The sequence below is a fragment of the Rhizobium croatiense genome, from assembly GCF_019793465.1.
In the GTDB taxonomy this organism is placed as follows: Bacteria; Pseudomonadota; Alphaproteobacteria; order Rhizobiales; family Rhizobiaceae; genus Rhizobium; species Rhizobium croatiense.
In genome coordinates, this window is record NZ_JAILYJ010000003.1 from 1 (window position 1) to 55,368 (window position 55,368).

Genomic DNA, 55,368 nt, shown 5'->3' on the forward strand with positions numbered 1-55,368 from the left:
GGCCGGCAAGCCCAAGATCGTCGCAACCGTCGCCACCATGCGCAAGCTGCTCACTATCCTCAATGCCATCATCAGGGACGGACGACCATGGCAAAACGCTTGACAAAAAAGACAGTCGCTCTCCCCGAGGGGGGAAGAGACTTGTGGCCCACCGCTCGCAAGCAAGGCCTCCTCGAGGGTGAGGGGCAAATCACAAGGCGCGAACCGGACAGCCGTGCTTCAAAACTCCGTCCAGTCGGCCTCCTGGCTCTTTGACGGCGTGCTGTTGCCGCCGCCGAAGGCGTTGGCGAGCGTCTGGCCGAGGGCGCGGGCCGGCGAGGCGGTCGGGCGGGCAGTGCCTTCCCGGGCGACGCGGATCGCGGGAGCCTTGGCCACCGGACGTGCGGCAGCGCGCGGGGCTGCGGCCGGCGGCCGTACCGATGCGATCGGTGCGGCGGCGGCGAAGCTGCCGGTGCCCGTCAGCCGGAACTGGCCGAGCAGATTGTTGAGTGCCGTCGCCTCCGTGGCGAGGCTGTGGCTGGCGGCGGTCGACTGCTCGACCATCGCCGCATTCTGCTGCGTGCCCTGATCCATGGTGTTGACGGCGGTGTTGATCTCCTGCAACCCGATGGACTGCTCGCGCGAGGCTTCGGCAATCGCGTGGACGTGCTGGTTGATTTCCTGCACTTCGGTGACGATCGCATCGAGCGCCTTGCCGGTCTCGCCGACCAGCGACACACCGGTCTGGACATGCGTGCCTGATGTGGTGATCAGGTCCTTGATTTCCTTGGCCGCCTTGGCGGAGCGCTGCGCGAGCTCGCGCACTTCCTGCGCCACCACCGCAAAACCCTTGCCGGCTTCGCCGGCGCGCGCGGCTTCGACGCCGGCATTCAAGGCCAGCAGATTGGTTTGGAAGGCGATATCGTCGATGACGCCGATGATGTTGCCGATCTCGACCGAGGACTGTTCGATCTGCTGCATCGCGGAGACGGCCTTGCGGACGATCTCGCCGGATTTTTCGGCGCCGAGGCGGGTGCGGGTGACGAGCTGGCTCGCCTCTTCGGCACGTTTGGCGGCGTCGCGCACCGTCGTGGTGATCTCTTCCAGTGCCGCTGCGGTTTCTTCGACCGAGGCCGACTGCTGTTCCGTCCGCCGGGAAAGCTCGTCGGCGGAAGACCGGATCTCGTTGGCGCCGGCGCCGATTGCCCGCGCATTGGCGCCGACCGCCTGCAGGGTCTCGTTGAGCTTTTCGACCGAATGGTTGAAATCCTGGCGCAGCGCGTCGAGATGGGCGACGAAGGGCTCGTCGATATGCGAGGCGAGATCGCCGGCGGCAAGGCGGCGCAGGCCGTCGCCGAGGGCTGCGACGGCGCGTTCGAGTTCGGACGCTTCGCGCGCCTTCTGCGCCTCGCGTTCGCGGCGCTCGCCGTCGCTGACGCTGCGCTCTGTCTCGGCGCGAGCCTCGATCTGACGGCGCTCGATGGCGTTGTCGCGGAAGATCGATACGGCTTGCGCCATCTGGCCCACTTCGTCGCTGCGATCGAGACCGCCGATCTCGCTGTCGGTATCGCCCTCGGCAAGCCGTGTCATGCGCAGCCGCAGCTGCGTCATCGGGCCTGAAATGCCGGACTCCGCCACAATAATGCCGACGCCGATCGCGGCGAGAACGGCAATGCCGATCAGGATGAGACAGAAAGTGATCCGGCCGTTGACCGAAGCCGAGAGCGCGTCGCCGCCGTCGTTGAGCAGCGCCATCATCGCATCATCGTTGGCAATCATCTTCGGTGCCAGCGCATCGAGCTTGGCGTTGATCAGGGCGACATTTGCCTGCGCGCCGGCGCTGTCCTTGGCTTTGCTCTGTTGGGTGATCTTGCCGGCCAGGGCTTCGATTTCATCTATGCCCGCCTGGATCTCGTCGATCGCCTGTTTGCGGCCGGGGACCAGGGCCAGCGCCGCCTTCATCCGGTCACGGGCCTGCGGCAGCTTGCTCGGTGTGGCGAGCGCCGTCTGGAAGGCCGGCGTATCCGGCTTCAGCTCGGCCAGCAGGCTGACCTGCAGCACCGAGGCCACCACCGAAGCGCTGGCGCGTGCGCTCTGCATCGAGGCCAGCGCCTCATGATCGATGAAGGCGCTGTAGGCGGCGTCCGCACGGCGAAACTCGGCGATGACATAGGTGAGCCCAGCCATCGTGATCAACCCCAGGAGCGCCACGACCGATATGATTTTCGTGCGGATTTTCAGATGCTTCAACATGGGAAATGTTACCCGATTGGCCGGCGTGCTGCACCGGCGCTTCGAAATCAATTGTTACAAACAGAGCGCTGACGCGTGCCTCATGCGATCGGCCGGCGGGGTCCGATGACGTCGCCATAAATAAAGGCGCTATTCTTTAATTCCGCCCTAACGCGGTTGTGGAGAATGCCCATAATTTTGAGGGACGAGCTTAGCGCCGGAAACCAGGAGAGCCTGATCCTGAGGTGCCCCGCAGTTCCGGCGTCGGATCCACACATATTCCCCGCCAGCCATGACTCTGATAGATCAACGTTTCGCGCTGAACCGAGACCGGATGACAATGATGCAATCCAAACTGGCCTCCCTCACCCAGAAGGCTTTTCTCGCGTTCGGACTATTTCTCGCGGCGCTCGTTTCAAGCCTTGCCGCCTCCGCCCAGCAGGCAGCGCCCTCGCTGCCGCTGCTCTTCGATGCGCGAGAGCGTTTGGCGAGACCCGATCTCTCCTCGCTGGTGCGCCTGCGCTTCCTGACGTCGGTCGATTTTCCGCCCTTCAATTTCACCGATCAGAACGGCAAGCTTTCCGGCTTCAACGTCGATCTCGCCCGCGAAATCTGCAGCGAGCTGGAAATATCCGACAAGTGCCAGATCCAGGCGATTCCTTTCGCCGATCTCAAGGATGCGCTTGCCGCCTCGCAGGGCGATGCCGTCATCGCCGGCCTTGCGGTGACCCCCGAGCTGCGCCGGCAGTTCGTCTTCTCCCGGCCCTATCTGATGCTGCCGGCGCGCTTCGTGCGCAATCTCGCAGCACCGGTCGACGGCAAGACGGCCGCCGCCCTTGCCGGCCGGCCGGTCGGTGTCGTCAAGGGCACGGTGCACGAGGCGATGCTGGCCGCATTTTTCCCGGCGCTGAAGGCCCAGACCTTCGACACCAAGGACGCTCTGCTTGCGGCGCTGAAGGAGCGTAAAGTCGACGCCGCCTTCGCCGATGCGCTGCAGCTTTCCTTCTGGGTCTCTTCGCCGGCCTCGGAGAAATGCTGCGCGCTGTTCGACGGTCCCTATCTGTCCGAACATTTCCTCGGCGAGGGCATGACGATCATGCTGCGGCAGAAGGACAGCGTGCTGACGTCAGCCATCGATCACGCGCTTGCCACGCTGTCGCGCAACGGCCGTCTGCAGGAAATCTATCTGCGTTATTTTCCCTACGGGCTCTACTGACAGGCGGTCGCCTGAAGAGTTTCAGGCTTATCCGTTGCGGAAGCGGGCAATGGCGCTGCGTTCGATCGCCGCGCAGGTCAGCTTGTCGAGGCCGAGACGGTCGCGCAACAGGCTGAGCAGCCGCAATTCCTCGGCCTTGACCGAAAGGTCGGCGGAAGCCACTTCGACGGCGAGCGCATAGGCCGTGTCGTAGAGTTTTGTTGGCAGCGTGTCGCGCACGGTTTCGAGAACGACGTCGAGGCCCTCGGGCCCTGCCAGCAGCGAGGCGCAGTCGCGCGCAATCGAAATCAACCTCTCGTCATCGAAATCCTTGAAAACCGGCAGGAATCCGATGAGTTGGCCGATCCTCGTCATCTCCCTGTCGTTCATCGTGCTGTCGACGGCGGATGCCATCACCATCACGTAGATCAGGGCATCATGGGCGGAAAGCGGCTTGTTCATCTCTGATTCCTTTTTCGGTGAGCGGAGATTAGGAATTGGCGGCCGGCTTTACAAGGGATCGGCAGCATCGCGCCGCCGCGGACATCCGTCATTTGCGGCGCGGGTCGCCGCCGTAAATGCCTTTCCGCGCCTGCTTCGCCTTCTCGGCGACGGCGTCGAGCGGCGAGCTCGCCTCGGCTTCGGCCCAGCCGTTTTCGGCCAGCCATGTGCCGAGATCCTGCGTGCCGAGCCGGCAGGCGGCGGTCGCCATCCCCTTCCATTCCGCCATGTCGAGGTCGCAGGTAAGGCTGCGGTTGCGCAAGAGCTGGCGCAGGGCCGTCTTCGCCATCATGCCGCAGGGCCATTGCCGGCCTGCCGGCCCGCATATCCTGTCGGCCGGTGTCGGGATGATGCCAGCAAGCTGAAGCCGGCGCTCGCCAAAGGAAAGCACGCCGGCATTTTCGGCCACCGGCCGCGTCAGCTCGATCGGCTTCTTCGCGGCCGGCCCCGCCGCTTGCCCGCCGGGCGGTTCAGATGGGCGCGCCGGATCGGCCGGCGTGGCCGCCGTGCGTTCTGTCGGGGCGGGGGAGGGAGCGGCCGGTTGCGCCGCGCGCGCAATGATTTCGGCATCTGCGTCCGATATCGGCGCCGACCGGCCTGCCGTCTTCTCGGGTGCGATTTCCGCCGCCGCGCTCGCTTCTGGCGCCTCTGCGGTGGTCGTATCCTCGCCGACCGTTCCGCTGCGCAGCCTTGCTTCTCCGGCCATCAGCAGGCCGGCTACGACCGCCATTCCTGCGAGACCAGTGAAGACGGCGGCGGGGCGCATGGAATATCTTCCTATTGGCTGGCCCAGATGATGCGGGCAATCCACTCGACGTCGGACAGATCGAGCGTGCGGTTCGGATGTTCGGGATTGAGCGACATCAGCTCGATTGACCGCGGGCTCTGGCGCAGCAGCACCTTGGCCATCACCTCGCCCTCGCGCGTGCGCACGACGACCCGGTCATTGCGGCGCACCTGCGCGCCGGGTTCGACGATCAGCACGTCACCGTCGCGATAGAGCGGCATCATGCTCTCGCCCTGTACCTCCAGTGCGTAGACGCCCGATTTCTGCGACGCCGCAGCCGGAAATTCGACCACGTCCCAGCCTTGCCCGGCCGGAAAGCCGCCGTCGTCGAAAAAGCCGCCGGCGCCGGCCTGCGCGAAGCCGAGCAGAGGAATGGCGCCGCCGTGCGGCAGCTTGGCGCGCTCGCCAGGCAATTCTGCGGAAGAATCGGCGCCCGGCCGCATGAAGGCGAGAAACTGCTCCATGCTCGCCCCTGTCGCATCGAGCACCTTGGCGATCGATTCGGTCGAGGGCCAGCGCAGCCGCCCGTCGGCCGAAAGCCGTTTCGATTTGTTGAAGGAGGTTGGATCGAGCCCGGCGCGGCGCGCAAGACCGGATGGCGTCAGGTCATGCCGTTCGGCAAGCCTGTCGATCGCCTCCCAGATCTGCTCGTGTGACAGCATATGCGCCCGATTCCGTGCAGCCTCTCCAAGGCCGCGCTTCAGCCGGCCGGAAGTGTAACCGAGCGTGCGGCGCGCGTAAAGGCAAGGGAGGAATAAAATCCTTTTATCGGCGGTTTCGTCCGCCCTTAGGCGACCATCGCCATGTTGATCTTGCCGAGCTGGATGACGGCCTGCGTGCGGCTGTCGACATCGAGTTTCAAGAGGATCGCCGAGACATGCGCCTTGATCGTCGCCTCGGAGACGCCGAGTTCGTAGGCGATCTGCTTGTTCAGCAGGCCTTCGGCGAGCATGGTCAGCACCCGGCTTTGCTGCGGCGTCAGCGTATGCAGGCGGTGGATCAGGTCGGCAACGTCGGGGTCCTGCTCCTGGCCGTCGCGATAGCTTTCGGGTGTGGCGATATCGCCGGCAAGCACCGTCTGGATGCTGCGGCGAATGTCTTCGATACCGGAGGATTTCGAAATGAAGCCGGAGGCGCCGAGTTCCAGCGCCCGGCGGATCGTCGTTGCGTCGTCGGTCGCCGAGACGATGATGATCGGCAGGCTGGCGAATTCGGCGCGCAAGGCCATCAGGCCGGAAAAGCCGCTGACGCCGGGCATGGCGAGGTCGAGCAGCATCAGATCGGCGTCCGGATGGGCGCCGGCTGCGGTCCGCGCGGCGGCGAAATCGCCGGCTTCGAGGATCGACTGGCGGCCTTCCATGCCGATGACGGCCTGGCGCAACGCATCGCGGAAAAGCGGATGGTCGTCGGCAATGATGATGGTCTGTTCCTGCATCGAAAACTCCCTCCCAAGAGCCCGATCATGCTGCATGCGACGCCGTCCCCACTGCGCTCCATGCATGGCTGCTGAAATGACTATATCAGATCAGGTCTTCTGCGGAAGGGCATTGGCCTTTTCCTCGGCCTGGAACTCCTTCACCATCCCCATGAAACTCTTCATCATCTTCTCCATGATGCTGATCGAGCGGTCGATCTCGGCGTCGCTCGGCAGCGCCCGCTGGACGAGGCCTTCCTGCTCCAGCTTGGTCACCCGCTCCGCAAGCCGGTCGAGTTCGTCCTCGTAGGCCGCCCGCTCGTCGGCGGCCATGCGGCAGACGAGAGCGCCGTCCTTGTCCTGGCAGATCGACATGGCGCCGGACTGGCGGTCGAGCCGGACGAAATGATCGCCGCTTTTTTCCAGCTGGAACCGGCCCGCATCGGCCTCGGCCGCGACAGCTGCCAGCGGCAGGAGTACAGCGCCAAGTGTGAGAACCAAAATCTTCATCGTCTCATCCTCCGGATTTGCCTGTGCGGGTCCTGTTTTTAGGCGCCGGGGCGTGGACATTGCCGCCTCTTTCCGGCAAAGCGCTGGTGATCGAGGACCAGCAATCGCGAGGCCATGATGACCCTGACACCGACCCTTTACAAGATCGTGACGGAACCGCTCTGGCAACAAGCCAGACAAAGCGGTGTTTTTCATGGCACCGGCATCGATCTCAAGGACGGCTTCATCCATTTTTCGACGGCTGACCAGGTCAAGCAGACCGCTGCCCTGCATTTTGCCGGCCAGTCCGGCCTGATGCTGGTTGCCGTCGATGGCAGCGGCCTCGGTGACAAGCTGATCTTCGAACCGTCGCGCGGCGGCGATCTGTTCCCGCATCTCTATGCCGATCTGCCGCTTGCGGCCGTGCTCTGGGAGGTGCCATTGCCGCTCGATGAGACCGGCGTCCATATTTTCCCGGAGCTGCAGCCATGATCGATCCCTTCAAGCGTCTCGCCCGCAAGGGTCTCTTCCTGTTCGATCCGGAAACGGCGCACGGCATGTCGATCGCGGCTTTGAAATCCGGCCTCGTGCCCGCCTGCCAGATCACTCCCGATCCGCGCCTTCGCCAGACCGTCGCCGGCCTCACCTTCGAAAACCCGCTCGGCATGGCGGCGGGCTACGACAAGAATGCCGAGGTGCCGGAGGCGCTGCTGAGGCTCGGCTTCGGCTTTACCGAGATCGGCACGGTGACGCCGAAGCCGCAATCCGGCAATCCGCGTCCGCGCATCTTCCGCCTGGTCGAGGATGAAGCCGTCATCAATCGCCTCGGTTTCAACAATGAAGGCCATGAGGCTGCTTTCGATCGGCTCTCGGCGCTGACGGGCAAAGGCATTGTCGGCGTCAATATCGGCGCCAACAAGGACAGCGAGGACCGCATCACCGATTATGTCGCCGGCATCCGCTGCTTCTATTCCGTCGCGCGCTATTTCACCGCCAACATCTCCTCACCGAATACGCCCGGCCTGCGCGACCTGCAGGCGCGCGAAAGCCTTGCGGCGCTACTGTCGGCCGTCCTGGCGGCGCGCGATGAGATGGCTGAGAGATCCGGCCGCAAGATCCCGGTCTTTCTGAAGATCGCCCCCGATCTGACCGAGGAGGGCATGGACGATATCGCCGCCGAGGCGCTTGCGCATCCGCTGGACGGGCTGATCGTCTCCAACACCACGCTGTCGCGCGAGGGCCTGAAAGATCAGCGCCAGGCGAAGGAGATGGGCGGCCTCTCCGGCGTGCCGCTGTTCGAAAAGTCGACCGCCGTGCTTGCCAGGATGCGCAAGCGCGTCGGCGCCGCGCTGCCGATCATCGGCGTCGGCGGCGTCTCCTCGGCCGAGACCGCGCTGGAGAAGATCAGGGCGGGTGCCGATCTCGTCCAGCTCTATTCCTGCATGGTCTATGAAGGCCCCGGTCTGCCGGGTGATATCGTCCGCGGTCTCTCGGCGCTGCTCGACCGCGAAAAGGCCGGCTCGATCCGCGAGCTGCGCGACAGTAGGCTCGATTACTGGGCGGCGCGGAAGGTCTGATCGGCCCGCGGCCCGACGAGCATCGCCAGGAAAAAGCCGCGGAACAGCAGGAAGGCGTTCATCGCCAGCCAAAGACCGTGATTACCGAAGAGCGGCACGAAGACGGCGAGCATGAAGAGGTAGCCGGCAAAGGACAGCAGCATCCGGTTGCGCATGTCGGCCGACCAGGTCGCGCCGATGAAAACTCCGTCCATCAGGAAGGCGAGCGCGCCGGTGAGCCCGGTCACCGCCGCCCAGGGCAGATAGGTCGCTGCCGCCTGCCGTACCTCGGGCGAGGTCGTCAGCACCGAGATCAGCCAGGGCCCGGCGAGCCAGAAGAAGGCGGAGACGATCGCCGCCAGACCGAAGGACCAGAGGACCGTAAGCTTTAGCCCGCGGTCGAAGGCCGGCCGGTAGTGCGCACCGATCGCCCGGCCGGTGATCTGCTCGGCGGCATTGGCAAGCCCGTCGAGATAATAGCCCGACAGCAGGAAGAAATTCATCAGCACGGCATTGGCGGCAAGGGTCACCGCGCCGAAACCGGTGCCGATCCGCGTCATGATCGCAAAGGCGCCGATCAGCACGAAGGTGCGGATCAGGATGTCGCGGTTGAGCGCGAAAAGCTCGGCCAGCCGGCGCCGGGAAAAGACCTCGGACCATGCCGGCCGCTCTGATTTGGCAAAGCCGCCGAGCACGATGAACAGCCCGGCGAGCGCGCCGGCCACCTCGCCGGCCAACGTTCCCCAGGCGACGCCGGCCACGCCCCAGCCGAGCGACAGGCCGAGATAGATCGACAGCAGGATATTGATGCCGTTGATCAGCGCCTGCAGCAGCAGCCCGACACCGCCCTGTCCGCGCCCGAGCACGAAGCCGAGGATGGCGTAATTGGCGAGTGCGGCCGGCGCTGCCAGGATGCGAATCGAGAAATAGGTGGCGGTCGCCTCGGCGATCGCGCCTTCCGCGCCCATCAACCGCAATCCCGCCGCTTTCAGCAGCGGCGAAAGACAGAGCAGCGCCAGCCCGCAGCCGAGCGCCGAGATCAGCGCCCTCGAGAAGACCGCCTGCTGTTCGTGCCAGTCTCGCCGGCCATAGGCCTGCGCCGTCAGGCCCGTCGTCGATGCCCGCAGGAAATTGAAACTGCCCAGGATGAGATCGAAGAGCATTGCACCGATCGCCAGCCCCGCCAGCGCTTCCGGATCACCCATATGGCCGACGACGGCCGTGCTCGTCAGCCCGAGCATCGGCGTCGTCAGGAAGCCGAGCGTCATCGGAATGGCGATCGAGAGCACCAGCCGATGCGTGACCTCGAAAGCAAGGGAATGACTGCTGCTGCGCGTATCCATGCCTGCCCCATGTCGAGGCCGAATCGCCTCAGCTTGACAGCACCATCGCCCAATAGGGCAGGTTCCTGGAAGATGAATTGTGAGCGACGGCGACGCCGAGGCCGCCATAGCGCCCCAGCATGTTTTCCAGATGATGCGGCGAGTTGATCCAGGCGGTCACCACGGCATCGACGCTCTGCTGGCCGGAAGCGATGTTCTCCGCCGCCGGCAGCTGCACGCCGCTCGCCTTGACGCGGGCGCCGAAGCTGTCGGTCATGCCGATCAGATGCGCCATCTTGCCGGCGCTTGCCATGCGTTTGGCCTGGAAGAGGGCGGCCGTCTGCGCCGCCGGGTCGGGGCTAAGCGCCGGCAGGCCGTTTTTGGCCCGCAGCTGGTTGACGAGCGGCAATACGCTTACCGTCTCGTCCTCGCCGTTGGACGGGGTGCCGGCAAGGCGCGGCGTGGTGGTGCAGCCGGCGATGCCGGCGGCGAACGCGAGTCCGGAAAGACGCAGCAGGCCGCGGCGCGAAAGGTCGATGGAGGTCATGTTACCGGTGATAGCTGAAAAGGCGAAGGATGAGGAAAAGCGGAATGACGATCGTCGCCCCGAGGAGGAGATAGTCGCCGACGCGCCCGAGCGCTGAAAAACCCCGATGCCAGATTTCCAGGATGAAGTCGCGGAAGCCATAGATGATGTTCCACGGCGTCAGGCCGAAGACCGTCATGACAAAACCGACGATCAGCGACACGACGATGAGTTTAATCAATGTGCGGCCGAGCGAATCGCCGAGAAACCTGTTCACCTGATCGGACATGCACCATCTCCTGTTTGCCCTTGGAATAAGGTCGCGGTGCGCCGCCCGCAAGCCCTTTCCGGGATTGGCCGCTTCGCCTGTGAAATAGGACTTGAGTTTTTTTGTGGCCGCCGCCAGATGCGGGCCAGTGCAAGACCGTGCAGCGCAACGACATGCCCAAAATAAAGAGCCGATGATGCAGCCCCACCAGCTTTCCTCAGGCGATGTCATCGCCGACCGCCGCGCCGACTATGCCCGGATGCTCGAAGAGGGCGGCGAGCCGGAGGCGGCCGCCGAGCTGATGGAACAGGCGCTCGAACTCGCACCGGCCTGGGCGGCCGGCTGGTATCGCCTCGCCACCTATCGCGAAAAGGCGGGCAGGGCGGAAGCCGCGATCGAAGCCTATCGCAGCACGCTTGCCCTCGATCCCGAAGATATTTTCGGTTCGGCCCTCAAGCTCGCCCTTCTCGGCGACGGCGCCACACCCGACCGGCCGCCGAGCCGCTATGTCGAGCGCCTGTTCGACGATTATGCCGAGCGTTTCGAGACCTCGCTCGTCGAAAAACTCGATTACACTGTCCCGCAGAAGCTCGCAGCCCTCGTTTCTGCCACCGGCAGGCATTACGCCTGCGCCGTCGATCTCGGCTGCGGCACCGGCCTGCTCGGCCCCGAAATCCATGGCCGCGTCGGCCGCCTCGAAGGTTTCGACCTCTCGCAGAACATGCTGGCCAAGGCGGCCGAGAAGGAGGTCTACGATCACCTCGCCCAGGCCGACCTGTCGCTTGCGCCCGATCTTTCCGGCCTCTTTGCCGATGGGCCGCGCGGCCGCGCCGACCTGGTGACGGCAGCCGACGTGCTGATGTATCTCGGCAATCTCGAAAGCGTCTTTGCCATCATCGACGATCTTGCCGCCGGCGGCGCCGATCTCGCCTTTTCCGTCGAGGATGCGGGGGATAGTGACGGCTTCCATCTCGCGCCGTCGCTGCGTTACGCCCATTCGGAAGCCTATGTGAGCATATTGCTTGCCCGTCACGGCTTCGAAATCCTCGAAATCGCCAAGACCGTCATTCGCAAAGATGGCGGCAAACCGGTTGCCGGCATTCTGTTCCTTACGCGCAAGCCGGCCTGAGCGAATGTTTCTTGCGATTTTTTAATAGGACAGCATTGCTTACCTATTTCGCTTGATCGGACGCCGGAAAGCCTGATATTGCAAGGGTATCCCAAGAGCGCGCGGCGATCAGACGCCGAGCGCTCGGCTCATTTCACAATCAAAAATCCACCGCGTCCGGATTTCTCCGGATGTGCTCACGAACACGTCTGCTGTTGGAGACTGGCGACATGACGCAGCTCATCAATGCCCTCGGCGTCTGGAATACGAGCGCGACGCGTCACTCGCCGATCGAAGACGTGCAGGGCATCTTCTCAGGCAGTCTTGTCGCAGCGCTCGGCCTTTACGTGCTTGCCAGCGCCGGCCTTCTCACCGGCAGTACGGCCGGCGTCGCCTTCCTTCTGCATTACGCTTTCGGCGTCAATTTCGGCCTCGCCTTCTTCTTGCTCAACCTGCCGTTCTTCTATCTCTCGTGGAAGCGTCTCGGCGTGGCCTTTACGGTCAAGACCTTCATCGCCATCGGCCTGACCTCGGTGATGTCAGATCTGCAGTCGCGTCTCTTTTCCATTTCGAGCATCCATCCGGCCTGGGCGGCTCTTCTCGGCGGCCTGCTGCTCGGCTTCGGCGCGCTGGCGCTTTATCGCCACCGCGCCAGCCTCGGCGGCGTCGGCATTCTCGGGGTCTATCTCCAGGAGCGTTTCGGCATCCGCGCCGGCCTCGTCCAGCTTGGCATCGACTTGTGCGTTCTGGCCGCCGCCTTCTTCGTCACCACGCCGCCGGTGGTCTTCTATTCCGTCCTCGGCGCCCTCGTCCTCAACCTCTTCGTCGCCATCAACCATCGCGCCGACCGCTATATTGCGCTCTGACATTACAAATCCGTAACCCAGTCTGAACAAAACGTAACTTGCCTGCGACCGGTCCCGGCGCGACATTTCTCCCCGCGCCGGATTTGATGAGGTGAGTTATGTCAGATTTGGAAAAACTTGTGAGACGCCGCATGCAGGAAGAATACGCTAAGGGCGCTTCCGCAGAGGAAATCGCGAAAGTGGTTCGCGATCTGCTCAACAGCATCGACCTCTCGGGCGATGGGTTTGACGCCGTTGCGGTGCGTGCCACGACCGGTCGCGAGTAACGGATATTCAACCGACCCGAGATTTTCGGGTCGGTTGTCAGGATGCCATCATTCGCCACGCCGACACCCCAGCCCTCCATCCGGCTGCCGCCGCCTCTGCATGGGCCGCCACATGTCTCAGCCCCGGCAATGGTGCCAGTAGGGGAGAGGAGATGCGACCCGCCCCTTGTCCTGGTGGATGCCGCGTCCACCAGCATTGGCCTCAAGCCGCCTTTGTCACCGCATCGAGCGGATGCTGCGAGCGGAAGCCGACGGCCAGCCGGTTCCAGACATTGATCGCGCCGATCGTCACGGTGATCTTCGTCATCTCCTCCTCGGAGAAATGCGCCTTCAATGTCTCGTAGTCGGCATCCGGCGCGCCGGTTTTGGCGATATTGGTGACGGCGTCGACCCAGCCGAGCAGGGCGCGTTCGCGCGTGTCATAGACCGGCGATTCCCGCCAGACGCACATCAGATTGATCCATTGCTCGCTGAGCCCGTCGTGGCGGGCCTCCTTCACATGCATGTCGACGCAATAGGCGCAGCCGTTGATCTGCGAGGCGCGCAGCTTGATCAGGTGGATGAAGCGGCGCTCCAGGCCGGAGGTCTGGATATATTGTTCGAGCGCGGCGACGGCCTTGTAGGCATCGGGGGCGGCTTTGGCGAAGTTGAAACGCGGTTGCATGTCTTTCTCCTTTGATAGGGCTCAGCGAGCCGTCTTGCGTTCGTGGATTTCGAGGAAAGCGCAGCCTCTAGCTGCGATCGATCCGTCGTCGAGGGCATTCAATTCGATGCCGAGATCGGCAATGCTGGTCTTGGCGAGTTCGGCCCGGTAGACCCGTTCGGCCCGCAGCATCGCCGCGCTGATGGTGCAGGGCTTGGCGAAGAAGCGGTCGGAAACCGGGCTCGGGCCGCGCTGGCGGATTTCGGCGCAGCGGAAAGCCGGCGCCGGCCCCTCGACGGCGAGCAGGATATCGAGCAGCGAGATCTCTTCCGGCGCCTTCGCCAGTCTATAGCCACCCCGCGGGCCCGGCACGGTATCGAGAATGCCAGCGCCCGACAGCGCCTGCAGATGCTTCAACAGATAGCTCGTCGACACGCCGTGGAATTCTGCCAAGGCCGCGGCCGAAAGCACGCCGCCTTCGGAGAGGCCGGAAAGCATCGCAACGCTGTGAATGGCCTGCTCGACGCCGTCGCTCATCTTCATTGAAACAATCTCCTGATCGTGGATAAAAAATATCCATGATTATCCCGGCTGTCAACTGCGACTGCTTGCCTTTCTCCTTGCGCCGGATAGAAGGAGAGAAACCGCAGGGGACCATCATGGCATCCAATGCCTTCGCAGGCCTTCTGAATTCCAGCGCCGACCGTCACTCACTTTTCGACGACGCGCAGGGCATCGTCGCCGGCAGCATGCTCGCGGTGCTCGGCGTCACGCTGCTTTCCGGTGCCGGACTGCTTGCCGGTGGCACCGCGGGCCTCGCCTTCCTTGCCCATTATGCGACCGGAATAAGCTTCGGCCTCTGCTTCTTTGCTGTGAACCTGCCCTTCTATTATCTTGCCTTCCGCCGCATGGGCCCTGCCTTCACCATCAAGACCTTCGTTGCGATCGGCCTGACCTCGATCCTTTCCGAATTCGCGCCCGCCTTCGTCGGCGTGGCGCATGTCCATCCGGTCGCCGGGGCGCTCTTCGGAGGCCTCGTCATCGCTGCCGGCATGCTGGCGCTCTTCCGCCATCGCGCCAGTCTCGGCGGCATCGGCATCCTTGCCCTCTACATCCAGGATCGTCTCGGCTGGCGCGCCGGCCTCGTCCAGCTCGGCTTCGACGGCATCTTGCTGGCACTCTCCTTCCTGGTCGCCAGCCCCTTCATCATCGCCTGTTCGGTGCTCGGTGCGGTCGTGCTCAATCTCACCCTCGCCGTCAATCATCGCAAGGACCGCTATATCGCCATGTGAGCGATCGGCCGCCCTTCTTTTTCGCCCGTTTTTCACTACCTTCGGGATGTGGACCAGATCGATTCCGAAGCCCGCGCCCTGCTTCCTGCCGACTTTACCCGCTGGTTTGCGGAAAAGGGCTGGCGCCCGCGCGCCCATCAGCTGGAATTGCTTGCCCGCGCCGAGGCCGGCGAAAGCACGCTGCTGATCGCCCCCACCGGCGCCGGCAAGACGCTCGCTGGTTTTCTGCCGTCGCTCACCGATCTCACCCGCCGCGGTCGCATTCCGCCGGGCTCCGCCTTTACCGGCATCCATACGCTCTATGTCTCGCCGCTGAAGGCGCTGGCGATCGACATCGAGCGCAATCTGATGAAGCCGGTCGCGGAAATGGGCCTGCCGGTCACCGTCGAAAACCGCACCGGCGATACGCCGAACGCCAAGCGCCAGCGCCAGAAGCTCAATCCGCCGGATATTCTGCTGACGACGCCCGAACAGGTCGCACTGCTTCTCGCCAACCGCGAAGCCGAGCGTTTCTTCAAGGACCTGAAATATGTGGTGCTCGACGAATTGCATTCGCTCGTCACCTCCAAGCGCGGCCACATGCTGTCGCTCGGCCTTGCCCGCCTGCGCCGCCTTGCCCCAGGCCTGAAGACCATCGGCCTGTCGGCGACCGTCGCCGAGCCGATGGATCTGCAGAAATGGCTGGTCGCTCAGGAGGAGGGCAGGGAGCATCACGCCGGCCTCGTGGTCGTCGAAGGCGGCGCCAAGCCTGACATTTCGATCTTGTCCACCGAGGAGCGCATTCCCTGGGCCGGCCATTCCGCCAAATATGCCATTCCCGATGTCTACCGGCAGCTCCTCGACCATCAGACGACGCTGCTGTTCGTCAACACCCGCAGCCAGGCCGAAATGCTGTTCCAGGAACTCTGGACGATCAATGACGACAACCTGCCGATCGCCCTCCATCACGGCTCGCTCGATGTCGCCCAGCGCCGCAAGGTCGAGGCGGCGATGGCCGAAAACCGGTTGCGCGCCGTCGTCGCCACTTCGACGCTCGATCTCGGCATCGACTGGGGCGATGTCGATCTCGTCATCCATGTCGGCGCGCCGAAGGGCGCCTCGCGTCTTGCCCAGCGCATCGGCCGCGCCAATCACCGCATGGACGAGCCCTCGAAGGCGATCCTCGTGCCCGCCAACCGTTTCGAGGTCATGGAATGCCAGGCGGCGCTCGACGCCAATTATCTCGGCGCCCAGGACACGCCGCCGGTCGGCCGCGGCGCGCTTGACGTGCTCGCCCAGCACGTGCTCGGCATGGCCTGCGCCGAACCCTTCGACATGCTGGAACTCTATGACGAGATCACCAGCGCCTCGCCCTATGCCGATCTCACCTGGGAAAACTTCGAACGCGTCGTCGATTTCGTCGCGACCGGCGGTTATGCGCTGAGGACCTACGAGCGTTACGCCCGCATCCGCAAGACCAAGGAGGGACGCTGGCGGGTCTCCAATCCTGCCGTCGCCCAGCAATATCGCCTTAACCTCGGCACCATCGTCGAAAGCCCGATGCTGAACATCCGCATGGTCAAGCGCGGCGAGGGCGGCCGGATCGGCCGCGGCGGCGCCACGCTGGGCAAGGTCGAGGAATATTTCCTCGAGCAATTGTCGCCCGGAGATACCTTCATCTTCTCCGGCAAGGTGCTGCGCTTCGAAGGCATCCGCGAAAACGAATGCCTGGCCTCGCAGGCCTTCTCGCTCGATGCGAAGATCCCCTCCTATGCCGGCGGCAAATTCCCGCTGTCGACCTATCTCGCCGAACAGGTGCGGGCGATGATCGCCGATCCCGACCGCTGGCGCCAGCTGCCGGATCAGGTGCGCGACTGGCTGTCGCTGCAGACGGACAAGTCGATGCTGCCGAAGCGCGACGAGTTCCTGATCGAAACCTTCCCGCGCGGCAGCCGCTTCTATATGGTCGCCTATCCCTTCGAGGGCCGTCTCGCCCATCAGACGCTCGGAATGCTGCTGACGCGCCGGCTGGACCGGGCCGGCGCCAAGCCGCTCGGCTTCGTCGCCACCGATTATTCTCTCGCCATCTGGGGGCTGGAGGATATGGGCCTGATGATCGGCAACGGCCGGCTCAGCCTTTCCGACCTCTTCGACGCGGACATGCTGGGCGACGATCTCGAAGCCTGGCTCAACGAATCCTTCCTGTTGAAGCGCACCTTCCGCAATTGCGCCGTGATTGCAGGCTTGATCGAGCGCCGCCATCCTGGCAAGGAAAAGAGCGGCCGCCAGATCACCGTCTCCGCCGATCTAATCTATGACGTGCTGCGCAGCCACGAGCCGGATCACATCCTCTTGCAGGCGACGCGGCAGGATGCGGCGACCGGACTTTTGGATATAAGCCGACTTGGCGATATGCTGATGCGAATCAGGGGCCATATCACCCATCGCCCGCTCGACCATATTTCCCCGCTCGCCGTGCCGGTGATGCTGGAGATCGGACGCGAAGCGGTGCCGGGCGAGGCCCATGACGCATTGCTCGCCGAAGCGGCGGACGATCTGATCGCCGAAGCGATGGCCTGAGACCTGTTTGGGAATAACGACCGTGATGAACCGCCTGGCGCTCGCGCGCGACATTTCAGGATTGGCCGCGGTGCCGGGCATCGAGACGTCGATCCATGGCATTGCCGCCGTCTGCGATCCGCTCGGCGCCCTCTATCTGCCCGATGCCGGCCTGCTTGTCGTCTCCGACCTGCATCTGGAAAAGGGTGCGGCCTTCGCCCGACGCGGCATGATGCTGCCGCCCTATGATACGCTGGCGACCCTGACCGTGCTGGCCGCGGTCATCTCGCGCTATGATCCGAAGCTCGTCGTCTCGCTCGGCGACAATTTCCACGACCGCATCGGCTCCGCGCATCTGCCAGAGAACTTTCGGGCGCTGATCGTCGCCATGGCGCGCGGCCGCGAATGGATCTGGATCAACGGCAATCACGACCCCGACGGCGTCGTCGATCTGCCCGGCGCTTGCACCGACGAGATGCATTATGCCGGCCTGACCTTCCGCCACGAGCCGAAAAACGGCCTGCAGAGCGGCGAAATCGCCGGCCACCTGCACCCGTCGGCGACCGTGCGCCGGCGCGAGAGATCGATCCGCCGCCCGTGTTTTGCCACCGACGGCGCCCGCCTGCTAATGCCCGCCTTCGGCGTCATGAGCGGCGGCTTGGATCTCGGCCATCAGGCGATGAAGGACCTGTTCGACAGGGCGGCGCTGGTGGCGCATCTGTTGGGGCGGGACCGGATTTATTCGGTCAGGTATGGGAATTTGAGGGGGTAGGAACTGTTACCCCTGATAGGGTGTGCCGTGTAAGGCCCCCTGCCCTGCCGGGCATCTCCCCCACGGGTGGGGAGATTGGCTGGGCGCGATGGCATCCCCAAACAACAAACGTCACAGCCGCCGCAACGGCAGACGGAGTGAGAAGGCCAAGCCACTTGTGATCTCCCCACCTGTGGGGGAGATGCCCGGCAGGGCAGAGGGGGGCGGCCACGGCGCACCCTAATTATTGCTTAGTTGCACCCCTGCAATTGCTGCTGATAGGTCCATGCCATCCGCGCGAACTTCTGCGCCGTCTGCTGTAACTGCCCGTTCGAGCGCCAGTCGCCGCGCTTATATCCCGTCGGACCGGAATAATAAGCGAGATAGAGATTATAGGCGTCGGTCAGCGGAATGCCGGTCTCCACGCTGTTCTGGTAATGATACCAGCCGATGAAATCGATGGCGTCGGTGAAGTTCGTCCGCCGTGCCGCCCAGTTCCCGGTCTGCGACTGATAGTGATCCCACGTTCCGTCGAGCGCCTGCGAATAGCCGTAGGCGGTCGATGGCCGGGTCCAGGGAATGAAGCCGAAGAGCTTGGTGCGCGGTGGCCGCGCATAGGGCTGGAAGCCGGATTCGGTGTACATCGTCGCCATCAGGATCGGCACGGGCACGCCGTATTTCTTTTCCGTCCGTTCAGCCGCCCTCTGCCAGCTGGAAAAAAGCCCCTCGCGCTGGTCGAACACGGCGCAGATGTTTCTCGTCTGCTTCGGCGCCGTCGCGCAGCCGGCAAGCAGCGCGAAACCCACGGCGGTCAGAACGATACGAGTACGCATAACAAAACCTCTCGTTTCAGAGAGATTACTAACTCGTAAACGTTAAGAACCGGTTTTTACTCAAATACGAAGCTTTTTAGAAAGGGTAAGGCCACGGGGTGAAGACCCCTCCCCAACCCCTCCCCGCAAGGGGGAGGGGCTATGCGCGGCACCCGCTACGCCTTGACGGGTTCATAGCGCAGGATTACCGCGCCGCTTGCCGTCGTTGAGGATTCAATGAGTTTCAGCGGCAGCTGGGCCGCAGCCGCCTTGAAAAGCGGATTGCCGCCGCCGAGGATGACGGGCACCACGCAGACCCTGATTTCATCGATCAGGCCCGCTTTCAGCAAGCTGTCGGCAAGCTCGGCACTGCCGAAGATGAAGATCGTCTTGCCGTCCTCCTGCTTCAGCTTCGTCAGTTCGGGGATCGGATCGCTGACGATGCGGGCATTGTTCCAGCCGGGCTCGGTCATTGTCCGCGAAACGGCGATCTTGGCGATGCCGTTCATATAGGCCTTGATCTTGTCTTCGCTCCCGGCGGTCGGCCAATAGGAAGCCATGCCCTCATAGGTCTTGCGGCCGAAGACCAGGAGATCGCCTTCTTCGCCGAAATGCTCGGCCAGGCGCTGCAGCTCCGGCCCCCAGGCGAGATTGTGGAAGTCTATATCCCACGGTTTCGTACCCTCGAAATAGCCGTCGAGCGTCATCAGGTTCCAGACAACAAGCTTTCTCATCTCCAATCCTCCTTCCAAACCACAATCAGAACCGGTTGCCTTTAGCAACTGGTTGAAGGCTAAATCGACTGATAGCGAATTGCAAGCGGTTTTTGTGGCCGATCGATGGCCGCCAGCGAACCAAAGCCTCACTCTTGTCTGGAAAAATTTGCCGGGCGTCGCTCTGCGCGGATCAGTCCTTGCGGAAGATCAGGCTGGCGCCCCAGCCGGTGACCACGGCGAGCAGCACGGCCGCACAGCCGTATAGGATCGGCTGGTCATGCGCCGCATCGGTGATCGTCTGCTCGATGCCCGTCTTGATGACGCGCAGCGGCAGCGATTTCTCGGTGACGAGATTGCCGCTCTTGAAGAGGTAGGCGCGCACCGTATGCACCCCGTTCGGAATATTTGCCGGCAGGCGCAGGCCCGCCTTGAACAGGTTCGAGGAAACGAACCGCACGCCGCTCGGATTGCGGTCATAAAGCGCGCCTCCCTGCTGCAGCCGCAGGAAAGCCTGGCGGAATTCGCCGAGATTGCTGCCGTCGCCGACGAAGCCGACCGGCGTCAGCGGAATGTGATCGATGCCGATCCCCTGATCGGTCAGTTCGAGCGGCGTCGTCAGATCGTCGATCATTCGCGAGCTCGACATCGAATAGGAATGCGGCACCGCCTCGAAGGTCATCGAGCGCGTATTCACCCAGATGCCGAAGACGCGTTCCTTCTTGCGCACCGTCGCATCCTGGCGCGGGCCTTCCAGCACTACGACCACGTCATATTGGCCGATGGCGAGCAGCAGCTGATCGGTGTTGGAGAGCGCCCCGAAGATCGTGAGATCGGCGCCGTGGAAGTCCGAGGTGATGGCGATTTCGCTGGTCGAGGTGCCGATCTCAAGCCCTTCGCGCACCGCTTCCGTTGATTGTCCCGGCAGCCATTGCGCGCCGGCGGTCGCCGGCAGCAGGCAAAGAAGCGCGAGGAAGGCGGCGAGCAGACGCATCAGTTACCCCCCATCACCACCGAATAGACGTCGGCCGGCGTTACCACCAGCGCGATCGCCAGACGCAGGCCAACGGCCAGCACCAGCAGGCCGAGCAGGGCGCGCAGCTGTTCGCCACGCAGCTTCTGGCCGACGCGAACGCCATATTGCGCGCCGATCACACCCGCGACCATCAGGATAAAGGCAAGCACGATGTCGACGGAGAAGTTCGTCGCCGCCTGCACGATCGTCGTATAGGCGGTCACGAAGATGATCTGGTAGAGCGAGGTGCCGACCACGACATTGGTCGGGATGCGCAGGAGATAGATCATCGCCGGCACCATGATGAAGCCGCCGCCGACGCCCATGATCGAGGTGAGGATGCCGATCGCAAAGCCGAGTGCCACGATCGGAATGACGCTCAGAAAGATCTTCGATTTCTTGAAGCGCACCTTGAGCGGCAGCTTGTGCACCCAGTGCTGGTGGCCCGGCTTGCGCGGCGCCGGCGGTTCGTTGCGGGCGGCGCGGCGCATGGCATTGATGCTTTCGAGCAGCATCAGCCCACCGACAGTCCCGAGGAAGATGACGTACATCAGCGAGATTATGAGGTCGAGCTGGCCCACGCGGCGCAAAAGCGAAAAGATCCAGATACCGACCGTGGCGCCTGAAAGACCGCCGACCAGAAGCACCGTGCCGAGCTTGACGTCGAGGGTGCCGCGCCGGAAATGGGTGATCGCGCCCGAAATCGACGACGCCACCACCTGGTTGGCGCCGGTGGCCACCGCGACGACAGGGGGGATATTGTAGAAGATCAGCAGCGGCGTGATGAGAAAACCGCCGCCGACACCGAACATTCCTGACAGGAATCCGACGGCCGCCCCCATGCCGAGAATGATGAAAATGTTCACCGACAATTCTGCGATAGGCAGATAGATTGTCACAACCGACCCCGAATGATGACCGCCCCTGCCGGGCGGTTTCCGTCACGTCCCCGTTCGAATGCGCACCATACTGCGAAATCGTTGCCAGAGGCTTTCGATCAGCCCCCAGGAGCGATGGAGATCGAGAGTGGACGATTCGATGGATGCGCCGAGCGATCTGTCCCGCATAATCCGGCTTTTTTCAGATTGCGTGACAGGCGGCGGAAAAAATCGAGATGCCTTTGTGCCGCAAGCCTTCTGTAGCGCGATTCCAGCAAAAGGGCGGCGCGGTTTGCGCCCGGCTTGGCGCAAACAGGACATCGTCATGTCCGTAGCCGGCGGGAACCGTTCTAGATCGCCTTGGCCACCTGCTTGTTGCGCTCGAGCAGCGCCCTGACCGTCGCATCGGTCACCTTGCCGTCCGGCTGCTGGCCGATCGACTTCTGGAAGTTCTTGATCGCGGTCACGGTCTTTGCGCCCATTTCGCCGTCCGGCACGCCGGCGTCGAAGCCGTTATTGTTGAGGATGGCCTGGATGTTGCGGATCGCCTTCTTCATGTCGACGGAGGCCGTCTTCGCGCCGGTACCCGCCCATTCGTCGGGGATGTCGATGCCGTTGGCGCGGTGGTCGAGCGTCTCCGGCTGCCAGAGATCGGCCTTGGCGCGGGCGCGCTCGAGCTGTTCGGGCTTCATCGCGTTGGCGACCTCGTCGCGCTTCTGGGCCGCATCCTTGTCACCGGCCTTGGCGGCGACTGCAAACCACTTGTAGGATTCTTCGAGGTCGGCCGGAACGCCGTTGCCCCTCGCGCAGAGGATCGCTAGGTTGAACTGGCTGTCGGTGATGCCGAGGTTGGCGGCCTTGATGAACCAGGAGGCGGCCGTCGTATAATCCTGCTGGCCGAGCGCGCCGGAGGCGTGGAGCACGGCGAGATTATGCATGGCGCTGGCATTGCCCTGGTTTGCGGCCTGCTCGTAGAAGGTCTTTGCCTTGGCGATGTCGCGTTCGACGCCGTTGCCTTTCTCATACATGCTGCCGAGCCGGTACTGCGCCGGCGCAAAACCCTTGTCGGCCGAAAGCTGGTACCAGCCTGCGGCCTGCTTCTGATCGACGGCCATGCCGTTGCGGCCGTCCGAATAGCGCGCGCCGATCTCGAACAGCGCCAGCGCATCGCCGCCCTGCGCCGCATCTGCAAGCGATTTCGGCTGCACGGTGTCGGGAATGGTGATGGCGGCCTGCGGCGCTGCGGCTGGCGTATTCGGAACGAAGCCCGATGTTCCCTGCGTTGGGCTGGACGAAGCGGCGGGCGCAAAATTTGCAGCTCCTTCGGCGTCAAGCGGGGCAGCGTCGGTCAGATGATCGCCGGCGGCGGGTGCGGTTGTTTCCGGCTGCTCCCGGTCGGCGGCCGGGGGAGCCGTCTCGACTGCGGGAGCGTTCACCTCCGCAGCGCCGGTGTCGGGCTGGGCGGACGTCCCATCCGGCAAGGCCGGCTGCGGGTTATCCGTTGCTCCGGTCAGCGCCGAGACCTCCGCCGGCGGCTGCGGCGCGGGTTCGCCGCTCGTCAGCGTCCGGGCCAGCGGAAAGGCCATGATGGCGAGCAGCACGGCGCCGACCGCCAGCAGGATCGGCCGGCGGTAGCGCGAAAAGGCGCTGACCTTGCCGGTTTTCCCCGTCTGGTCGTTCTTGCCCAACTTGTCAGCCTTGGCTGTCGCGCCCTTCTTCTCGGCCTTGGCGGCCGCTTGCTTCGGATTGGCGTCCACTTCCATCGCGGCTGCCTGCGCCGCCCGGCGCGCAGCGGCGATGTAATCGGCGCGATCGGTCTCGACGGGAGGTTTACCGCGTGCGGCACTCTGGCTGGCGCGCACCCGTTCAAGGATCTTCTTGACGTCAGGCGCGCCCGAACCCGGCTCCAGCAGTTCGTTCGCGGCATCCGTCGGAACCACGTCGGCAGGATCGATCGACGGCGCGGGGTCGATCACCGCCCGTTCGGCGGCCTTCGTCTCGGCTTTCTTGCCGGGGCGCAACCGCTTGCCGAGGCTGGCGAGCAGACTGGATTTTGCCGGCGCCGGCGTCGCCGCCTCCGGCGTTCTGGTCGCCGCTTCGATGGCGATCGCGCTCGCTCCGCTCATGACCGCGGCCTGCGCCGGGGCGGCAGGTTCGGCTGCGACCTCAACCGGGCGGATGACCGGAGAGGCCATCGCTGCCGGGGCAGCTTCCGGCGTCCGGGCGGCCTCGGCCACCATCAGCGCGTAAGGGTCGACATCGAAATCGACGTCGGCGACCGGCATCGGGGCGACCGGCCGTCCGCGCTCTTCCATCCCGTCGAGGCGGTCGGCGATATGCACCAGCGTCTCATGCAGCGCCTTGAAAGTCTTGTGCGTGCGCTCCTCGCTGTCGCGGCTGATATCCTCGAGGTGGCGCAGATCCTCGGCCAGCGCCGTCAGCGCCGACATGTCGGCAGCGGGCACGCCGCCATGGGCGGCGCCATTGCGCGAATAGGCCTCGACGACGGCTTCCGCCGCCTGGCGTGCGGCTTCGATGATATATTCGTCGCTCGTCGCCATATAATCTTCGATCGCGCCCATGCGCTGGTCGAGATCGGCGGGGATCGCGGCGCTTTCGCGCGGCTCGCTCATCAGCGCCGAAAGATTGGCGATCTGGTCTTCGAGGTTTTTGAGCGCCCGCGGATCGGTCGGCGCTGCTGCTGTGCTCTCTTCCAGCCGGGCGGCGATATCGCTCAGCCGTCCTTCGAGACGCCGGAAGGCGCCGTCGTCGATCGCCGCGGCCGTCGCCGGCTGCGGATGGGCCATCTCGTCGATGCGCCGGGCGAGATAATCGAGCCGCTGCGCCAGCACGTCGTTGACGGCGCCGTTCTCGAGCGCGTCGATCTTGCGGGAGATGTCGGACAGGGGTCCGGTGAGGTCGGGCTGCGCGGCCGTCTGCTGCGTGCGCTCCAGCAGATAGGAAAGATGTTCCAGCCGCTCGTCGAGCCGCGACGTCGCTTCCGCCTTGGTCAGCTCCTCGACACGTTCCGTCAGCGCTTCCAGCCGCATTGCCAGCTCATCGGCCGGCGTCGCCCGGCTGGCGGCATCATGGCTCATCACGTCGATCTGGTCGGCGAGCGCCGAAAGCCGGCTTTCCAGCCGCTGCATCAGCGTCGGATCGCTGTTGGCGGCCGCACGTCCGCTGGCCGCGATCGCCCGGCTGATCTCGTCGAGCCGCATGTCCATGGCGGCGAACTGTTCGGCCATGACCCGGTCATGCGGCTGGATCATATTGCCGAACTGCTCCATCGCCGTGGCGATGGCGATGAGCTTGTCTTCCAGCGCGCGGACCGCCGGGCTTTCGCCCATGCCGCCGATATGGCGCTTGATGTCGTCGAGCCGGTAGGCGAGCGAAACCAGCTCTTCCTGCAGCCCCTCGGTATCGAGTGCGGCAAGCCGGTTTTCGAAGCCGTCCCAGCGGCTTTCCATGTGACGCAGCGATTCCTCGCGCGCCAGCCCGTCCATCAGCGATCGCAGGTCCTCGACATCTTCACGCAGGCCGGCCGCTTCCGCGCCGCCCGAGCGTCCGGTCAGCTGGGTGATGCTCTGGGCGAGGCGGTTCATGTCGGCGCGGATGTCGTCGGCGAAGCGGCCGTCTCCGGCACTTGTTTTGATCTCGCGCAGTTCCGTGCGCAGCGCGTTCATTTCGCGGGTGACGCCTTCGGAAATGTCGCGCTTCAGGTCCTGGCGCAGGTTGACAAGCGCCTGGGCGATTTCCGTCATCGTATCCTCGCCGGCGCGGAAGGCGGGTGCCGGCTGAGACGCTGCGGCGCGCGGCGCGGGTTCGCGCAGCTGCGGGGCCGGCTCGCGCCCGTAAGGCCGCTCGCGGCCGGCATCCAGCGCGCGCTGGCGCTGGCGGATTTCAGCAAGCGGATCCGGCCGCGGCTCGATCGGCGCTCTTGCCGGGCGCGGCGAATTGGCGCCGGCGTAAACGTCGCGCTCGGCCGTTGCCGTGCGCGGCCGCTGTTCGCGCCCGCTGCCCATCAGCCCTTCGATGCGCGCCTCCAGCCCTTCGATCGTGCGGTTCAGCGCATCGAGCGAGGTCCTGTCGGACTGCCGGGAAGGATTTGATCGCGATCCGTTCATCTTCTTGCTCGCTTCGACTGCTCGACCTCTCGTCAGAGCTCGATCCGTGGCTTTTCCGTCTGTGGCCAGCGTCTTCACGCCGACCGGAGCGCACCATCCACAAGAAGATCGTCAATTAGACTTTCCTCAGGCTGAACGATGTAGCGGCATCCTTTAGAAACGCGAGACTGTAAAAAGGAATGCGGGTCGCTACTGCTCAACCCGCACCTTTCACGAAACGTGGTAAACAAGCCGTTAATATCGATGAGAATTTTTTAACGTTTGTGTCTCAAACGCCGTTTTTGGCGGCAATTGCCGCTCATCCCGCCCGACGGCGCGTCAGGCCGGCCGCGGATATTGCAGTTCGATCTTCACGCCCTCGGGACCGTAAACGAAGACCTGGCCGAGGTCGGTGTCGGGAATATCGTAATATTCATAGCGATAGCCGCTCGCCTTGATGCGCTCCAGCGCCGGGGCGAATTCGTAAAGGCTGAAGGCGACATGATTGAAGATGCCCGGCGGAAAATCGGTGCTGCTCGATGTCAGGCTGAGATGAATGACCGGGTGGTCGTCCAGATAGAGCCAATGGCCGGGCGAGGGGAAGGGCGGCCGATAGCCTTCCTTGACGCCGAGAATGGCTTGCAGGAAGCCGATCATGGCAGGCGCATCGCGGGTATCGATTGTCACATGGTCCAGGCGCGGCATTGGTTCCTCCCTGCCAGTTCCGACGATACGTACTTAGCCTGTTCATCTCCGCCGCGGAAGTTGTTTCGCCGCAGGCGCTACCCTCCCGCCCCGGAAAGCGGCCGGACCGGAAAGAAGCGGAGCCGCAATTTCAGTGCGGCGCTCCCGCATCGATCGAATAGGCGCTGATGCGCGACAGATGGATGAAGGAAAGGCCGGTCTCCTCGGCCCAGTCGTTGAAGGCCTTCTGGATCGGCGGCTGGTCCTTCTTCGCCGTGCCGGAGGCAGACAGCGGCACGCCGGCCGATCTCAGGCAGGCAAGCACATCCATCGTCGCAACGAAGCTGTCGCGGCCGATGCCCCGCAGGAAATATTGTCCGGTCATGCCGCCGAGCCGGCTGCCGCGTTTGCTCAACAGGTCGAGGAGGCCAATCTGGTCTTCCCGCGGCCAGTCGGCGAAGAAGACGCCGGCGCTGCCGTATTCCTTCGCCAGCTCCCTGACGAAAGCGGCATTGGCGCGAACCGACATGATCTTCGCGCCATTGCGGATGATCCGCTCGTCCGAGGTCAGCTCATGCCAATAATCGTCGGGCGCGATATTCAGCATTGCCGGATCGAAACCGGAAAACGCCGCCTCGAAGCCCGGCCACTTCGCATCGATCACCTTCTGGACGAAGCCGCTGTAGAAGATGCGCCGGGTCATGTCGGCAAGAATGCGGTCGTCGGGCATGGCGCGCAGCCTCTCGTGATCCGGCCGATGCTTTTCCAGCAAGGCCTGCAGCGCGGCCGCGCCGCCTTTCCGCTGTTCCGCACGCTGCCTTATCGCCTCGAAACTGATCATCCCGGCGCCCCTCCTCTGGCATTCCCGAACTGCGGCCCAAATTTTACCGATCGAAAGACGCTGGCACTTATACCCCGTTCCACGATGGACAAGGAAGGGGGATGACGTCTCGTGCCTTCGGGCATTTGATCGTCCGCAGGTTCGCCGCCCGCGAATTTTTTCGAGAAAGATGGCGAAGCTGCGGAATTTGACGTTTACGCAAACGTCAATATTTTGTAAGACAGTGCCCGAGGCCGGTGCGACCCGGTCAGTCGAATGGAGGAATTCGCGAAATGCCAGTCTACAAGGCCCCGGTGAACGATACGCTCTTCGTCCTGAACGACGTGCTGGGCCTCGAACGCTACAACAATCTGCCGGGTTTTGCCGATGCGACGCCTGACATGATAGAGGCGATTCTCGGCGAGGCCGGAAAAGTTGCCGAGGAGGCGCTCTTCCCGGTGAATTATTCCGGCGATCAGGAAGGCTGCCATCGCAACGACGATGCCAGCGTCTCGACGCCGAAGGGCTTCAGAGAAGCTTACAAGGCTTATCGCGAAGGCGGCTGGATCGGCCTTGCGGTGCCGGAGGAATTCGGCGGGCAGGGGCTTCCCTATACGCTGCATTGCGCCGTCGGCGAATATACTTCTGCCGCCAACATGTCGCTGATGATGTATCCCGGCCTGACGCAGGGCGCGATCGCCGCGATCCTCGTCCATGGCACGCAGGAGCAGAAGGACACCTACCTGCCGAAGATGGTCGACGGCTCCTGGTCGGGCACCATGAACCTGACCGAGCCGCATTGCGGCACCGATCTCGGCATGCTGCGCACCAAGGCAGTGCCGCAGGCCGACGGCAGCTACAAAATATCAGGCCAGAAGATCTTCATCTCCGCCGGCGAACACGACCTGACCGATAATATCGTCCACCTGGTGCTCGCCCGCATCGAAGGCGCGCCCGAGGGCACCAAAGGCATCTCGCTGTTCATCGTTCCGAAATTCCTGGTCGGTGGGGACGGCGCGCCCGGCGCCCGCAATGCCGTTTCCTGCGGCGCGATCGAGCACAAGATGGGCATTCACGGCAACGCCACCTGCGTCATGAATTACGACGAGGCGACCGGTTTCCTGATCGGCGCCGAAAACCGCGGCCTCAATGCCATGTTCGTGATGATGAACGAGGCCCGGCTGATGGTCGGCCTGCAGGGCATCGCCATTTCCGAGATCGCCTATCAGAACGCCGCCGCCTATGCCCGCGACCGCATCCAGGGCCGCTCGCTGTCCGGCGTCAAGGCGCCCGATAAGAAGGCCGATCCGATCATCGTCCATCCCGATATCCGCCGCACGCTGATGACGATCCGCGCCTTCAACGAAGCCGGCCGCGCCTTCCTGCTGTGGACGGCGCTGAAGTCCGATATCGCTCATCGCGCCACCGGGGAGATGGAGCGCCAGACGGCCGACGACATTCTCGGCCTCGTCACCCCGATCCTCAAGGGCGTGATGACCGACAAGGGCTTCGACCATGCCGTCATGGCCCAGCAGGTCTTCGGCGGCCACGGCTATATCGAAGAACACGGCATGAGCCAGTATGTGCGCGATGCCCGCATTGCCATGATCTATGAAGGCGCCAACGGCATTCAGGCGCTGGACCTCGTCGGCCGCAAGCTCGCCTTGAACGGCGGCCGCGCCGCCATGGCCCTCTTCAAGGAGATCGGCGATTTCTGCGAGGAAAACCGCGGCGACGAAAAACTCTCCTTCTTCACCAAGCATCTGAAGAAGGGCTTGAACGACGTCCAGGCCGCGACCATGTGGTTCATGCAGAATGCCATGGCCAGGCCCGACAATGCCGGCGCTGGCTCGACCGACTATATGCATCTCTTCGGCCTCGTCGTCCTCGGCTATATGTGGGCGAAGATGGCGAAAGCGGCAGAGGATGGCCTTGCATCAGGCGATGCGAGCCGCGAGGATTTCCTGAAGAGCAAGCTGGTGACCGCCCGCTTCTTCATGGAACGCATCATGCCGGAAACCGCGCTGCGCAAGGCCCGCATCGAAGCCGGCGCCGATACGATGATGGAACTGGCCGCGGAAGCGTTTTGAGCCATTTCTCCCTCCCCCTTGTGGGGAGGGCTGGGGAGGGGTCCTTTCTCCTCCTTCCAAGATTCGAGGCAAGATAGATTGCCGTCAGGGAGACGAGACAATGACCGAGGTTTTCATTTACGATCACGTCCGCACGCCGCGCGGCCGCGGCAAAAAGGACGGCGCCCTGCATGAGGTGCCGTCCGTCCGCCTGGCGGCCAAGACGCTGGAAGCGATCCGCGACCGCAACGGGCTCGACACCACGACCGTCGACGACATCATCATGGGCTGCGTCGATCCGGTCATGGATGCCGGCGCCGTCATCCCCAAGGCCGCCGCCTTCGAAGCTGGGTACTCCACCCGGGCGCCCGGCATGCAGATCTCCCGCTTCTGCGCCTCCGGCCTCGATGCCGTCAATTTCGGCGCTGGCAAGATCGCCCAAGGCGCCGACGACATCGTCATCGCGGGCGGCGTCGAAAGCATGTCGCGTGTCGGCCTCGGCATGTCGGGCGGCGCCTGGTTCATGGACCCCTCGGTGAATTTCCCGGCCTATTTCATGCCGCAGGGCGTATCGGCCGATCTCATCGCCACCAAATACGGTTTCAGCAGGACCGATGTCGACGCCTACGCCGTCGAGAGCCAGAGGCGCGCTGGACATGCCTGGGAGCAGGGCTGGTTCGACAAGTCGGTCGTCCCGGTCAAGGATCAGAACGGCCTGACGATCCTCGATAAGGACGAGCATATGCGCCCCGGCACCGATATGCAGGCGCTCGCCTCCCTCAATCCTTCCTTCCAGATGCCCGGCGAGATGGGCGGCTTCGAGGCCGTCGGCATCCAGGCGCATCCGGAGATCGAGCGCATCAACTATGTCCATCATGCCGGCAATTCTTCCGGCATCGTCGATGGCGCCGGCGTTGTCCTGCTCGGCTCCAAGGCGGGTGGCGAGAGCATGGGACTGAAGCCCCGCGCCCGCATCAAGGCTTTCGCCAATATCGGCTCCGACCCGGCTCTGATGCTGACCGGCCCGGTCGATGTCACCGAGAAGCTGTTGAAGCGGACCGGCATGCGCCTTGCCGACATCGACCTCTTCGAGCTGAATGAGGCCTTCGCCGCCGTCGTGCTGCGCTACATGCAGGCCTTCGATATCGACCACGCCAAGATCAACGTCAACGGCGGCGCCATCGCCATGGGCCACCCGCTCGGCGCCACCGGCGCGATGATCCTCGGCACGGTGCTCGACGAACTCGAACGCCGCGACCGCAATACCGCGCTGGTGACGCTCTGCATCGGCGCTGGCATGGGCACGGCGACGGTTATCGAACGCGTTTGATCGGATCTGAACCCTCCCTTCTCGGGGAGGGGCTTCACCGCAAGAGAATTCAGGGAGAGGAATTCCCAAGATGAGCACCTACACCAATTTCACGCTCGAAACCGACGCCGATGGCATCGCTCTCGTCACCTGGGACATGCCCGGCAAATCGATGAACGTCTTCACCGCCGAGGTGATGGAAGAGCTCAACGCCATCATCGACGCCACGACTGCCGACGCCGCCGTCAAGGGCGTCGTCTTTACCTCAGGCAAGTCCTCCTTCTCAGGCGGCGCCGATCTGTCGATGATCAAGTCGATGTTCGGCTCTTATCAGGAGGAGAAGGCAAAGAGCCCGGAAACGGCTGTTCAGACGCTTTTCGGTCTCGTCGGCCGTATGTCCGGCCTGTTCCGCAAGCTCGAAACTTCGGGCAAGCCCTGGGTTTCGGCCATTAACGGCACCTGCATGGGCGGCGCTTTCGAACTGTCGCTCGCCTGCCACGGCCGCGTCGCCTCCAATGCCAAGAGCGTCAAGATCGCGCTGCCCGAGGTCAAGGTCGGCATCTTTCCCGGCGCCGGCGGCACCCAGCGCGTGCCGCGCCTCGCCAACGCTCAGGATGCGCTGCAGATGATGACGACCGGCCAGTCGCTCAGCGGCTCCCGCGCCAAGGCGATGAACCTCGTGCATCAGGTGGTCGAGCCGGATCAGCTGATCCCCGCCGCCAAGCAGATGATCAAGGATGGCCTGAAGCCGGTCGCTCCCTGGGACGAGAAGGGCTTCAAGCTGCCGGGCGGCGGCATCTGGACGCCGGCCTCCGCCCAGCTCTGGCCGGCCGCTCCGGCAATCCTGCGCCGCGAAACCTCCGGCAATTATCCCGCTGCGCTCGCCATCCTCAAATGCGTCTATGAAGGCCTGCAGGTGCCGTTCGACACGGGTCTCAAGATTGAGCAGCGTTATTTCACCGAGGTGCTGCAGACCCGCGAAGCTTTCTCGATGATCCGTTCGCTGTTCATCTCGATGCAGGAGCTCGGCAAGGGCGCCCGCCGCCCCGCCGGCATTCCCAAGACGGAACTGAAACATGTCGGCGTCGTCGGCGCCGGCTTCATGGGCGCGTCGATTGCCTATGTCACCGCCGCCGCCGGTCTACCGGTGACGCTGATCGACCGCGACATGGAAGCGGCCGCCAAGGGCAAGGCCGTCTGCGAAGGCCTGGTCAAGGATTCCGTCGGTAAGGGGCGGTTTACGCAGGATGAGGCCGCAGCCGTTCTAGCCCGCATCACGCCTGCCGCCGACTATGCCGGTCTCGCCAATGCCGATCTCGTCATCGAGGCGGTGTTCGAAGACCGTGAAGTGAAGAAATCGGTCATCGCGGCGATTGAAGCCGTACTTCCGGAAGGGGCGATCTTCGCCTCCAATACCTCGACCCTGCCGATCACGGGACTGGCGAAGAACTCGAAGCGCCCGGCCGATTTTATCGGCATCCACTTCTTCTCGCCCGTCGAAAAGATGATGCTGACCGAGGTCATCCTCGGCCGGGAGACGGGCGACAAGGCGCTGGCCGTCGCGCTCGATTATGTCGCGGCGATCAAGAAAACGCCGATTGTCGTCAACGACACCCGCGGCTTCTTCGTCAATCGCTGCGTGCTGCGCTACATGTCGGAAAGCTACGACATGTTGATCGAGGGCGTGCCGCCCGTCATGATCGAAAATGCCGCCAAGATGGCCGGCATGCCGGTTGGTCCCCTGGCGCTCAACGACGAGGTCGCCATCGACCTGTCGCTGAAGATCCTCAAGGCCACCGTCGCCGATCTCGGCGAGAAGGCCATCGACCCCAGGCACATGGAGTTGATCTCCCGCATGGTGGAAAAGGAAGGCCGCTTCGGCCGCAAGAATTCCAAGGGCTTCTACGACTATCCGCCGAAACCGGCGAAGAAGTCGCTCTGGCCCGAGCTCAAGGACTTCTATCCGCAGAAGAAGGCGGATGAGGTCGATGTCGCGGTGCTGAAGCAGCGCTTCCTTGTCATCATCGCGCTCGAAGCCGCCCGCACCGTCGAGGAAGGTATCGTCACCGATCCGCGCGAAGCCGACGTCGGCTCGATCCTCGGCTTCGGCTTCGCGCCCTATACCGGCGGGGCGCTGAGCTATATCGACGGCATGGGTGTAAAGGCCTTCGTCGCGTTGGCTGAGAAGTTAGCGTTGGCTTACGGAGATCACTTCAAGCCGACGCCGCTGCTGAAGGACATGGCCGTCAAGGGCGAGACGTTTTATGGGCGGTTTGATCCCTATGCAGGGGCGAAGGCAGCGGCGTAAGCGCGAATCGCGGCCTTGGTTTTAACGGGGCTATCTTTGCCGTTTTGCCGTGGCCGCCCCCTCTGCCCTGCCGGGCATCTCCCCCACAGGCGGGGAGATCACAAGTGGCGAAACTTTCCCGTCCCTCGACGGTTTCGCCCACGCTGTGGCGCTAGTTGTTTGGGGAAGCCAGCAAGCCCAAGCCAATCTCCCCACCTGTGGGGAGATGCCCGGCAGGGCAGGGGGGGCGGCCACGGTACGACGTTCAAAAAATGTTCCACCAAGCTGAACTCGACTTTTCCGTGTTGCGGCCTTGTCACGGACACAATTCCCGATTAAACGTTCTCACATCGATCTTGCTAGATGAACTTTGAAACGGCGTTCGCGTCGTTCCTGGCGACTTTCCTCCAAAATCGGTTTTCATCGCCGCTTGGGCTGTGCTCGGGCTGCAATCTTCTATGAGCGATTCGAAAAGGATATCGTCATGAACACAGGTACCGTTAAGTGGTTCAACGCAACCAAGGGCTTCGGCTTCATTCAGCCGGATGACGGCGCTGCCGACGTTTTCGTCCACATCTCGGCCGTTGAGCGCGCCGGCATGCGTGACCTCAAGGACGGCCAGAAGCTGTCTTACGAGCTCGTCCGCGACAACAAGTCCGGCAAGATGTCGGCAGACCGCCTCCAGGCGGCCTGAGCCATTACAGCGCCGCGCGTCCTTTTAGACGCGCAAAGGACGCTGTAACACTTTGACTTGCTGCATAATTTTGTCCTTAAATCGATTCCGATTTAAGGAATTATGCAGGAAGGCTTTGAATATCATCTCCGGACCGTGACCACGGATGTACTGGCACGGTTCGTCGAGATGGCAGGGAAGGTCGGGTTAGCCCGGCCTTTTTTTGTGTCTGGCTGGTCGCTGTGTTCGCGGGCAAAAGCGACAAAGTCTTGCGTTGTGCCGCAGCGCCCCCCTCTGGCCTGCCGGCCATCTCCCCCACAGGTGGGGAGATCGGCAAGCAGCCTGATCACCGGACCTCGCTAGCGTCTTGCCGTACGGACAGGTAGGGGAAGCCAGCGCGCCCAGCCAATCTCCCCACCTGTGGGGGTCCGAAGGACGGGTCGAGACCCGTGGCTCGACCCGGGCCTGGCAGGGGGCGGCCACGGCACGACCTTAACGAATCTTTCGCCAAACTGAATGCGTCGTTGGCGACAACATGCCTCGCAAGACGGGTAAGCCGCTCAACCTCCGGACCCGTCACCCTCCAGCATCCCCATCACCCGCGCCATCACCGCCCGCGCCGCATCGAGTTCAGACGATGTAAACGCGGCGCCGAGCCCATCCGCCCATCCGGCCTGCGCCACCTCGATCACCCCCAGCCGTGCCGCCCCTTCCGCCGTCAGCCGCACCAGCTTCGCCCGCTGGTGCTGCGGGTTGTCGGCATAGGCGATCAGCCCTTCGCTCTCCAGCACGTCGGCAAGCCGTTGCACACCCTGGCGGGCGAGGCCCAGCGCCCGGGCGATCTGCGCCACCGACATGTCGCCGCGCCTTGCCGCCGCCAGCACCTGCCAGCGCGCGCTCGTCTGTCCAGCGGGCTTTGCCAGCCGGTCGCCGGCCGCCGTCAGATGGCCGGCGAGACGAAGGGCCGTGATCGCGAAAGCGGAAAAGGCATCCCCTTCCATCGTTCGCTCTGGTCGATTCTGTTTGACAATATGTTGTCGATTCTGTATCTCATCCATAGTGACAACACATTGTCATATGCCGATGGCTGATGCAACGCCGAAGGAGGAGCGCACCGTGAAGAAGACCTACAAGGGAAGCTGCCATTGCGGCAATGTGCACTACGAGGTGGACATCGACCTCGAAGCAGGCACCTGCCGGTGCAATTGCTCGATCTGCGCCAAACGGCGCTATTGGGGCGCCAACGTCAAGCCGGAGGATTTCCGGCTGATGTGCGACGAGGCGGAGATGTCAGACTACCAGTTCAACACGATGAGCGGCCATCACCGCTTCTGCCGCACCTGCGGCGTGCCTGCCTTCGGCGACGGTTATGTCGAGGCGATCGGTGGAGCCTATGTCTCGATCAACATCGCTTGCCTCGACGATATCACCCCTGAGGAACTGGCGGCCTTGCCCGTCCGTTATTCCGACGGCAGGCACGATGCCTGGTGGAACGAGCCGGCGGTGACGAGTTATCTCTGAAGCAATTCCGACGGTCTTGCGTCCGCAATTGCGCTAGCGGAATGCGCGCTTGTCGGATCGTCGTCCTCCCGTTCGTCCTCTGTCCATTGCGAAAGGAGAACGACCGTGAACGATGAAGCCAATGCCAGGCACGAAGAAGAGGCAATCATCGCCATGCTGATGATGCGGGCCAAGGCGCTCGGCGAAAAGAACGCCGCGGAGGCGCTTTCCTATGAGGCCGAGGATTCCGTCGAATTTTCGCTGGCGCCGCCGCTCGTCTCCACCGGCAAGGACGAGGCGGGTCTGCAGGCGTGGTTCGACACGTGGGAAGGCCCGATCGGCGGCGAAGTGCGCGATGCCAAATTGACGGTCGGCGGCGATGTCGCCTTCTGGAGCGGTCTCCTGCGCATGATCGGGACCAAGACCGATGGCACCGAGGTCGACCTCTGGTTCCGCCAGACCCTCGGCCTCGTCAAAAAAGACGGGCATTGGATCGTCGCTCACCAGCATGCCTCGGTGCCCTTCGCCATGGATGGCAGCGGCCGCGCATTGCTCGATCTTAAGCCGTGACGTGGACCTCGGATGTCAGGCCGCATTCTCCGCCGTCTTTCGACGGCCGGCGCGCACTCCCATGATCCCGACGCCCATCAATAGCAGGATCACAGTCGCATAGATATCGGTCGTCAGGCCATAGCCGGCCGATTTCGCCAGGAAGCCGGCAAGGATCGCCGGCAGGCTGAAGGCGAGATAGCTCTGGACGTAGAAGGCGGCAAGCAGGCCGGCGCGCTCGTCCGCTTTGGCGAGCGGCATGATGGTGCCGATCGCGCCGAGGAAATTGGTGCCGAAACCGGCGCCGGTGAAGACAGTGCCGATCAGCAGCAGCGGCACATTGGCAAGATGCACGCCGGCGACAACCGTCAGGATGCCGAGCGTCTTGGCCGACACGCCGAAACCGAGATTGGCCGATGCCGTCTTGCCGCGCCTGAGATAGACGGCGATCGCGCCGCTCACCATCAGCGCGGTCACGACAGCCCCGCCCGTCAGCGGCGCGCGGCTGCCGGTCGTGCTGGCGACCAGCGACGGCACCAGCGAAAGGTAGAAGCCGGCGAGCGTCCAGTTGGCGATGTTGATCGGCGTCACCAGCGAGAGCGGCCGTTTGACCTGCGGGGGAATGGCGACCCTGGGGATCAGCGAGCCGAGGGCGCCCGGCCGCCTGCCGCCGGTCTCGCGGGTCAGCCAGATGGCGGCTGCCAGCAGCGTGAAGGCAAAAAGCAGCAGCGCATAAATGAGGTGCATCGGATAAGGGCCATATTGGATCAGCGCGCTGGTGCCGACCGCGCCGACCGCCATGCCGCAAAGCGGCGCGATCGAATTGACGATCTGCCCCTTGGCCCGGTCGACATCGACGAGAGCGGCGCCGAGCGAGGCGCCGGCAATCCCGGTCGCAACACCCTGCACGATCCGCGCCGCGATCAGCCAGCCGGGGCCGCTGGCGACGACGAAGAGGCCCATGGCGGCGATTTCGAGCACGAGGGCGAAAAAGATCACCGGTTTGCGGCCGAGATGGTCGGAGATCGAACCGGCGGTCAAAAGTGCTGCTAGCAGCGCGAAGGCGTAGACGGCGAAGACCACGGTGATCAGCACCGGCGAGAGCGAGAAGTTCTCCTGATAAATCCGGTAGAGCGGCGTCGGCGCGGCGGATGCGCCGAAGAAGGTGGCGAGCGTCAGCGCATGAAAACCGATCGAGGGGCGCGGCGCATTCTCTGTGGATTTGGCTGCTGCGACCATATATAAGCCCCTTAAAGCTAAGCCGTTGCGTTAGCTCCATGTAGGGCGAATGCATCGTAAAGGCAAATTATTTGCGTTTATGGTTCTGTCAAAGATTTTGAACCATAAGTGTTGGGGGCGGGCGCAGGAATGGCAGCGAAAGAGAATCTCCGGCCGGGCGGTAGAAGCGCCCGGGTTCAGGCCTCGGTGCACAAGGCTGTCCGCGAGCTGCTGGCCGAGACGAACCGCTTCGAGGTGACGATCCCGTTGATCGCCGCCAGGGCGGGTGTGACGCCGTCGACGATCTATCGCCGCTGGGGTGACCTGCAGGAGCTTCTCGCCGACGTTGCCGTCGAGCGGCTGCGCCCGGATATGCAGCCGGTCGATGCCGGCAGCGGCAAAGCCGATCTCGAAGCCTGGGCCGAGCAATATGCCGAGGAAATGTCCTCCGGGCCGGGCCGCGAGATGATCCGCGACGTGTTGGCGGCGCAGGCAGGCGCAAATGCCTGCAAATGCTGCGAATATACCCGCCAGCAGATCGTCGTCATCGCCGAGAGAGCAAAGGCGCGCGGTGAGGCGTTTCCCGATGTCGACCGCGCCATGGATGAGCTCGTGGCGCCGATCATGTATCGCATCCTGTTCGGCGACGTGCCGGATGTCGCGCGGGTGCGCGCCCTGGTGGCGCGTGCCATGCAATCTGCGAACTGATCCTACTCCGCGGCCGCGCGTTTCAACCCGGAAATCTGGGTGATATAGGCGCGCAGGGCTGCTGGCCGCACCGGCTTGTGCTGAACGGCGATGTCGTGCCGCTCGGCCTCGCCGCGCACCTCCGGCGTGCGGTCGGCGGTCACAAGCAACGCGGGGATATCGGCGCCGAACTGCCGGCGCAGATGCAGGATCGCGGCAATGCCGGTTCCGTCGTCGAGATGATAATCGGCAATGGCGAGATCCGGCGGTCCGTCACGGCCGTCGCCTGCGATCACATCGGCCAGGCAATGCACCGCCGTCACCTCGCAGCCCCAGCCGCTCAGCAGCAACCGCATGCCCTCGAGAATTTTCGGCTCGTTGTCGATGCACAGCACCTTCAGCCCCTTGAGCGGCTGTGACGGCCGGTCGGCAGGCGCGATGGCCGCGACGGCCTCGGCCGGGCGCGAGATGTCGAGCGGTATGGCGATGCGGAATTCCGTGCCCCTGCCATGCGTCGACTGCAGCTCGACCGGATGGTTGAGCACGCGGGCGATGCGATCGACGATCGAAAGGCCGAGCCCGAGACCGGAAGCGGTTTTCGCCCCTTCGTCCAGCCGCGCGAATTCCTTGAACACGGTGCGGAATTTCGACGGCGGAATGCCGATGCCGGAATCGATCACCTGGATGATCACCTGATTGCCACGCCGCCGCGCCCCGACCAGCACCTTGCCGGTGATCGTGTATTTGATGGCGTTGGAAACGAGGTTCTGCACAAGCCGGCGCAGAAGGTTGGGGTCGGAGCGGACGCGCAGCGACGTCGGCATCACCACCAGCTTCAGCTGTTTTTCCCGGGCGATTGGCGCGAAATCGGTCTCAATCCGCTCCAAGAGGTCGGAAAGCGCGACGGAGGCGAGCCGCGGCCGCATGGCGCCGGTATCGAGTCTGGAGATATCGAGCACGGCGCCGAGAATGGTTTCGACCGATTCCAGCGCCGAATCGATGTTGCGCACGATCGAGCTGTTGTCCGATTGCGCCATGCGTTCCACCAGTGCGGAGGAATAGAGCCTGGCGGCGTTGAGCGGCTGCAGGATGTCGTGGCCGGCGGCGGCGAAGAAGCGGGTCTTGCCAATGTTCGCCTCGTCGGCAGCGGCCCGCGCCTCGGCGAGTTGGCGGTTGACGCGGGTAAGCTCGGCCGTGCGTTCGGCGACGCGCTGCTCCAGCGTCTCGTTCGCCTGCTTCAGCGCCTGGTCGGCGTTGACGCGCTGGGTGATGTCGGTGAAGGTGGCGACGATGCCCTTGTCGGGCATGGCGTTGGAGCGCACCTCGATGATCCGCTCGCCGCCGCCGAGCACCAGCGAGAAGGGCTTGTCGAGCGTCAGGAAGTGCCGCACTGTCTGCTGCTGATCGCCGGGCGCGATGTCGCCGCGCTGGCTGAGAATGGTGACGATATCGGAGAGGGGAAAGCCGACCTGGCCGGCATTCTCAGGCAGATCGAGCAATTGCCGGAAGCGCCGGTTCCAGATGGTCAGCCGGTTGGAACTGTCGAAGACGGCAATGCCCTGGTCCATCTGCGACAGCGCGGTCTGCAGCATGTCCTGGTTATATTGCAGCGCCTCGCTCGCCTGGTCGAGCAGCCAGGCGGTGTCGGAAGAGGCATCCTCGATCTTCTGCAGAATCAGCGACAGCACCAGGCGGGCCGAGGATGAGCCGATGGCGCTGCCGAGCAGCTGTTCGCTGAAATGGATCAGCGCCATGTCGGCCGGCTGTTCGTCCTCCAGCTTGCGGCCGGAGCTTTGCTCATAGGTCGTCAACGAGCGCTGCATGCGCTCCTCGCCGAGATAACGCGAGATCGCCGCCTTGAGGTCGCCGACGCTGATGCGGGTCTTCCAGCCGCGCGTGGCAAATTGCGAGCGCGAATGCCGCTTGACGAAGATGCCGGCCTGGATGCGTTCCAGCGGCCTGGCATTGCGGGTGAGCGAGCCGACGATGACGAAGGCGGTATTGACGAGCAGGCTCATCACTGTCGCATTGACCAGCGGATCGGCGTCGGGCGCGGTAAACAGCGTCGCGCCGGGGAAGATGAAGCCGAGCACGGCGCTTGCCACATAGGAATAATCGGGGCCGCCGAGCGAGGGCAGGAACAGCAGATAGACCCAGATGACGAAGCCGGACGTCAGCCCGAGGATGGCGCCGCGCGCATTCGCCCGCCGCCAGATCAGCCCGCCGAACAGGGCAGGGGCGATCTGCGCGATCGCGGCGAAGGAGAGAAGGCCGATCGAGGCAAGGCCGGCCGTGCTGTCGGTCGAGCGGTAATAGGCATAGCCGAACAGCAGCACGGCGAAGATGGCGCTGCGGCGAATGTTGAGCAGCGTCTTGGCGAAGTCGTCGCGCTGGCCGGTGCGGCCGGCGAGTTTGCGCCTGAGGAAGATCGGCATGATGATGTCGTTCGACACCATGATCGACAGCGCCACGGAATCGACGATGACCATCGCCGTTGCGGCAGAAAAGCCGCCGATGAAGGTGATCAGCGTGACCACAGGCATCTCGCCGGCCAGCGGCAGCGACAGCATGTAGAAATCAGCATTGCCGGCGCCGCCGAAGGTCAGCAACCCGCCGATCGCCACCGGCAGTACGAAGAGATTGATCGCGACGAGATAGGTGGGAAACAGGAAGCCCGCGAGTTTCAGCTGTTTCGCCGTCCGGTTTTCCACGACCGTTACGTGGAATTGTCGCGGCAGCAGGATGATGGCGAAAGCCGACAGCATGATCAGGGTGATCCAGCGGCTGATCGGCGTATGGTAATTCAGCGCCGACATGACCAAGTCGTCGCTGACGGTCTTCTGCCAGAGATCGGCGGGACCGTCGAAGAGAAACCAGATGACGCAGACGCCGGCCGTCAGGAAGGCGACGAGCTTGACCACCGATTCCATCGAAACGGCGAGGATGAGGCCGTCCTGGTGTTCCGTCGCATCCGTATGCCGCGTGCCGAACATGATGGCGAAGCAGGCAAGCACCAGCGTCGCGGCGAGCGGCAGGTCGAGGAAGTAGAGATTGCCGCTGCCGATGCCGTAATCGGACGGATTGACCATGGCGCTGACGGTGCTGGAGATCGCCTTCAGCTGCAGCGCGATATAGGGAATGGTGCCGATCAGCGAGATCAGCGCGACGATGGTGGCGACCGTCGGGTTCTTGCCGTAGCGCGCGGCGACGAAATCGGCGACCGAGGTGAGTTTCTCCGCCTTGGCAAGCTCGATGATGCGGCGAAGCAGCGGCATGCCGAGGGTGAAGACCAGAATGGGACCGATATAGATGCCGGCAAATTCCAGGCCGCGTTGCGCGGCAAGCCCGACGCTGCCGAAATAGGTCCAGGAGGTGCAGTAGATCGCCAGGCTCAGCGCATAGACGACGGGCCATCCGCCTTCCAGCGCACCCGGGCCGCGGTTCTTGCGGTCGCCATAGCTGGCCACGGCGAAAAGCAGCAGCAGATAGCCGAAGGCAGACGCGAATATGACCCAGCCTGGAAGCATTGACTCTCCGCCGGCGAGAAGCCGCCGGCACCTCCCGCAATGCAGGTGAGCTTAAGTCATTTCAGGAGCCTTGAAAATTCCCGCCCGTCTACGCCTTAAGTCAAAGGCTGCACGCGGGAGTTCGGCCCGATTATTGCGATTTGCAATTGATTAATTGCAATGAAGATGTAGCTAATGAAAACAACTGCATATCTCTGAAATGGATCGAAGGGAGACGGATCGGATGCTCAACGAGTTCAAGGCGTTTATCGCCCGCGGCAATGTCATGGATCTTGCAGTCGGCGTCATCATCGGCGGCGCCTTCGGCGGCATCGTCAAATCTTTGGTCGATGACCTTATCATGCCGATCGTCGGCGCCATTATGGGCGGCTTCGATTTTTCGAATTACTTCCTGCCACTGTCCTCGGCCGTCAACGCGCCCACACTTGCCGCCGCCCGTGCCCAGGGCGCGGTCTTCGCCTATGGCAGCTTCCTCACCGTGCTCATCAACTTCCTGATTCTGGCCTGGATCATCTTCCTGATGGTCAAGGGCGTGAACTATCTGCGCCTGCAGGTCGAGCGCCAGGAAAAGGCCGCACCGGAAGAGCTGCCACCACCGCCGGCGGATGTTCAGCTGCTGACGGAGATCCGCGATCTCCTCGCCACGCGCCCGGCGGCCTGACCGGGCCTGCGGCCCGCCGATCCCGCCGGCCGCATCCATCACCAAAATCGATATGCCATCACTCGATATCATGGGATTTGCCGGCATAAATCTTCTATGAAGGCGGAAACCGGAGATATGCATGTCGATCATGAACAGCCTCAGCCCGCGCGCCCTGGCGGCGCCCGAAAGCGGGATCGTCGAAGTCGTCAATTATGCCCGCGGCCGGCAAGGCCTGCTGCCGCTCTGGGTGGGTGAAGGTGATCTGCCGACGCCCGATTTCATCAGCGGGGCGGCGATGGCGGCTCTTGCTTCAGGCGATACCTTCTATACCTGGCAGCGCGGCATTCCCGAGCTTCGCCGGGCGCTGTCGGATTATTACTTCAGGCATTTTTCCGTCCGCCTGCCGGTCGAGCATTTCTATGTCACCGGCTCCGGCATGCAGGCGATCCAGATCTCCGTGCAGGCGCTGACCTCGCCCGGCGACGAATTCGTCTATCTCACCCCGGCCTGGCCGAATATCGCCGCCGCGCTTGAAATCGCCGGCGCGCGCGCCGTCGGCGTCGAACTGCAGTTCGAGGGCGGCAGTTGGGGGCTCGATCTCGACCGCCTCGCAGCCGCGATCACGCCAAAGACCCGGGGTCTTTTCATCAATACGCCCTCGAACCCGACCGGGTGGACCGCGACCCAAAAGGATCTCGGCGAAATCCTCGCCCTTGCCCGCAAACATGATCTCTGGATCATGGCGGATGAAATCTACGCGCTCTATCACTTTGCCGGCGGCCGCGCGCCCTCCTTCCTCGACATCATGGAAGAGGGCGACAAGATCATCTTCGTCAATTCCTTCTCGAAGAACTGGTCGATGACCGGTTGGCGCGTCGGCTGGATCGTCGCTCCGCCCGAGATGGGGCAGGTGCTCGAAAACCTCATCCAATATTCGACGTCGGGCGTGGCGCAGTTCATGCAAAAGGGCGCCGTCGCGGCGCTCGATCAAGGCGACGATTTCGTGCGCGCCAACATCGCCAAGGCCGCCCGTTCCCGCGACATCCTCTGCGATGCGCTGATTGCCACCAACCGCGTCGAGACGCTGAAGCCGGACGGCGCGCTCTATGCCTTCCTGAAGATCGACGGGGTTACCGACAGCCGCAGGGCCGCCATCGACATCGTCGACAAGACGGGCGTCGGTCTCGCCCCCGGAACCGCTTTCGGCGCCGGCGGCGAGCTGTTCCTGCGCGCCTGTTTCCTGCGCGACCCCGGCCAGATAGCGGTCGCTGCCGAGCGTCTCTGCGATTATATCGTCAAACTCTGAGAGGGCCGGCGAGGACGCGCGCCGGGCCGATTTTGCGCCGGAACGGCCGGATCGCTAAAACTTGAGCAAAGCCCGAAATCGGCCTCTAACCACGACTCCAAACATAAGCGTTGAAAGGGTCCCGAACGGACCTGCGATAAGAAAATTGGAAAGAAAAACCGGCGCCTGATGCCCCTGCTTCTAAAAAGCGAAAGCAGGGGTGTGGGACATGGCGGTTTTGGTGACGGGCGGGGCCGGTTATATCGGCAGTCACATGGTTTGGGCGCTCATCGATGCGGGCGAGGACGTGGTCGTGCTCGACCGCCTCTCCACCGGCTTTCGCTGGGCCGTGGCGCCGGCGGCGCGTTTCTACCTCGGCGACATTGCCGATCCCGACATCTTGAAGAAGATCTTCATCGAAAACGACATCGAGGCGATCATCCATTTCGCCGGCTCCGCCGTCGTCCCGGTCTCGGTCGCCGATCCGCTTTCCTATTACGACAACAACTCCGGCAAGACCCGGGCGCTTCTCTCCGCCTCGATCAAGGCCGGCATCCGCAATTTCGTCTTTTCGTCGACGGCGGCCGTCTACGGTCAGCAGCAGAACGACCTGCCGGTGAAGGAGAATGCCTCCCTCAATCCGGAAAATCCCTACGGCCAGTCGAAGCTGATGACCGAATTCATGCTGCGCGATGCCGCCGCCGCCTATGATTTCAATTATGTCGCGCTCCGCTATTTCAACGTCGCCGGCGCCGACCCCAATCACCGCACCGGCCAGTCGACCGCAGGCGCCACGCATCTGATCAAGGTCGCCTGCGAGGCAGCACTCGGCAAACGCGACAGCGTCCATGTCTATGGCATCGACTATCCCACCCATGACGGCACCGGCGTGCGCGACTACATCCATGTCACCGATCTTGCCGATGCCCATCTGAAAGCACTGCAGCATCTGCGCAGGGACAAAGGCTCGCTCGTTGCCAATTGCGGTTATGGCAGCGGCTATTCGGTGCTCGACGTCTTGAACATGGTCACCCGCCTGCACGGGCATTCTTTCAAAATCCATATGGCGCCGCGCCGCCCCGGCGATTCGGCAAGCGTCGTCGCCGATGCTTCGCTCGCTCGCCAGGTGCTCGACTGGAAGCCCCGCCACGATTCGCTGGAAACCATCGTCCAGAGCTCGCTCGATTGGGAGCTCTTCCTGTCGAACAGAAATGTCGACGACCTGCACAGCATCCACCGGGCGCTTGCCGCCGCATCCTTCTGAACGGTGCGCGACGGCAGCCTGTTTACAGGCTTGCCGGAAATGCTCTGGAGCGATGCAGCATCGTCGTCTATGCATGGTTTCCAGCCTTTCCTGGGCAGAATGTCTGACCAGGAAAGGCTGGAACAGTGGAGGTGAACCATGCAGGACAGCGAAGTCATCATCGAGCGGCGAGGCGCTGCCGGCATCATCCGGCTCAACCGGCCGCGGGCGCTGAACAGCCTGACGCTGGCGATGATCCGGACGATCGCCGAGGCGCTTGACGGTTTTGCCCGCGATGCCGACGTGGCGATTGTCGTGGCAACAGGGGAAGGCGAACGCGGATTCTGCGCCGGCGGCGATATCCGCGCCCTACATGAGAGCGCCCGGGCCGGCGACGGCTTGGCCGGAACCTTCTGGCGCGAGGAATTCCGTCTCAACCATCAGATCGCCGTTTACCCCAAACCCTATGTCGCGCTGATGGACGGTATCACCATGGGCGGCGGCGTCGGCCTGTCCGCGCACGGCCGCCACCGCATCGTCACCGAGCGCACTCGTCTTGCCATGCCGGAAACCGGCATCGGCTACGTCCCCGACGTCGGCGCCACCTGGCTGCTGCCGAAGGCTCCCGGCGAGGCCGGGACATGGCTCGGCCTGACCGGGCTCGACATCGGCGCCGCCGACGCGATCCATGCCGGGCTCGCCGATCGTCAGATCGCCTCGTCGCGGCTGGCTGAGGTGATCGATGCGCTTTCGGGCCTGCCGCGCAACAGTTCGTCGATCGATGTCGATGCCCTGTTGCAGGCATTCTCGGAGCCTTCGAGAGAAAGCCCGCTGCGGCAGAACGCGGCGACGATCGATCGCGCATTTCGCTTCGACGGCGTCGAGGAGATCCTGGCGGCGCTGGCCGAGGAGCAGGGCGAATTCGCCGCCGAGACGCGCCGGGTGCTGCTGACGCGCTCGCCGACCAGCCTGAAGCTCGCTTTGCGGCTCTTGAGGGCCGGCCGGCGCAGCGCCTCGCTTGCAGAATGCCTCGGCCGCGAACTCGGCGCCTGTCTGCAGATGCTGGACAATCCGGATTTCTTCGAAGGCATCCGCGCTGCCGTCATCGACAAGGACCGCAATCCGAAATGGTCGCCGGCGTCAGTCGAGGCGGTGGAGACGGCAGCCGTCGAGCGCTTCCTGAAGCCGGCCGAACCGCCGCTTTTGCTCTGACGCTGTCGTCCTCTGAAGGCTGAATGCGCGGCACCATGCGGCGGGCGAGAGCCTCTGCTTCCTGATGCCAGCCTTTTCAACACCGAATCTTCGGCGTGACACGCCGAAACCGTAGGCCGGGCTGTGCTAAAGCCTAGCTTTCCCTCTCCTTTGATCTGATCGACCGTCAACCACGCTTCGGCATAGTGTCCGCGACGTGACCCCTAACCGACATCTCTCGATCACGAAAAAACAGGAGCGCATCATGTCGCAGGCAGAAGCAAAACCCCGTACGACTGAGCAGGAGCCTGGCAGGCCGAAGCCCGAAGAATTGGTTCCGTCGCGCTATGCGGTGCGGATCGGCGAAATTGAAGTGCTGATCATCAGCGATGGCGTTTTGCCGCTCCCGACGACGATGTTGGGACACAACGCCGACGCGGCTGACCGGGCAGTCTGGCTGGACGATATGTTCCTGCCGCGAGACGCTTTCGACTGGGCGTTGAACGTGGTTCTCGTTCGCAGTGGCGGGCAGACCATCCTCATTGACGCGGGGCTGGGCTTGGATCCGGACTTGAACTTGCCGCGCGCCGGGCAGTTGATCAAGCGACTGGAGGGCGCCGGCATCGATCTGGCATCCGTGACCGACGTGGTGCTGACCCACTTGCACATGGATCACATCGGCGGGCTGCTGGTCGATGGCGTGAAGGACCGGTTGCGTGCTGATCTTAGGATCCACGTGGCGGCTGCAGAGGCCAAGTTCTGGGAGGCGCCCGATTTCAGCCACGTGTCCATGCCGCCCGGCTTTCCGGATGCGCTTCGGGCAACGGCAAAGCGGTTCCTCAGCGAGTACGGCAGCCATCTCAAGCTGTTCGACGAGCGATCCGAAGTGGCGCCGGGTGTGATCGTTCAACGCACCGGCGGCCACACTCCCGGACATAGCGTGGTCCGGCTGGCATCCGGCGGTGACCGCCTGACATTCGCCGGCGATGCCGTGTTCGCCGTCGGGTTCGAGCACCCCGACTGGTACAATGGTTTCGAACACGATCCCGAGGAGGCCGCTCGCGTTCGCATCGATCTTCTCAGGGAGCTAGCGGCGAACGGCGAACAGCTGGTGGCCACCCATCTGCCGTTCCCGTCGGTCGGCCGGGTGGCGGTCGACGGTGAGGTCTTCCGTTGGGTGCCGGTGTTCTGGGACTACTGAGCGCCTGCCAGGTCAGGGCCGAACGAAAGCGCGTCGCATGGATCGGATTCCGTGCGGCGCTCAGAGCATGATGCCGAAAAGTGTGAGCGGTTTTCGGGCGACATCATGCTCTAACTCTTTAATTCAGAACAGGATTCAGATTTTAGGCCGACCGGGCCTAAAATCATCCTGTTCTAGCGCCACATGCCGCGCATGCGGGCGCCGACATCGATGCGCACCTGCCGCGCCTGCGCCTGGGCGGCGGCATCCGATTTCACCTGCGGCCAGCTGCAGGCCTCGAAGAATTGCAGCAGGGTCGCCGGAATGAAGCGGCTGCGCGACGCATAGACATGCCGGTCGCCCTGGGCGTTCTGCCCATAGGTGAAGAAGCGCTGCGGCACGACGAGGTCGAGACCGTCGCGGGCGCGCGTCATCGCCACATAGAGCAGCCGGCGCTCCTCCTCGATTTCGGCGGTGGCGCCGACGGCAAGATCGCTCGGAATGCAGCCGTCGACGACGTTCAGCATGAAGACCCTCGTCCATTCCTGGCCTTTGGCCGAATGGATGGTCGACAGAATGAGATAGTCCTCGTCGAGCAGCGGCACGCCGGCCTGGTCGCTGGTCGCATCCGGCGGATCGAGCGTGAGTTCGGTGAGGAAACGCTCGCGCGAGGCATAACCACCGGCAATCTGCTCGAGCTGTAACAGATCGGCCTGCCGCGTTGCCGCGTCCTCATGCAGCCGTTCCAAATGCGGCGCGTACCATTGCCGCGCCAGCTCGATTTCCGCCGGCCAGCCGGCCTTGCCGGATTTCATCTCCTGGAGCATGGCAACGAATGCCGTCCAGTCCTCGCCGCAGCGCGGCGGCGCCGGCATGGCGGCGAGCGCCGTCAGCGGGCTCGCATCCTCGGCCATCAGGTCGAGCGCCTTCTGCGCCGTCGACGGCCCGACGCCAGGCAGGATCTGCATCAGCCGGAAGCCCGCCACCCGATCGCGCGGATTCTGCGCGAAGCGAAGGGCGGCCAGCATGTCCTTGACATGCGCACTGTCGAGAAATTTCAGCCCGCCGAACTTGACGAAGGGAATGTTGCGCCGGGTCAGCTCGACCTCCAGCGGCCCGCTGTGATGCGAGGCGCGGAACAGCACCGCCTGCTGCTTGAGCTTGAGGCCCTCCTCGCGATTGTCGAGCACCTTGTCGGCAACGTAACGCGCTTGCTCGGCCTCGTCGCGCACCGTCACGAGGCGCGGCCGCTCGGCCGATTGCCGCTCGGTCCAGAGATTCTTGGTGAAGCGCTCCGAGGCGAGATCGATGACGGCGTTGGCCGCCGCCAGGATCGGCTGCGTCGAGCGGTAATTGCGGTCGAGCGTGACGATGTTGGCGGCCGGGCTGAAGGCGGCGGGAAAATCGAGGATGTTGCGCACCGTCGCTGCGCGGAAGGAATAGATCGACTGCGCATCGTCGCCGACGACGGTCAGTCCCCGACCGCCGGGCTTCAGCGCCATCAGGATCGAGGCCTGCAGCCGGTTGGTGTCCTGATATTCGTCGACCAGCACATGGTCGAAACGGCTGCCGATATCCTCGGCGATCACGCTCTCGCCCACCATCTGCGCCCAGTAGAGCAGAAGGTCGTCGTAATCGAGCACATTCTGGCTCTGCTTGGCCTCGACATAGCAGGCAAAAAGCTCGCGCAGCTGCTTTTCCCAGGCCGCGCACCAGGGAAAGGCGTCGCGCAGCACCTGGTCGAGCGCCGTCTCTGAATTCACTGCCCTGGAATAAATGGCAAGGCAGGTGCCTTTGGCCGGAAAGCGGCTTTCCGTCTTGGAGAAGCCGAGATCGTGCCGGATCAGGTTCATCAGGTCAGCGCTGTCTTCGCGGTCATGGATGGTGAAATCGGCATCGAGGCCGATATGCTGGGCATAGTCGCGCAGCAGCCGGGCGCCGATGCCGTGGAAGGTGCCGGACCAATGAAGCGCATCGGCCATGACGCCGGCATTCGAACCGAGCACGTCGCGGCAGATGCGCTCGACGCGCCGCGCCATTTCGGCGGCCGCCCGGCGCGAGAAGGTCATCAGCAGGATGCGGCGGGGATCGGCGCCCTTGACGATCAGATGGGCGACCCGATGCGCCAAGGTATTCGTCTTGCCGGAACCGGCGCCGGCGATGACCAGCAGCGGCCCGGCAATATGGCTGCCGTCGGTGAGCGTGCCGTGCTCGACGGCCATGCGTTGCTGGGGATTGAGCTTTTCGAGATACATCCAGCCGTCCGGTCGGGCTCTCGCAGAATCACTGCGAGAAGATTAGATGTTCCTTGAATGTTCGCGATTTCAGCCGCTGTCAAGCCTGGAACGGCGCAAGTCTCATTCGGGGAAATCCGGCCCCACCACGCGGCGCACCAGCTTTAGGCTGCGGTCCGGCTGAAGAATATAGGTTTCCTCCACGCGCTGGCCGCTGTCGTTGTAGAACTGATTGTAGACGGCGCTGCCGACCGGCGATTTGGTGAGCTTCGTCCGCGGCTGGCCGCCATAGGTGATGCTGCCGGGAATGGGTTCCAGCGCCGGGCTGTCGGCCGAGGAGCAGCCGGTCAGCAATGCTGCGGCAAACAAGGCGGGCATCAGCACTTTCATCGTCGTCATCCCTCTTTCGACTGCAGCCAGATATGGAAGCCGCAGCAGCGTCCGCCAAGGGTGGGACAAGCCTGGCCCGCAGAAATCACGCGCGAATATCCCGTCGAGACCGGCGGACCGCAACGAAAACCCCGTTGCGGCGTTAACCTGGATATACCAACTCAGGAGACGCTTAAGTGATCGGGTTTCCTGTATTCCCCGACCATGACGAACCCGGCCGACAAGGCCATGGCGAGGCGGCGACACGCGCTTCGGTCGAGAGCGCTCTCCATGCAGCCGATGATCTCGACGCTGAGGAAATCACCGTCAGCATGCTTGGTTCCTATGTCATCCTCGAAGGTTTCGTGCGCCGGCATGGCGATGTCGAACGAGCGGTCGCGATCGCCGAAAGCGTCGTCGGCCAAGGCTCTGTGCATAGCCGCCTATTGCGGCGCTGAGGGAACCAAGTGAGCCCCCACGTGTTGAAATGCCGGATCGAAACGCTGGAGACCACCATGCAGTTGCTTCTTCGCCTCTGGGCAACGGCCTTGATTATCGGTTGCGGTGTCTTTGCCGGCTCCGCCTATGCCTCGCTCGAAACCGGCGCGAACTATTCCGCGCTTTCGAAGGACCAGATCGCGCTCAACGAATATACCGAGACGGCCGCCTGCCAGCCGGCAGAGCCGCACTATCTGCCGTCCTTCATCCGCACGGTGGACGGCACGATCATCGGCGTCGGTTATGTCGAGGTGGAGAATGAAGGCGGCGCGGGCTGCTGAGACCCCGATCGGGTCGAACGAGGCTCGCCGGCGTTTCCCGTGACGAGCCTCTGACCATCATCATGATGGCTGAGTGTTTTCTACCGAAACAGCTGTCTCAGGCGCAACGCCTTTTGCGCCAAACCCCGGCACCTGCTCGATGCAGGGTTAAGTGTAAATTAAACAATGTATCGTTCCGGCACGCCTTGGCGAACAAACCAATAACGTCCGGACGTCCTTGCGGTGCTAGTGCAGCTTCAGCTTCGCCTCTTCAGCCGCCGCCAGGAACTCGGCCCTTGCCTCTTCCACGCTCTTGCGTCCGTCGAGTGCTGCCCGACATGTGCTGCGAGCCTTGATATAATGCAGTCCGCGCGCGCTCGGCCAGAGATCCGCCAGACATTTCAGCGCATCGAACGGCCCGTTGACGGTTCTGAGGTCAGCGCCTTCGAAACCGACCTTGACCGGGTCGTTCCATTTTTCAGTTGCCATCGATGCTCCTCCAGGGTTTCGACAGTAAACATGTGGCATCTGCCCCTCCTCCGGGGAGACTCCGCGAGAGTTAATATTCTAGCGCGATTTTCATCGCCAGCAATGGGCGGATCGTCGCTGACGTTGGTGATTGGTTTCGCCTTGACCGGTGATAGGGGAAGCGCGCGGGCGGCTCTCAATGAGATGTGCCGGATGGTGCAGTGGTTAAAAAATTGGGAAGCACTAAATCAGCGCATCGGCAATTAAGGTATTGGGGACAGCGGGGGAAGCCACAGTTTTATGCCGCAGCGCGAGAATAGTAGAGAACCGTTTTCCGATTGCTGCGCCGCAATAATGATTGATGCAAAGCCGCAAATGGTGCAAATCTGCAGCGCCTAGGTAGAGGATTGCAGCGATGAGCGATTTCAACAGCAGTGGCCGTGTCGGCTGCCTCGACGGCTTACGCGGGCTCGCCGCCCTTTGGGTTTTGATAGGACACGCTCACCTCTTGACCGGATTTAAGGTGCCCGTCATCGGCGATCCGGATCTTGGTGTGGATCTTTTTATCATGCTTTCCGGCTTCCTAATGGTTTTTCACTACCAGCGCAGGAAGGGCCGTGAACCGTGGGAGGCAAAAAGCACCTGGATTACTTTTTGGGTTCGGCGCTATTTCCGGATTGCCCCGCTCTACTACGTGATGCTTATCGCCGCCTTAACGCTCGGCCCCCTTGTCTATGATGCGCGGATGGTGATCGATGCATTCAACGGGGTGCGGCCGCAACTGGCTGATCGATATCTCGATAGCAGCGTGGCGAATTATATCGCCCATCTGACATTCTTGTTCGGCTTAAGTCGCCATTACGCTTATAGGACAGCTCTTCCGGATTGGAGCATCGGCCTTGAGATGCAGTTTTACGCAGCTCTGCCGTTTATCATGATGGTCGTCGGACGATTTGGTTGGCTTAAAGGGATCGTCGGCGTTGCTGCTGTTGGGGGCGCCATAGCCTACTTTCTCCATCGGACCGGCTATACATTTCCTATGCCCACGTTCCTGCCGCTTAAGTTGCATATTTTCGCGGCTGGAATGTTGTTGGCCGGCGCCCTCTGGACCACGAAAAAGCGAGCCTATCTCTTTTCGGGAATCGCCGGTTTGCTGGTACTTATTCCTGTCGGTGGAGACATGGACGCGCTGCATCACTCGACGAGGATCATCCTGGTATTGACCTTCTTTGCTCTCATTCACACAGAGCGCTTGCCGTCTGCGGCGGCGAAGATGACAAAGCCGGTGAGCGAATGGCTCGGGAACGGCTTTTTCCACAATCTCGGTGAACTTTCGTTCGGGGCCTACCTTATTCACCTTTTGGTGATGCAGCCTGTTGTAGCCTATCTTATCAAAACAACGGACATCAACGATCCGACGCGTTGGGCGCTTACGCTGCTCATCACGGTACCGATAGTCTACGGTCTCGCGTGGGTCGGATATAAGTTCATCGAAATGCCTGGCCAGAGTATCGGCAGAGAACTTACGAAACCACGCGTCTCAGCCTAAAGAACGCCTAGCTGTGGAGCGGGCTCTGGAAATTGTCCTTTAAACCGGCAGCAGGGTTTCCGATCTAAAACTGTCTCGCCTCGTAGTCGTCGAGGGTCTCCGGATCCTGTTTATATTGCCGCCGTGATGGCAACGGCGCCAGATCTGGCCGGACGGGTTGAGAGCTGCGCCATCGATCAGGCGTACTGGCAGAATAGTGTTGTGCTGGTGCCAAAGGGCGACGTCGAGCTGTTTTGCCAAGTCTACCTTTAAAAAAATGTCCAAAAAACATGGTGCGGCATCCTGGTTCCATAATCCGTCAAGCGCCCGATTGGCGTGGGTCATTGCAACCTCAGATAAATTGGACGGCGATGCTGGGGCGGCTAATGCATGTCGCCCGGAAGTGCGCAGCGGTTTCGGGACAACGACATGCATAAAAACAAAGGGCTAAAGCGCGTTGCGTGAATCAAATATGATGCGACGCGCTTTGGGTTTAGGCGGTCACAGTCTTTTCCTTATTGCGAGAACGGAGGCGCCAATCGTTAGTCGGTTTTTCAATGACGAGATGAAAGACAATGCCCGCGACGACCGACGTGACGAAGGTCATCACCACGGCCTGATCGACATAGCGGATTAACCCGTGGAAGGCGAGCTTTGGGTAGATCCGAGAAAGAACCTGATAGATGAAGATGATGTGAACGAGGTAGATCGAATATGAGGCGTCCCCGAGGAAGACGATAAGCCGAGAAAGCGGCCTTTCACGATTGACCGGAAGCCTTATGAATGCGGACAGCAACACGGCGGCGGGAGCGCCCCAGTAGATGCATCTAAGATCCTCAGGCAATACTCCCGACTCGCAAAGATATGATGCAGCGAAAACGACAATGATGCAGGGCAGGACGACGAAAAGCGGAACAGTTGGAAGACGGCCGGAGCGGTGTAGATAAGCGATTAAGCAACCATAAAGGAATTCGGCAACGATCGGATTTCGGAAGAATATGCCCTGCGCCGTATCGCTCCCAGCAATCGTCGCGATTGTCCACACGGCAGCAATTATACCGATAAGGACGGGCAGATATCGCGCCCTCCCTATCGCAAGCGCAAGTGCAAACGCAAGATAAAAGTACATCTCATAGGAGAGCGTCCAGCCGATCCCAAGGATCGGCTGGACCAAGCCGTTGGCGTTCAAACTCGGAAACAGAAGCGCTGAAGTGGCGATGCGCCACAGCGAAAAATCATCGGAGGCTGTTCCCGACCATGCTGCGGTGAGGACCAGAAGAAACGCAGTTGATATGAGATAAGGGGGATAAATACGCTCGACGCGTCGTAACAAGAAGTCGCTAGCCGGTTTTCGGCCTTCGGCATATGGCGTCGAAACGTGCACCATGATGAAGCCGCTTATTACAAAAAAGATATCGACGCCGAAGCCTAAGCCATCGCGAAACCAAGGCGCGGACAACCAAGACTGCGGCACATCCTGCAAATACCCGGGTACGTGTACCGTGTAGGCTCGGATCGAATGCGCGAAAACAACAATGATTGCCGCAACTGCGCGAAGGATCTGAATGGAGTCCAACTTGGAATTGGCATTGTGCTGCATCGAGCAACCCTTCTTTCAATTCCTCCCGCCTATCATATAGAAAAGTTATTGAACAGCATCATCAATGCATCGAATTTTGGCGTAGATATCATATCAGGTCAAAGTGATGATGCTGCTCAGACGCATCCAAAATACCATTCAAAGGGCGATGTGGGTGCGAGCCAGCGCGAGAATGCTGCCACAGCTTTGGTGGAATTTCGGGACCCCAAACGTGGCTAGCAGGTAGACAGCGACATGCTACCATCACTACAGCGCCTAATGAAAGGCACGAACAGTCAGATGCCCAGAAATACGGCCAGCTACCGAATTGGCTAGCTTTCCGCTTCCGGCCCGGGCACCATCCCTCGCGCGCTGGCGCTTCAGAACGTTCCCGGAACACGCTGCACGGGTTTTCCGCAATTTGTGTTCTGGCTGCGTTTTCGTCCGTGCGGTGCTACCGGGACACAGGCATTTTACGATTTGATTGATGTCCGAAAGAAAACTGGTGCTGCCGAGTGGGATTGAACCACCGACCTCACCCTTACCAAGGGTGTGCTCTACCACTGAGCTACGGCAGCAGGACCAGGACCCGTGCGAGCCGGGCGGCTCAATCGCGGGAACGGGGCGGCTATTGCCACAGCTTGACGACAAGCGCAAGCCGCAAATTCCAACTTCGCGTGGATTGCGATGCAAGGGCCTTTTGGATCGGCGCGAATTCGGCTAATCCTGTCACATGAACGACAAGACCGAAACCGGCCAGCAGAGCCGCAAAGAGGCAATCGAGGCACAGGCGAAACTGCGCCGCGAGCGTGCCGCCGAAAAACTCAGGGAAAATCTCAGCCGACGCAAACAGCAGGTGCGCGCCCGCCGTTCCGGCCAGGCCGACGAAACAAATGGGCTGCCCGCCGCAAAAATGGACGAATCGTAATGTTCCGTCCGGCACGAATTGAAGCTCCGCAAGAAATCCCCTAAACACCCCACTCCTTCTTTCAAGTCAGAACTTTCAGGAAAGGCGGGCGCGGCCCGTAGGCGCACATGGATCGTATCAGAATCGTCGGCGGTAATGAGCTGAATGGCATCATTCCGATTTCCGGCGCCAAGAATGCCGCACTACCGCTGATGATCGCCTCGCTGCTGACCAGCGATACGCTGACGCTGGAAAACGTGCCGCATCTGGCCGACGTTGAGCTCTTGATGCGCATCCTCGGCAATCACGGCGTCGACGTCGCCGTCAACGGCCGCCGCGAGCGCCAGGAGGATTCCTACGCCCGCACGATCCATTTCACCTGCCGCACCATCGTCGATACCACCGCTTCCTATGAGCTGGTCTCGAAGATGCGCGCCTCCTTCTGGGTGATCGGACCGCTGCTGGCGCGCGAGGGTCATTGCCGCGTGTCACTGCCGGGCGGCTGCGCCATCGGCACGCGCCCGGTCGATCTCTTCATCGAAGGCCTGACGGCGCTCGGCGCGACCATGGAGATCGATGCCGGTTACATCAACGCCAAGGCCCCGGATGGCGGCCTGATCGGCGCGCGCTACACGTTCCCGAAGGTCTCGGTCGGCGCCACCCATGTGATGATGATGGCGGCGACGCTTGCCCGCGGCACGACAGTTATCGGCAATGCCGCCCGCGAACCTGAAGTCGTCGATCTCGCCAACTGCCTGAACGCAATGGGTGCCAAGATCTCCGGCGCCGGCACTGCGACCATCACCATCGAAGGCGTCACCTCGCTATCCGGCGCCCGCCACCGCGTCCTGCCGGATCGCATCGAAACCGGCACCTATGCCATGGCCGTCGCCATGGCCGGCGGCGACGTCGTGCTCGAAAATACCGATGTGTCGCTGCTCGAAACCGCGCTGGAAACGCTGCGCCGCGCCGGCGCCGACATCTCCGCGACCAACAACGGCATGCGCATCAAGCGCAATGGCGCCGGCATCAAGCCGGTCGATATCGTCACCGATCCCTTCCCGGGTTTCCCTACCGACCTGCAGGCGCAGTTCATGGCGCTGATGACCCGCTCCTCCGGCATCTCGCACGTCACCGAGACCATCTTCGAAAACCGCTTCATGCACGTGCAGGAGCTTGCCCGGCTCGGCGCCAGGATCACGCTCTCCGGCCAGACTGCGAAGATCGAGGGTGTCCAGCGCCTGCGCGGCGCGCCCGTTATGGCGACCGATCTGCGCGCTTCCGTTTCGCTCGTCATCGCCGGCCTTGCCGCCGAGGGCGAAACCACGGTCTCCCGCGTCTATCATCTCGACCGCGGTTTCGAGCGGCTCGAGGAGAAGCTCACCCGCTGCGGCGCCGTCGTC

The 55,368-nt window shown here is 62.9% G+C and carries 52 protein-coding genes, 1 tRNA gene and 2 pseudogenes (1 of these 55 only partly in view); 28 read left to right on the forward strand and 27 right to left on the reverse strand.

Going from position 1 to position 55,368, the window contains the following annotated elements; all coding sequences use genetic code 11:
- A pseudogene (locus tag K6M89_RS05610) lies at positions 1-103 on the forward strand (IS110 family transposase); the annotation flags it as partial.
- A 116-nt stretch (positions 104-219) separates the two neighbouring features.
- Here the strand turns inward: K6M89_RS05610 and K6M89_RS05615 are convergent.
- Positions 220-2,232, reverse strand: coding sequence for a methyl-accepting chemotaxis protein (locus K6M89_RS05615; RefSeq protein WP_222138720.1), 2,013 nt, complete (start codon positions 2,230-2,232; stop codon positions 220-222).
- A 319-nt stretch (positions 2,233-2,551) separates the two neighbouring features.
- Here K6M89_RS05615 and K6M89_RS05620 point away from each other — a divergent pair, with 319 nt between their 5' ends.
- On the forward strand, positions 2,552-3,427 hold the full coding sequence (locus tag K6M89_RS05620; protein ID WP_097582590.1) for a transporter substrate-binding domain-containing protein: 876 nt from the start codon (positions 2,552-2,554) through the stop codon (positions 3,425-3,427).
- A gap of 27 nt (positions 3,428-3,454) precedes the next feature.
- Here the strand turns inward: K6M89_RS05620 and K6M89_RS05625 are convergent, their stop codons facing one another.
- The 5 genes from K6M89_RS05625 to K6M89_RS05645 form a co-directional block, all read right to left on the reverse strand.
- A complete protein-coding gene (locus K6M89_RS05625) occupies positions 3,455-3,868 on the reverse strand; it encodes a tellurite resistance TerB family protein (RefSeq protein ID WP_097582376.1) in 414 nt (137 codons plus the stop codon).
- Positions 3,869-3,956: 88 nt separating this feature from the next.
- The gene (locus tag K6M89_RS05630; RefSeq protein ID WP_097582378.1) at positions 3,957-4,673 is read right to left on the reverse strand and encodes a thermonuclease family protein; all 717 of its coding nucleotides are present in this window, start codon (positions 4,671-4,673) and stop codon (positions 3,957-3,959) included.
- Between the two features lie 11 nt (positions 4,674-4,684).
- Positions 4,685-5,356, reverse strand: coding sequence for a S24 family peptidase (locus tag K6M89_RS05635; RefSeq protein WP_222138721.1), 672 nt, complete (start codon positions 5,354-5,356; stop codon positions 4,685-4,687).
- Positions 5,357-5,481: 125 nt separating this feature from the next.
- Complete coding sequence (locus tag K6M89_RS05640) at positions 5,482-6,129, reverse strand: response regulator (protein WP_097582382.1); 648 nt, start codon at positions 6,127-6,129, stop codon at positions 5,482-5,484.
- A gap of 90 nt (positions 6,130-6,219) precedes the next feature.
- Positions 6,220-6,618: a hypothetical protein gene (locus K6M89_RS05645; protein ID WP_222138722.1), complete on the reverse strand. Its 399-nt coding sequence runs from the start codon at positions 6,616-6,618 to the stop codon at positions 6,220-6,222.
- Between the two features lie 117 nt (positions 6,619-6,735).
- Between K6M89_RS05645 and K6M89_RS05650 the strand changes: the two genes are divergently transcribed.
- Both K6M89_RS05650 and K6M89_RS05655 read left to right on the forward strand, forming a co-directional pair.
- A complete protein-coding gene (locus K6M89_RS05650) occupies positions 6,736-7,089 on the forward strand; it encodes a DUF952 domain-containing protein (RefSeq protein ID WP_222138723.1) in 354 nt (117 codons plus the stop codon).
- On the forward strand, positions 7,086-8,174 hold the full coding sequence (locus K6M89_RS05655; protein WP_222138724.1) for a quinone-dependent dihydroorotate dehydrogenase: 1,089 nt from the start codon (positions 7,086-7,088) through the stop codon (positions 8,172-8,174). Before K6M89_RS05650 ends, K6M89_RS05655 begins: the two co-directional genes overlap by 4 nt.
- On the opposite strand, the gene K6M89_RS05660 is transcribed toward K6M89_RS05655, so the two are convergent.
- Genes K6M89_RS05660 through K6M89_RS05670 form a run of 3 tightly spaced genes read right to left on the reverse strand, consistent with a single transcriptional unit; the run spans position 8,150 to position 10,290 of the window.
- Entirely contained in the window at positions 8,150-9,496 is a 1,347-nt protein-coding gene (locus tag K6M89_RS05660) for an MATE family efflux transporter (RefSeq protein WP_222138725.1), read from the reverse strand. The genes K6M89_RS05655 and K6M89_RS05660 overlap by 25 nt on opposite strands.
- 28 nt (positions 9,497-9,524) lie before the next feature.
- Positions 9,525-10,022, reverse strand: coding sequence for a CAP domain-containing protein (locus K6M89_RS05665; protein ID WP_222138726.1), 498 nt, complete (start codon positions 10,020-10,022; stop codon positions 9,525-9,527).
- Position 10,023: 1 nt separating this feature from the next.
- Entirely contained in the window at positions 10,024-10,290 is a 267-nt protein-coding gene (locus K6M89_RS05670; protein ID WP_004675818.1) for a DUF6460 domain-containing protein, read from the reverse strand.
- 175 nt (positions 10,291-10,465) lie between these two features.
- Here K6M89_RS05670 and K6M89_RS05675 point away from each other — a divergent pair, with 175 nt between their 5' ends.
- The 3 genes from K6M89_RS05675 to K6M89_RS31475 all read left to right on the forward strand — a co-directional run bounded on the left by K6M89_RS05675 (position 10,466) and on the right by K6M89_RS31475 (position 12,509).
- Positions 10,466-11,398: a class I SAM-dependent DNA methyltransferase gene (locus K6M89_RS05675; RefSeq protein ID WP_222139024.1), complete on the forward strand. Its 933-nt coding sequence runs from the start codon at positions 10,466-10,468 to the stop codon at positions 11,396-11,398.
- A 209-nt stretch (positions 11,399-11,607) separates the two neighbouring features.
- Complete coding sequence (locus tag K6M89_RS05680; protein ID WP_222138727.1) at positions 11,608-12,243, forward strand: YitT family protein; 636 nt, start codon at positions 11,608-11,610, stop codon at positions 12,241-12,243.
- A gap of 131 nt (positions 12,244-12,374) precedes the next feature.
- Positions 12,375-12,509, forward strand: a complete 135-nt coding sequence (locus K6M89_RS31475) for a hypothetical protein (RefSeq protein ID WP_281428470.1) — start codon at positions 12,375-12,377, stop codon at positions 12,507-12,509.
- A gap of 202 nt (positions 12,510-12,711) precedes the next feature.
- Here K6M89_RS31475 and K6M89_RS05685 read toward each other — a convergent pair whose 3' ends face one another.
- Together K6M89_RS05685 and K6M89_RS05690 are read right to left on the reverse strand one after the other, a co-directional pair.
- A complete protein-coding gene (locus tag K6M89_RS05685) occupies positions 12,712-13,173 on the reverse strand; it encodes a carboxymuconolactone decarboxylase family protein (RefSeq protein WP_222138728.1) in 462 nt (153 codons plus the stop codon).
- A 21-nt stretch (positions 13,174-13,194) separates the two neighbouring features.
- Complete coding sequence (locus K6M89_RS05690) at positions 13,195-13,695, reverse strand: RrF2 family transcriptional regulator (RefSeq protein WP_222138729.1); 501 nt, start codon at positions 13,693-13,695, stop codon at positions 13,195-13,197.
- 116 nt (positions 13,696-13,811) lie between these two features.
- Here K6M89_RS05690 and K6M89_RS05695 point away from each other — a divergent pair, with 116 nt between their 5' ends.
- From K6M89_RS05695 to pdeM, 3 genes are read left to right on the forward strand one after another with little or no spacing between them, the layout of a single operon-like run.
- The gene (locus K6M89_RS05695) at positions 13,812-14,444 is read left to right on the forward strand and encodes a YitT family protein (protein WP_222138730.1); all 633 of its coding nucleotides are present in this window, start codon (positions 13,812-13,814) and stop codon (positions 14,442-14,444) included.
- Between the two features lie 48 nt (positions 14,445-14,492).
- Positions 14,493-17,003, forward strand: a complete 2,511-nt coding sequence (locus tag K6M89_RS05700; protein WP_222138731.1) for a ligase-associated DNA damage response DEXH box helicase — start codon at positions 14,493-14,495, stop codon at positions 17,001-17,003.
- 25 nt (positions 17,004-17,028) lie between these two features.
- Positions 17,029-17,754: a ligase-associated DNA damage response endonuclease PdeM gene (pdeM, locus tag K6M89_RS05705; RefSeq protein WP_222139025.1), complete on the forward strand. Its 726-nt coding sequence runs from the start codon at positions 17,029-17,031 to the stop codon at positions 17,752-17,754.
- A gap of 230 nt (positions 17,755-17,984) precedes the next feature.
- On the opposite strand, the gene K6M89_RS05710 is transcribed toward pdeM, so the two are convergent.
- From K6M89_RS05710 to K6M89_RS05740, 7 genes are all read right to left on the reverse strand, one after another.
- Positions 17,985-18,566, reverse strand: a complete 582-nt coding sequence (locus K6M89_RS05710; RefSeq protein ID WP_222138732.1) for a transglycosylase SLT domain-containing protein — start codon at positions 18,564-18,566, stop codon at positions 17,985-17,987.
- A gap of 155 nt (positions 18,567-18,721) precedes the next feature.
- The gene (locus K6M89_RS05715; protein WP_097582403.1) at positions 18,722-19,279 is read right to left on the reverse strand and encodes a dihydrofolate reductase family protein; all 558 of its coding nucleotides are present in this window, start codon (positions 19,277-19,279) and stop codon (positions 18,722-18,724) included.
- Between the two features lie 172 nt (positions 19,280-19,451).
- Complete coding sequence (locus K6M89_RS05720) at positions 19,452-20,252, reverse strand: TIGR02186 family protein (RefSeq protein WP_097582405.1); 801 nt, start codon at positions 20,250-20,252, stop codon at positions 19,452-19,454.
- Positions 20,252-21,172 (reverse strand): sulfite exporter TauE/SafE family protein, encoded by a 921-nt coding sequence (locus tag K6M89_RS05725; protein ID WP_097582406.1) that lies wholly within the window; start codon positions 21,170-21,172, stop codon positions 20,252-20,254. The genes K6M89_RS05720 and K6M89_RS05725 overlap by 1 nt, the downstream gene beginning before the upstream one ends.
- Positions 21,173-21,501: 329 nt before the next feature.
- On the reverse strand, positions 21,502-25,278 hold the full coding sequence (locus K6M89_RS05730; RefSeq protein WP_222138733.1) for an SEL1-like repeat protein: 3,777 nt from the start codon (positions 25,276-25,278) through the stop codon (positions 21,502-21,504).
- A gap of 318 nt (positions 25,279-25,596) precedes the next feature.
- Positions 25,597-25,962, reverse strand: coding sequence for a VOC family protein (locus K6M89_RS05735; RefSeq protein ID WP_222138734.1), 366 nt, complete (start codon positions 25,960-25,962; stop codon positions 25,597-25,599).
- 130 nt (positions 25,963-26,092) lie between these two features.
- Entirely contained in the window at positions 26,093-26,782 is a 690-nt protein-coding gene (locus K6M89_RS05740) for a DNA-3-methyladenine glycosylase I (RefSeq protein WP_097582412.1), read from the reverse strand.
- 272 nt (positions 26,783-27,054) lie between these two features.
- On the opposite strand from K6M89_RS05740, the gene K6M89_RS05745 reads away from it, so the two are divergent.
- From K6M89_RS05745 to K6M89_RS05760, 4 genes are all read left to right on the forward strand, one after another.
- Entirely contained in the window at positions 27,055-28,851 is a 1,797-nt protein-coding gene (locus tag K6M89_RS05745; protein WP_222138735.1) for an acyl-CoA dehydrogenase C-terminal domain-containing protein, read from the forward strand.
- Positions 28,852-28,951: 100 nt separating this feature from the next.
- Positions 28,952-30,160 carry an acetyl-CoA C-acetyltransferase gene (locus K6M89_RS05750; protein WP_222138736.1) on the forward strand — a complete coding sequence of 403 codons (1,209 nt, stop codon included), beginning with the start codon at positions 28,952-28,954 and terminating at the stop codon, positions 30,158-30,160.
- Positions 30,161-30,230: 70 nt separating this feature from the next.
- Complete coding sequence (locus tag K6M89_RS05755) at positions 30,231-32,447, forward strand: 3-hydroxyacyl-CoA dehydrogenase NAD-binding domain-containing protein (protein ID WP_222138737.1); 2,217 nt, start codon at positions 30,231-30,233, stop codon at positions 32,445-32,447.
- A gap of 463 nt (positions 32,448-32,910) precedes the next feature.
- Positions 32,911-33,120: a cold-shock protein gene (locus tag K6M89_RS05760; protein ID WP_004675957.1), complete on the forward strand. Its 210-nt coding sequence runs from the start codon at positions 32,911-32,913 to the stop codon at positions 33,118-33,120.
- Positions 33,121-33,659: 539 nt separating this feature from the next.
- Here the strand turns inward: K6M89_RS05760 and K6M89_RS05765 are convergent.
- On the reverse strand, positions 33,660-34,157 hold the full coding sequence (locus K6M89_RS05765) for a MarR family winged helix-turn-helix transcriptional regulator (RefSeq protein ID WP_222138738.1): 498 nt from the start codon (positions 34,155-34,157) through the stop codon (positions 33,660-33,662).
- Positions 34,158-34,215: 58 nt separating this feature from the next.
- Here K6M89_RS05765 and K6M89_RS05770 point away from each other — a divergent pair, with 58 nt between their 5' ends.
- Both K6M89_RS05770 and K6M89_RS05775 read left to right on the forward strand, forming a co-directional pair.
- Positions 34,216-34,620, forward strand: a complete 405-nt coding sequence (locus K6M89_RS05770; protein ID WP_222138739.1) for a GFA family protein — start codon at positions 34,216-34,218, stop codon at positions 34,618-34,620.
- Between the two features lie 105 nt (positions 34,621-34,725).
- Positions 34,726-35,169, forward strand: coding sequence for a nuclear transport factor 2 family protein (locus tag K6M89_RS05775; protein WP_222138740.1), 444 nt, complete (start codon positions 34,726-34,728; stop codon positions 35,167-35,169).
- Between the two features lie 15 nt (positions 35,170-35,184).
- Here the strand turns inward: K6M89_RS05775 and K6M89_RS05780 are convergent, their stop codons facing one another.
- Positions 35,185-36,387, reverse strand: coding sequence for an MFS transporter (locus K6M89_RS05780; RefSeq protein WP_222138741.1), 1,203 nt, complete (start codon positions 36,385-36,387; stop codon positions 35,185-35,187).
- 129 nt (positions 36,388-36,516) lie between these two features.
- Between K6M89_RS05780 and K6M89_RS05785 the strand changes: the two genes are divergently transcribed.
- Positions 36,517-37,074 (forward strand): TetR/AcrR family transcriptional regulator, encoded by a 558-nt coding sequence (locus K6M89_RS05785; protein ID WP_222138742.1) that lies wholly within the window; start codon positions 36,517-36,519, stop codon positions 37,072-37,074.
- 2 nt (positions 37,075-37,076) lie between these two features.
- On the opposite strand, the gene K6M89_RS05790 is transcribed toward K6M89_RS05785, so the two are convergent.
- Positions 37,077-40,580: a PAS domain-containing hybrid sensor histidine kinase/response regulator gene (locus tag K6M89_RS05790; RefSeq protein ID WP_222138743.1), complete on the reverse strand. Its 3,504-nt coding sequence runs from the start codon at positions 40,578-40,580 to the stop codon at positions 37,077-37,079.
- A gap of 223 nt (positions 40,581-40,803) precedes the next feature.
- Between K6M89_RS05790 and mscL the strand changes: the two genes are divergently transcribed.
- The 5 genes from mscL to K6M89_RS05815 all read left to right on the forward strand — a co-directional run bounded on the left by mscL (position 40,804) and on the right by K6M89_RS05815 (position 46,143).
- Complete coding sequence (gene mscL / locus K6M89_RS05795) at positions 40,804-41,241, forward strand: large conductance mechanosensitive channel protein MscL (protein WP_097582428.1); 438 nt, start codon at positions 40,804-40,806, stop codon at positions 41,239-41,241.
- A gap of 121 nt (positions 41,242-41,362) precedes the next feature.
- Positions 41,363-42,529 carry a pyridoxal phosphate-dependent aminotransferase gene (locus tag K6M89_RS05800; RefSeq protein ID WP_222138744.1) on the forward strand — a complete coding sequence of 389 codons (1,167 nt, stop codon included), beginning with the start codon at positions 41,363-41,365 and terminating at the stop codon, positions 42,527-42,529.
- A 208-nt stretch (positions 42,530-42,737) separates the two neighbouring features.
- Entirely contained in the window at positions 42,738-43,772 is a 1,035-nt protein-coding gene (galE, locus tag K6M89_RS05805; RefSeq protein WP_222138745.1) for a UDP-glucose 4-epimerase GalE, read from the forward strand.
- A 138-nt stretch (positions 43,773-43,910) separates the two neighbouring features.
- Positions 43,911-44,963, forward strand: a complete 1,053-nt coding sequence (locus tag K6M89_RS05810) for an enoyl-CoA hydratase/isomerase family protein (RefSeq protein ID WP_222138746.1) — start codon at positions 43,911-43,913, stop codon at positions 44,961-44,963.
- A gap of 244 nt (positions 44,964-45,207) precedes the next feature.
- Positions 45,208-46,143 (forward strand): MBL fold metallo-hydrolase, encoded by a 936-nt coding sequence (locus tag K6M89_RS05815; protein WP_097582436.1) that lies wholly within the window; start codon positions 45,208-45,210, stop codon positions 46,141-46,143.
- A gap of 173 nt (positions 46,144-46,316) precedes the next feature.
- On the opposite strand, the gene K6M89_RS05820 is transcribed toward K6M89_RS05815, so the two are convergent.
- Positions 46,317-48,377, reverse strand: a complete 2,061-nt coding sequence (locus K6M89_RS05820) for an ATP-dependent helicase (protein WP_222138747.1) — start codon at positions 48,375-48,377, stop codon at positions 46,317-46,319.
- Between the two features lie 102 nt (positions 48,378-48,479).
- On the reverse strand, positions 48,480-48,746 hold the full coding sequence (locus tag K6M89_RS05825; RefSeq protein WP_222139026.1) for a hypothetical protein: 267 nt from the start codon (positions 48,744-48,746) through the stop codon (positions 48,480-48,482).
- Between the two features lie 176 nt (positions 48,747-48,922).
- On the opposite strand from K6M89_RS05825, the gene K6M89_RS05830 reads away from it, so the two are divergent.
- Together K6M89_RS05830 and K6M89_RS05835 are read left to right on the forward strand one after the other, a co-directional pair.
- Complete coding sequence (locus K6M89_RS05830; protein ID WP_222138748.1) at positions 48,923-49,183, forward strand: BON domain-containing protein; 261 nt, start codon at positions 48,923-48,925, stop codon at positions 49,181-49,183.
- Positions 49,184-49,240: 57 nt separating this feature from the next.
- On the forward strand, positions 49,241-49,504 hold the full coding sequence (locus K6M89_RS05835; RefSeq protein WP_222138749.1) for a hypothetical protein: 264 nt from the start codon (positions 49,241-49,243) through the stop codon (positions 49,502-49,504).
- A 225-nt stretch (positions 49,505-49,729) separates the two neighbouring features.
- On the opposite strand, the gene K6M89_RS05840 is transcribed toward K6M89_RS05835, so the two are convergent.
- Entirely contained in the window at positions 49,730-49,972 is a 243-nt protein-coding gene (locus K6M89_RS05840) for a DUF982 domain-containing protein (protein WP_222138750.1), read from the reverse strand.
- A gap of 394 nt (positions 49,973-50,366) precedes the next feature.
- Between K6M89_RS05840 and K6M89_RS05845 the strand changes: the two genes are divergently transcribed.
- Positions 50,367-51,500, forward strand: a complete 1,134-nt coding sequence (locus tag K6M89_RS05845; protein ID WP_222138751.1) for an acyltransferase family protein — start codon at positions 50,367-50,369, stop codon at positions 51,498-51,500.
- Positions 51,501-51,564: 64 nt separating this feature from the next.
- On the opposite strand, the pseudogene K6M89_RS05850 reads toward K6M89_RS05845, so the two are convergent.
- A pseudogene (locus K6M89_RS05850) lies at positions 51,565-51,764 on the reverse strand (hypothetical protein).
- A gap of 208 nt (positions 51,765-51,972) precedes the next feature.
- Entirely contained in the window at positions 51,973-53,079 is a 1,107-nt protein-coding gene (locus K6M89_RS05855; RefSeq protein WP_222138752.1) for an acyltransferase family protein, read from the reverse strand.
- A gap of 48 nt (positions 53,080-53,127) precedes the next feature.
- Between K6M89_RS05855 and K6M89_RS05860 the strand changes: the two genes are divergently transcribed.
- On the forward strand, positions 53,128-53,298 hold the full coding sequence (locus K6M89_RS05860; RefSeq protein ID WP_170964840.1) for a hypothetical protein: 171 nt from the start codon (positions 53,128-53,130) through the stop codon (positions 53,296-53,298).
- Positions 53,299-53,561: 263 nt separating this feature from the next.
- Here the strand turns inward: K6M89_RS05860 and K6M89_RS05865 are convergent.
- Positions 53,562-53,636: transfer RNA gene (locus K6M89_RS05865), tRNA-Thr, on the reverse strand.
- Between the two features lie 155 nt (positions 53,637-53,791).
- Here K6M89_RS05865 and K6M89_RS05870 point away from each other — a divergent pair.
- Both K6M89_RS05870 and murA read left to right on the forward strand, forming a co-directional pair.
- Complete coding sequence (locus K6M89_RS05870) at positions 53,792-53,986, forward strand: hypothetical protein (protein ID WP_010034782.1); 195 nt, start codon at positions 53,792-53,794, stop codon at positions 53,984-53,986.
- Positions 53,987-54,093: 107 nt separating this feature from the next.
- Positions 54,094-55,368: the 5' portion of a UDP-N-acetylglucosamine 1-carboxyvinyltransferase gene (gene murA, locus K6M89_RS05875; RefSeq protein ID WP_097582449.1), read on the forward strand. It continues 18 nt past the right edge of the window; only the first 1,275 of its 1,293 coding nucleotides appear in the window; its start codon is at positions 54,094-54,096; the stop codon falls past the right edge of the window.

Bases quoted from the DNA above. Each gene is read 5' to 3' on its own strand.
- K6M89_RS05645 (WP_222138722.1), bottom strand. From the start codon at position 6,618: ATGAAGATTTTGGTTCTCACACTTGGCGCTGTACTCCTGCCGCTGGCA.
- K6M89_RS05625 (WP_097582376.1), bottom strand. From the start codon at position 3,868: ATGAACAAGCCGCTTTCCGCCCATGATGCCCTGATCTACGTGATGGTG.
- K6M89_RS05760 (WP_004675957.1), top strand. From the start codon at position 32,911: ATGAACACAGGTACCGTTAAGTGGTTCAACGCAACCAAGGGCTTCGGC.
- K6M89_RS05650 (WP_222138723.1), top strand. From the start codon at position 6,736: ATGACCCTGACACCGACCCTTTACAAGATCGTGACGGAACCGCTCTGG.
- K6M89_RS05840 (WP_222138750.1), bottom strand. From the start codon at position 49,972: ATGGCAACTGAAAAATGGAACGACCCGGTCAAGGTCGGTTTCGAAGGC.
- pdeM (WP_222139025.1), top strand. From the start codon at position 17,029: ATGAACCGCCTGGCGCTCGCGCGCGACATTTCAGGATTGGCCGCGGTG.
- K6M89_RS05680 (WP_222138727.1), top strand. From the start codon at position 11,608: ATGACGCAGCTCATCAATGCCCTCGGCGTCTGGAATACGAGCGCGACG.
- K6M89_RS05845 (WP_222138751.1), top strand. From the start codon at position 50,367: ATGAGCGATTTCAACAGCAGTGGCCGTGTCGGCTGCCTCGACGGCTTA.
- K6M89_RS05695 (WP_222138730.1), top strand. From the start codon at position 13,812: ATGGCATCCAATGCCTTCGCAGGCCTTCTGAATTCCAGCGCCGACCGT.
- K6M89_RS05635 (WP_222138721.1), bottom strand. From the start codon at position 5,356: ATGCTGTCACACGAGCAGATCTGGGAGGCGATCGACAGGCTTGCCGAA.
- K6M89_RS05765 (WP_222138738.1), bottom strand. From the start codon at position 34,157: ATGGATGAGATACAGAATCGACAACATATTGTCAAACAGAATCGACCA.
- mscL (WP_097582428.1), top strand. From the start codon at position 40,804: ATGCTCAACGAGTTCAAGGCGTTTATCGCCCGCGGCAATGTCATGGAT.
- K6M89_RS05855 (WP_222138752.1), bottom strand. From the start codon at position 53,079: ATGCAGCACAATGCCAATTCCAAGTTGGACTCCATTCAGATCCTTCGC.
- K6M89_RS05780 (WP_222138741.1), bottom strand. From the start codon at position 36,387: ATGGTCGCAGCAGCCAAATCCACAGAGAATGCGCCGCGCCCCTCGATC.
- K6M89_RS05820 (WP_222138747.1), bottom strand. From the start codon at position 48,377: ATGTATCTCGAAAAGCTCAATCCCCAGCAACGCATGGCCGTCGAGCAC.
- K6M89_RS31475 (WP_281428470.1), top strand. From the start codon at position 12,375: ATGCAGGAAGAATACGCTAAGGGCGCTTCCGCAGAGGAAATCGCGAAA.
- K6M89_RS05785 (WP_222138742.1), top strand. From the start codon at position 36,517: ATGGCAGCGAAAGAGAATCTCCGGCCGGGCGGTAGAAGCGCCCGGGTT.
- K6M89_RS05620 (WP_097582590.1), top strand. From the start codon at position 2,552: ATGATGCAATCCAAACTGGCCTCCCTCACCCAGAAGGCTTTTCTCGCG.
- K6M89_RS05690 (WP_222138729.1), bottom strand. From the start codon at position 13,695: ATGAAGATGAGCGACGGCGTCGAGCAGGCCATTCACAGCGTTGCGATG.
- K6M89_RS05655 (WP_222138724.1), top strand. From the start codon at position 7,086: ATGATCGATCCCTTCAAGCGTCTCGCCCGCAAGGGTCTCTTCCTGTTC.
- galE (WP_222138745.1), top strand. From the start codon at position 42,738: ATGGCGGTTTTGGTGACGGGCGGGGCCGGTTATATCGGCAGTCACATG.
- K6M89_RS05710 (WP_222138732.1), bottom strand. From the start codon at position 18,566: ATGCGTACTCGTATCGTTCTGACCGCCGTGGGTTTCGCGCTGCTTGCC.
- K6M89_RS05660 (WP_222138725.1), bottom strand. From the start codon at position 9,496: ATGGATACGCGCAGCAGCAGTCATTCCCTTGCTTTCGAGGTCACGCAT.
- K6M89_RS05615 (WP_222138720.1), bottom strand. From the start codon at position 2,232: ATGTTGAAGCATCTGAAAATCCGCACGAAAATCATATCGGTCGTGGCG.
- K6M89_RS05730 (WP_222138733.1), bottom strand. From the start codon at position 25,278: ATGAACGGATCGCGATCAAATCCTTCCCGGCAGTCCGACAGGACCTCG.
- K6M89_RS05740 (WP_097582412.1), bottom strand. From the start codon at position 26,782: ATGATCAGTTTCGAGGCGATAAGGCAGCGTGCGGAACAGCGGAAAGGC.
- K6M89_RS05815 (WP_097582436.1), top strand. From the start codon at position 45,208: ATGTCGCAGGCAGAAGCAAAACCCCGTACGACTGAGCAGGAGCCTGGC.
- K6M89_RS05870 (WP_010034782.1), top strand. From the start codon at position 53,792: ATGAACGACAAGACCGAAACCGGCCAGCAGAGCCGCAAAGAGGCAATC.
- K6M89_RS05640 (WP_097582382.1), bottom strand. From the start codon at position 6,129: ATGCAGGAACAGACCATCATCATTGCCGACGACCATCCGCTTTTCCGC.
- K6M89_RS05665 (WP_222138726.1), bottom strand. From the start codon at position 10,022: ATGACCTCCATCGACCTTTCGCGCCGCGGCCTGCTGCGTCTTTCCGGA.
- K6M89_RS05670 (WP_004675818.1), bottom strand. From the start codon at position 10,290: ATGTCCGATCAGGTGAACAGGTTTCTCGGCGATTCGCTCGGCCGCACA.
- K6M89_RS05750 (WP_222138736.1), top strand. From the start codon at position 28,952: ATGACCGAGGTTTTCATTTACGATCACGTCCGCACGCCGCGCGGCCGC.
- K6M89_RS05825 (WP_222139026.1), bottom strand. From the start codon at position 48,746: ATGAAAGTGCTGATGCCCGCCTTGTTTGCCGCAGCATTGCTGACCGGC.
- K6M89_RS05630 (WP_097582378.1), bottom strand. From the start codon at position 4,673: ATGCGCCCCGCCGCCGTCTTCACTGGTCTCGCAGGAATGGCGGTCGTA.
- K6M89_RS05720 (WP_097582405.1), bottom strand. From the start codon at position 20,252: ATGCGTCTGCTCGCCGCCTTCCTCGCGCTTCTTTGCCTGCTGCCGGCG.
- K6M89_RS05675 (WP_222139024.1), top strand. From the start codon at position 10,466: ATGCAGCCCCACCAGCTTTCCTCAGGCGATGTCATCGCCGACCGCCGC.
- K6M89_RS05755 (WP_222138737.1), top strand. From the start codon at position 30,231: ATGAGCACCTACACCAATTTCACGCTCGAAACCGACGCCGATGGCATC.
- K6M89_RS05735 (WP_222138734.1), bottom strand. From the start codon at position 25,962: ATGCCGCGCCTGGACCATGTGACAATCGATACCCGCGATGCGCCTGCC.
- K6M89_RS05835 (WP_222138749.1), top strand. From the start codon at position 49,241: ATGCAGTTGCTTCTTCGCCTCTGGGCAACGGCCTTGATTATCGGTTGC.
- K6M89_RS05745 (WP_222138735.1), top strand. From the start codon at position 27,055: ATGCCAGTCTACAAGGCCCCGGTGAACGATACGCTCTTCGTCCTGAAC.
- K6M89_RS05685 (WP_222138728.1), bottom strand. From the start codon at position 13,173: ATGCAACCGCGTTTCAACTTCGCCAAAGCCGCCCCCGATGCCTACAAG.
- K6M89_RS05800 (WP_222138744.1), top strand. From the start codon at position 41,363: ATGTCGATCATGAACAGCCTCAGCCCGCGCGCCCTGGCGGCGCCCGAA.
- K6M89_RS05790 (WP_222138743.1), bottom strand. From the start codon at position 40,580: ATGCTTCCAGGCTGGGTCATATTCGCGTCTGCCTTCGGCTATCTGCTG.
- K6M89_RS05715 (WP_097582403.1), bottom strand. From the start codon at position 19,279: ATGAGAAAGCTTGTTGTCTGGAACCTGATGACGCTCGACGGCTATTTC.
- K6M89_RS05810 (WP_222138746.1), top strand. From the start codon at position 43,911: ATGCAGGACAGCGAAGTCATCATCGAGCGGCGAGGCGCTGCCGGCATC.